Source organism: Mycobacterium sp. Marseille-P9652, assembly GCF_902652685.1.
GTDB lineage: Bacteria > Actinomycetota > Actinomycetes > Mycobacteriales > Mycobacteriaceae > Mycobacterium.
In genome coordinates, this window is sequence record NZ_CACRUY010000004.1 from 56,507 (window position 1) to 113,738 (window position 57,232).

53 protein-coding genes, 2 tRNA genes and 1 pseudogene (2 of these 56 cut by a window edge) are annotated in these 57,232 nt (G+C 70.0%); 23 read left to right on the forward strand and 33 right to left on the reverse strand.

All coding sequences use genetic code 11. The features are described 5' to 3' along the window. Positions 1-717: the 5' portion of a D-alanyl-D-alanine carboxypeptidase/D-alanyl-D-alanine endopeptidase gene (gene dacB, locus GPY60_RS04100; protein WP_156686448.1), read on the reverse strand. It extends 669 nt beyond the left edge of the window; 717 of the gene's 1,386 nt are visible here — the first part of the coding sequence; its start codon is at positions 715-717; the stop codon falls past the left edge of the window. 97 nt (positions 718-814) lie between these two features. Here dacB and GPY60_RS04105 point away from each other — a divergent pair, with 97 nt between their 5' ends. Then, a complete protein-coding gene (locus GPY60_RS04105) occupies positions 815-1,303 on the forward strand; it encodes an inorganic diphosphatase (protein WP_156686362.1) in 489 nt (162 codons plus the stop codon). Here the strand turns inward: GPY60_RS04105 and GPY60_RS04110 are convergent. Beyond that, positions 1,284-2,399 (reverse strand): DUF475 domain-containing protein, encoded by a 1,116-nt coding sequence (locus tag GPY60_RS04110; RefSeq protein ID WP_156686363.1) that lies wholly within the window; start codon positions 2,397-2,399, stop codon positions 1,284-1,286. The genes GPY60_RS04105 and GPY60_RS04110 overlap by 20 nt on opposite strands. 125 nt (positions 2,400-2,524) lie before the next feature. Here GPY60_RS04110 and GPY60_RS04115 point away from each other — a divergent pair, with 125 nt between their 5' ends. The 3 genes from GPY60_RS04115 to GPY60_RS04125 are packed head-to-tail and all read left to right on the forward strand — an operon-like array spanning position 2,525 to position 4,871. Further along, positions 2,525-3,778: a hypothetical protein gene (locus GPY60_RS04115; RefSeq protein ID WP_156686364.1), complete on the forward strand. Its 1,254-nt coding sequence runs from the start codon at positions 2,525-2,527 to the stop codon at positions 3,776-3,778. A 23-nt stretch (positions 3,779-3,801) separates the two neighbouring features. Then, positions 3,802-4,512 carry a glycosyltransferase family 2 protein gene (locus tag GPY60_RS04120; protein ID WP_156686365.1) on the forward strand — a complete coding sequence of 237 codons (711 nt, stop codon included), beginning with the start codon at positions 3,802-3,804 and terminating at the stop codon, positions 4,510-4,512. Further along, positions 4,509-4,871: a DUF2304 domain-containing protein gene (locus tag GPY60_RS04125; RefSeq protein WP_156686366.1), complete on the forward strand. Its 363-nt coding sequence runs from the start codon at positions 4,509-4,511 to the stop codon at positions 4,869-4,871. Before GPY60_RS04120 ends, GPY60_RS04125 begins: the two co-directional genes overlap by 4 nt. A gap of 53 nt (positions 4,872-4,924) precedes the next feature. Here the strand turns inward: GPY60_RS04125 and GPY60_RS04130 are convergent, their stop codons facing one another. Next, positions 4,925-5,869, reverse strand: coding sequence for an NAD-dependent epimerase/dehydratase family protein (locus GPY60_RS04130; protein ID WP_156686367.1), 945 nt, complete (start codon positions 5,867-5,869; stop codon positions 4,925-4,927). A 22-nt stretch (positions 5,870-5,891) separates the two neighbouring features. Between GPY60_RS04130 and GPY60_RS04135 the strand changes: the two genes are divergently transcribed. Further along, positions 5,892-7,676, forward strand: a complete 1,785-nt coding sequence (locus GPY60_RS04135; protein WP_197283529.1) for a hypothetical protein — start codon at positions 5,892-5,894, stop codon at positions 7,674-7,676. A gap of 12 nt (positions 7,677-7,688) precedes the next feature. Here the strand turns inward: GPY60_RS04135 and GPY60_RS04140 are convergent. Both GPY60_RS04140 and GPY60_RS04145 read right to left on the reverse strand, forming a co-directional pair. Then, a tRNA-Thr gene (locus tag GPY60_RS04140) sits at positions 7,689-7,764 on the reverse strand. A gap of 45 nt (positions 7,765-7,809) precedes the next feature. After that, positions 7,810-9,021, reverse strand: a complete 1,212-nt coding sequence (locus tag GPY60_RS04145) for a DNA polymerase III subunit delta' (protein ID WP_156686368.1) — start codon at positions 9,019-9,021, stop codon at positions 7,810-7,812. Between the two features lie 155 nt (positions 9,022-9,176). Between GPY60_RS04145 and GPY60_RS04150 the strand changes: the two genes are divergently transcribed. Beyond that, positions 9,177-10,805 carry an adenylate/guanylate cyclase domain-containing protein gene (locus GPY60_RS04150; protein ID WP_156686369.1) on the forward strand — a complete coding sequence of 543 codons (1,629 nt, stop codon included), beginning with the start codon at positions 9,177-9,179 and terminating at the stop codon, positions 10,803-10,805. A 9-nt stretch (positions 10,806-10,814) separates the two neighbouring features. On the opposite strand, the gene topA is transcribed toward GPY60_RS04150, so the two are convergent. The 3 genes from topA to cspA form a co-directional block, all read right to left on the reverse strand. Then, a complete protein-coding gene (gene topA, locus GPY60_RS04155) occupies positions 10,815-13,640 on the reverse strand; it encodes a type I DNA topoisomerase (protein ID WP_156686370.1) in 2,826 nt (941 codons plus the stop codon). Between the two features lie 193 nt (positions 13,641-13,833). Next, a complete protein-coding gene (locus GPY60_RS04160; RefSeq protein ID WP_156686371.1) occupies positions 13,834-14,424 on the reverse strand; it encodes a hypothetical protein in 591 nt (196 codons plus the stop codon). 130 nt (positions 14,425-14,554) lie between these two features. Then, a complete protein-coding gene (gene cspA, locus GPY60_RS04165; RefSeq protein WP_007166602.1) occupies positions 14,555-14,758 on the reverse strand; it encodes a cold shock protein CspA in 204 nt (67 codons plus the stop codon). Between the two features lie 249 nt (positions 14,759-15,007). Here cspA and GPY60_RS04170 point away from each other — a divergent pair, with 249 nt between their 5' ends. Continuing rightward, positions 15,008-17,350, forward strand: coding sequence for a DEAD/DEAH box helicase (locus GPY60_RS04170; protein WP_156686372.1), 2,343 nt, complete (start codon positions 15,008-15,010; stop codon positions 17,348-17,350). A 557-nt stretch (positions 17,351-17,907) separates the two neighbouring features. Further along, the gene (locus GPY60_RS04175) at positions 17,908-18,960 is read left to right on the forward strand and encodes a PAS domain-containing protein (RefSeq protein ID WP_156686373.1); all 1,053 of its coding nucleotides are present in this window, start codon (positions 17,908-17,910) and stop codon (positions 18,958-18,960) included. Between the two features lie 42 nt (positions 18,961-19,002). On the opposite strand, the gene GPY60_RS04180 is transcribed toward GPY60_RS04175, so the two are convergent. Then, entirely contained in the window at positions 19,003-19,746 is a 744-nt protein-coding gene (locus GPY60_RS04180; RefSeq protein ID WP_231639312.1) for a hypothetical protein, read from the reverse strand. Between the two features lie 80 nt (positions 19,747-19,826). Here GPY60_RS04180 and GPY60_RS04185 point away from each other — a divergent pair, with 80 nt between their 5' ends. Then, complete coding sequence (locus tag GPY60_RS04185) at positions 19,827-20,447, forward strand: TetR/AcrR family transcriptional regulator (protein WP_156686374.1); 621 nt, start codon at positions 19,827-19,829, stop codon at positions 20,445-20,447. Between the two features lie 94 nt (positions 20,448-20,541). Beyond that, positions 20,542-21,177 (forward strand): hypothetical protein, encoded by a 636-nt coding sequence (locus tag GPY60_RS04190; protein WP_156686375.1) that lies wholly within the window; start codon positions 20,542-20,544, stop codon positions 21,175-21,177. On the opposite strand, the gene GPY60_RS04195 is transcribed toward GPY60_RS04190, so the two are convergent. From GPY60_RS04195 to ssd, 7 genes are read right to left on the reverse strand one after another with little or no spacing between them, the layout of a single operon-like run. Continuing rightward, entirely contained in the window at positions 21,167-21,466 is a 300-nt protein-coding gene (locus GPY60_RS04195) for an Rv3654c family TadE-like protein (protein WP_231639314.1), read from the reverse strand. The genes GPY60_RS04190 and GPY60_RS04195 overlap by 11 nt on opposite strands. A 31-nt stretch (positions 21,467-21,497) precedes the next feature. Continuing rightward, a complete protein-coding gene (locus GPY60_RS04200) occupies positions 21,498-21,782 on the reverse strand; it encodes a TadE family type IV pilus minor pilin (RefSeq protein ID WP_156686452.1) in 285 nt (94 codons plus the stop codon). Between the two features lie 41 nt (positions 21,783-21,823). Further along, positions 21,824-22,024, reverse strand: coding sequence for a DUF4244 domain-containing protein (locus tag GPY60_RS04205; RefSeq protein WP_156686376.1), 201 nt, complete (start codon positions 22,022-22,024; stop codon positions 21,824-21,826). A 15-nt stretch (positions 22,025-22,039) separates the two neighbouring features. Continuing rightward, positions 22,040-22,627, reverse strand: a complete 588-nt coding sequence (locus GPY60_RS04210; protein WP_197283525.1) for a type II secretion system F family protein — start codon at positions 22,625-22,627, stop codon at positions 22,040-22,042. Beyond that, positions 22,624-23,424, reverse strand: coding sequence for a type II secretion system F family protein (locus tag GPY60_RS04215; protein WP_156686377.1), 801 nt, complete (start codon positions 23,422-23,424; stop codon positions 22,624-22,626). Before GPY60_RS04215 ends, GPY60_RS04210 begins: the two co-directional genes overlap by 4 nt. Next, positions 23,421-24,596, reverse strand: coding sequence for a TadA family conjugal transfer-associated ATPase (locus tag GPY60_RS04220; RefSeq protein WP_156686378.1), 1,176 nt, complete (start codon positions 24,594-24,596; stop codon positions 23,421-23,423). The genes GPY60_RS04215 and GPY60_RS04220 overlap by 4 nt, the downstream gene beginning before the upstream one ends. After that, complete coding sequence (gene ssd / locus GPY60_RS04225; RefSeq protein WP_156686454.1) at positions 24,593-25,639, reverse strand: septum site-determining protein Ssd; 1,047 nt, start codon at positions 25,637-25,639, stop codon at positions 24,593-24,595. Before ssd ends, GPY60_RS04220 begins: the two co-directional genes overlap by 4 nt. A gap of 497 nt (positions 25,640-26,136) precedes the next feature. Here ssd and GPY60_RS04230 point away from each other — a divergent pair, with 497 nt between their 5' ends. Beyond that, the gene (locus GPY60_RS04230) at positions 26,137-26,994 is read left to right on the forward strand and encodes an HAD-IB family hydrolase (RefSeq protein ID WP_156686379.1); all 858 of its coding nucleotides are present in this window, start codon (positions 26,137-26,139) and stop codon (positions 26,992-26,994) included. 430 nt (positions 26,995-27,424) lie between these two features. Here the strand turns inward: GPY60_RS04230 and GPY60_RS04235 are convergent, their stop codons facing one another. Genes GPY60_RS04235 through GPY60_RS04260 form a run of 6 tightly spaced genes read right to left on the reverse strand, consistent with a single transcriptional unit; the run spans position 27,425 to position 33,782 of the window. Further along, complete coding sequence (locus tag GPY60_RS04235; protein WP_156686380.1) at positions 27,425-28,183, reverse strand: oxidoreductase; 759 nt, start codon at positions 28,181-28,183, stop codon at positions 27,425-27,427. A 10-nt stretch (positions 28,184-28,193) separates the two neighbouring features. Beyond that, complete coding sequence (locus GPY60_RS04240; protein ID WP_156686381.1) at positions 28,194-29,798, reverse strand: dipeptide ABC transporter ATP-binding protein; 1,605 nt, start codon at positions 29,796-29,798, stop codon at positions 28,194-28,196. After that, a complete protein-coding gene (locus GPY60_RS04245) occupies positions 29,795-30,658 on the reverse strand; it encodes an ABC transporter permease (RefSeq protein WP_156686382.1) in 864 nt (287 codons plus the stop codon). The genes GPY60_RS04240 and GPY60_RS04245 overlap by 4 nt, the downstream gene beginning before the upstream one ends. After that, a complete protein-coding gene (locus GPY60_RS04250; RefSeq protein ID WP_156686383.1) occupies positions 30,651-31,577 on the reverse strand; it encodes an ABC transporter permease in 927 nt (308 codons plus the stop codon). The genes GPY60_RS04245 and GPY60_RS04250 overlap by 8 nt, the downstream gene beginning before the upstream one ends. A gap of 1 nt (position 31,578) precedes the next feature. Beyond that, positions 31,579-33,207, reverse strand: a complete 1,629-nt coding sequence (locus tag GPY60_RS04255) for a peptide ABC transporter substrate-binding protein (protein WP_156686384.1) — start codon at positions 33,205-33,207, stop codon at positions 31,579-31,581. Positions 33,208-33,239: 32 nt separating this feature from the next. Then, entirely contained in the window at positions 33,240-33,782 is a 543-nt protein-coding gene (locus GPY60_RS04260; RefSeq protein ID WP_370462644.1) for a DUF4232 domain-containing protein, read from the reverse strand. A 113-nt stretch (positions 33,783-33,895) separates the two neighbouring features. Between GPY60_RS04260 and acs the strand changes: the two genes are divergently transcribed. Then, positions 33,896-35,851, forward strand: a complete 1,956-nt coding sequence (gene acs / locus GPY60_RS04265; RefSeq protein ID WP_156686385.1) for an acetate--CoA ligase — start codon at positions 33,896-33,898, stop codon at positions 35,849-35,851. Between the two features lie 90 nt (positions 35,852-35,941). Here the strand turns inward: acs and GPY60_RS04270 are convergent, their stop codons facing one another. Beyond that, complete coding sequence (locus GPY60_RS04270) at positions 35,942-36,640, reverse strand: S1 family peptidase (protein ID WP_156686386.1); 699 nt, start codon at positions 36,638-36,640, stop codon at positions 35,942-35,944. 163 nt (positions 36,641-36,803) lie between these two features. Between GPY60_RS04270 and GPY60_RS04275 the strand changes: the two genes are divergently transcribed. Beyond that, the gene (locus GPY60_RS04275; RefSeq protein ID WP_156686387.1) at positions 36,804-37,349 is read left to right on the forward strand and encodes a phage holin family protein; all 546 of its coding nucleotides are present in this window, start codon (positions 36,804-36,806) and stop codon (positions 37,347-37,349) included. Next, positions 37,350-38,306: an alpha/beta fold hydrolase gene (locus GPY60_RS04280; RefSeq protein ID WP_156686388.1), complete on the forward strand. Its 957-nt coding sequence runs from the start codon at positions 37,350-37,352 to the stop codon at positions 38,304-38,306. It abuts the gene before it with no gap. 6 nt (positions 38,307-38,312) lie between these two features. On the opposite strand, the gene marP is transcribed toward GPY60_RS04280, so the two are convergent. Genes marP through nth form a run of 4 tightly spaced genes read right to left on the reverse strand, consistent with a single transcriptional unit; the run spans position 38,313 to position 41,685 of the window. Next, positions 38,313-39,506, reverse strand: a complete 1,194-nt coding sequence (gene marP, locus GPY60_RS04285; protein ID WP_156686389.1) for an acid resistance serine protease MarP — start codon at positions 39,504-39,506, stop codon at positions 38,313-38,315. Between the two features lie 11 nt (positions 39,507-39,517). After that, positions 39,518-40,327 (reverse strand): NUDIX hydrolase, encoded by an 810-nt coding sequence (locus GPY60_RS04290; protein ID WP_156686456.1) that lies wholly within the window; start codon positions 40,325-40,327, stop codon positions 39,518-39,520. Between the two features lie 39 nt (positions 40,328-40,366). Further along, entirely contained in the window at positions 40,367-40,996 is a 630-nt protein-coding gene (locus GPY60_RS04295) for a TlpA family protein disulfide reductase (RefSeq protein WP_156686390.1), read from the reverse strand. Between the two features lie 8 nt (positions 40,997-41,004). Beyond that, positions 41,005-41,685 (reverse strand): endonuclease III, encoded by a 681-nt coding sequence (nth, locus tag GPY60_RS04300; RefSeq protein WP_156686391.1) that lies wholly within the window; start codon positions 41,683-41,685, stop codon positions 41,005-41,007. Positions 41,686-41,846: 161 nt separating this feature from the next. Between nth and GPY60_RS04305 the strand changes: the two genes are divergently transcribed. The 3 genes from GPY60_RS04305 to GPY60_RS04315 all read left to right on the forward strand — a co-directional run bounded on the left by GPY60_RS04305 (position 41,847) and on the right by GPY60_RS04315 (position 43,726). Then, positions 41,847-42,242: a hypothetical protein gene (locus GPY60_RS04305; protein ID WP_156686392.1), complete on the forward strand. Its 396-nt coding sequence runs from the start codon at positions 41,847-41,849 to the stop codon at positions 42,240-42,242. A 99-nt stretch (positions 42,243-42,341) separates the two neighbouring features. After that, complete coding sequence (gene crp, locus GPY60_RS04310) at positions 42,342-43,016, forward strand: cAMP-activated global transcriptional regulator CRP (protein WP_044508824.1); 675 nt, start codon at positions 42,342-42,344, stop codon at positions 43,014-43,016. A 359-nt stretch (positions 43,017-43,375) separates the two neighbouring features. Beyond that, on the forward strand, positions 43,376-43,726 hold the full coding sequence (locus GPY60_RS04315; protein ID WP_156686393.1) for a hypothetical protein: 351 nt from the start codon (positions 43,376-43,378) through the stop codon (positions 43,724-43,726). Between the two features lie 13 nt (positions 43,727-43,739). Here GPY60_RS04315 and GPY60_RS04320 read toward each other — a convergent pair whose 3' ends face one another. Genes GPY60_RS04320 through GPY60_RS04330 form a run of 3 tightly spaced genes read right to left on the reverse strand, consistent with a single transcriptional unit; the run spans position 43,740 to position 45,156 of the window. After that, entirely contained in the window at positions 43,740-44,531 is a 792-nt protein-coding gene (locus tag GPY60_RS04320; protein WP_156686394.1) for an MBL fold metallo-hydrolase, read from the reverse strand. After that, complete coding sequence (locus tag GPY60_RS04325; protein WP_156686395.1) at positions 44,528-44,992, reverse strand: RidA family protein; 465 nt, start codon at positions 44,990-44,992, stop codon at positions 44,528-44,530. The genes GPY60_RS04320 and GPY60_RS04325 overlap by 4 nt, the downstream gene beginning before the upstream one ends. A 2-nt stretch (positions 44,993-44,994) precedes the next feature. Beyond that, positions 44,995-45,156, reverse strand: a complete 162-nt coding sequence (locus GPY60_RS04330) for a DUF4177 domain-containing protein (protein WP_156686396.1) — start codon at positions 45,154-45,156, stop codon at positions 44,995-44,997. 77 nt (positions 45,157-45,233) lie between these two features. Here GPY60_RS04330 and GPY60_RS04335 point away from each other — a divergent pair, with 77 nt between their 5' ends. Further along, positions 45,234-46,256, forward strand: coding sequence for an ArsA family ATPase (locus GPY60_RS04335; RefSeq protein ID WP_156686397.1), 1,023 nt, complete (start codon positions 45,234-45,236; stop codon positions 46,254-46,256). Continuing rightward, positions 46,253-47,410, forward strand: coding sequence for an ArsA family ATPase (locus tag GPY60_RS04340; protein ID WP_156686398.1), 1,158 nt, complete (start codon positions 46,253-46,255; stop codon positions 47,408-47,410). The genes GPY60_RS04335 and GPY60_RS04340 overlap by 4 nt, the downstream gene beginning before the upstream one ends. 263 nt (positions 47,411-47,673) lie before the next feature. On the opposite strand, the gene GPY60_RS04345 is transcribed toward GPY60_RS04340, so the two are convergent. Beyond that, the gene (locus GPY60_RS04345) at positions 47,674-48,024 is read right to left on the reverse strand and encodes a WhiB family transcriptional regulator (RefSeq protein ID WP_156686399.1); all 351 of its coding nucleotides are present in this window, start codon (positions 48,022-48,024) and stop codon (positions 47,674-47,676) included. A 370-nt stretch (positions 48,025-48,394) separates the two neighbouring features. Here GPY60_RS04345 and ponA2 point away from each other — a divergent pair, with 370 nt between their 5' ends. The 4 genes from ponA2 (at position 48,395) to GPY60_RS04365 (ending at position 53,107) form a co-directional block, all read left to right on the forward strand. Continuing rightward, the gene (gene ponA2, locus GPY60_RS04350) at positions 48,395-50,821 is read left to right on the forward strand and encodes a transglycosylase/D,D-transpeptidase PonA2 (protein WP_156686400.1); all 2,427 of its coding nucleotides are present in this window, start codon (positions 48,395-48,397) and stop codon (positions 50,819-50,821) included. Positions 50,822-50,892: 71 nt separating this feature from the next. After that, positions 50,893-51,849 (forward strand): metallophosphoesterase, encoded by a 957-nt coding sequence (locus GPY60_RS04355; RefSeq protein WP_156686401.1) that lies wholly within the window; start codon positions 50,893-50,895, stop codon positions 51,847-51,849. Then, complete coding sequence (locus GPY60_RS04360) at positions 51,846-52,970, forward strand: PLP-dependent cysteine synthase family protein (protein ID WP_156686402.1); 1,125 nt, start codon at positions 51,846-51,848, stop codon at positions 52,968-52,970. The genes GPY60_RS04355 and GPY60_RS04360 overlap by 4 nt, the downstream gene beginning before the upstream one ends. A gap of 63 nt (positions 52,971-53,033) precedes the next feature. Continuing rightward, positions 53,034-53,107: transfer RNA gene (locus GPY60_RS04365), tRNA-Pro, on the forward strand. A 238-nt stretch (positions 53,108-53,345) separates the two neighbouring features. Here GPY60_RS04365 and GPY60_RS04370 read toward each other — a convergent pair. Continuing rightward, on the reverse strand, positions 53,346-56,006 hold the full coding sequence (locus GPY60_RS04370; protein ID WP_156686403.1) for an ATP-binding protein: 2,661 nt from the start codon (positions 56,004-56,006) through the stop codon (positions 53,346-53,348). Beyond that, a pseudogene (locus GPY60_RS04375) lies at positions 56,003-57,232 on the reverse strand (ATP-binding protein) (it continues 1,940 nt past the right edge of the window). Before GPY60_RS04375 ends, GPY60_RS04370 begins: the two are co-directional and overlap by 4 nt.

Consider the following 57,232-nt stretch of genomic DNA (forward strand, 5'->3'; position numbering starts at 1 on the left):
GTTGACCGTGGTGGGCTGGACCCGGCCGGCGTCGATCATCACCGGCTCGATCGGCGCGATGTCGCCGTTGCCGACGTCGGAGCCGTCCCATCCCTGCGCCATCGTCGGTCCGCTGTACGCCGAGGTGTCCACCTGCACCGCGGTGGGGGTGACGCCGCTGCGGTGGATCTGTTCGACCAGGTCGCTGAGGCGCGCCGCGCCCTTGTACCAGGTCTCGACGTTCGGCGGCGCGGCGGAGAGCACGGGGTCCCCGGCGCCGACGAGCACAACCGGCCCCTGCGCGTTCTGCGTGCCGGCCACCACCCGGGTGCTGATCCGGGCCTGATGATCGAGCGTCAGCAGCGCCGCGGCCGCGGTCAGGACCTTGTTGGTCGACGCCGGCATCAGCGGGAGGTCACCGGCGACCTGCCAAAGCTCCTTCCCGGTCAGGGCGTCGGTGACCCGGGCCCCGAGCTTGCCCAGGTTCGGGTCGCCCGCCACAGGCGCCATCACGGCCGCGACCCCGCCGGGGCTCGGCGCCTCGGCGGTGTCGCTCACCGGGGTCACCCCCGGCTTGACCGTCGGCGCGTGCGGCGGCGGGATCGGCGCATGGGCGCCGCCCGACCCGTGCCCACCGGTCGTGAAGAACATCGCGGCCGCCACGACGGCGGCCACGAACGCCAGCACGGCCAATCCGATGAACACTTGGGTGGATTTCCGCCAGCGAGTCGGACCCATCACTCTCCTGACTGTTTGGCTCCATTCTGCCGAAAGAGCCGCAACGCGCTCGACTAGGGTGGACCCGCCACGCCAGCTGAGCTAAGGAGCCGAGACGGTGCAATTCGACGTGACCATCGAAATTCCCAAAGGCCAGAGGAACAAATACGAGGTCGATCACGAGACCGGCCGGGTCAAGTTGGACCGTTACCTCTACACCTCGATGGCGTACCCCACCGACTACGGCTTCATCGAGGACACGCTCGGGGAGGACGGCGACCCGCTGGACGCGCTGGTGCTGCTCCCGCAGTCCGTGTTCCCGGGTGTGCTGGTGGAGGCCCGACCCGTCGGGATGTTCCGGATGACCGACGAGGCGGGCGGCGACGACAAGGTGCTCTGCGTGCCGGCCGGGGACCACCGCTGGGAGCACATCCAGGACATCGGCGACGTCCCGGCTTTCGAACTGGACGGGATCAAGCACTTCTTCATGCACTACAAGGACCTGGAACCGGGCAAGTTCGTGAAGGCCGCGGACTGGGTTGGCCGCGAGGAGGCCGAGGCGGAGGTGCGGCGCTCGGTGGAGCGCTTCAAGACCGCCGGGCACTGACGGGCGCGTCAGACCCCTTCAGCGGCCTCACGTCGGTGGCCGCGCGTCGGTTGCGCAGCACGCTCCAGCCCAGCGCCGCTCCGATGAAGACCACGCCCACCAGGGCCGTGAACACCTCGGGGATCTCGAACCGCGGCTCGATGGACAGCAGCATGATCACCGACAGCACGCCGATCGCCCAGTGCGCGCCGTGCTCGAGGTACACGTAGCGGTCCAACGCGTCCTGGTGCACCAGGAAGATGGTGATCGACCGGACGAACATCGACCCGATCAGGCCCAGGCCGAGCGCGATGATGATCGGGTCGGACGTGATCGCGAAGGCGCCGGTGACGCCGTCGAACGAGAAGGCGGCGTCGAGCACCTCAAGATAGAGGAAAAGGCTGAGACCGGCCCTGCCGACCGCCGTTCCCGCGCTGGCCGACTCGACGTCCGGCGGCTGGAACGCCCGGCTGAGGCCGTTGACGATCAGGTAGGTCACCAGGCCCAGCAGCCCGGCGGTGAGCACCGTCGCGCGCTCGCCGGCGGAGTGGGTCAGCTGCGTCCCCACGACGATCAGCACTACCGCGGTCACCATCACCGACACCTGGCCCATGCGGCCGATCCGGGCGAACGGGACCTCGATCCACTTGAGCCACTTGATGTCCCGGTCGTGGAACACGAAGTCCAGGAACAACATCAGCAGAAACGTCCCGCCGAACGCCGCGATCTGCGGGTGGGCGGCGATCACCAGCTTCTCGTAACTCGGTGAGCCGTCGGGAAACTCCATCGCGCCGTGCGGCGGCGGGTGCAGCGCCAGATCCATCGCGCGCAGCGGATCCAGCCCCGCGGTGGCCCACACGATGACCAGCGGAAAGAGCAGGCGCATGCCGAACACCGCGACCAGCACCCCGATGGTCAGGAACATCTGCCGCCAGAAGGGACTCATCCGCTTCAGCACCGCGGCGTTGATGATGGCGTTGTCGAACGACAGCGAGACCTCGAGGACGGCCAGGGCCAGGAGCAGGAAAAGGTCCTTGGCGCCGCCGTGGAAGTACCCGAGCGCGAGGGCCGCCGCCGTGACGATCAGCGAGACCCCGAAGGTGCGGAAGGCGGCCATGAATCCTTTCCCGACAGCCGCCCACGATAGCGACGGCATCGCCGGGACGGGGATTCGGTGCGGGCGCACTTACTATTTTCAAATGTGACGTATGAACGGCCCAGCGGGCCGGGAGCGCCGCCCCGGTGACCGAGGTCGGAGCGTCGAGGGGGCCCGTCGCGCGCGGGAGCGTGGCCAGGGTCGGCACCGCCACCGCGGTGACCGCGCTGTGCGGCTATGCCGTGATCTACCTGGCGGCGGTGAACCTCGCCCCCGGCGGATTCTCGATATTCGGGGTGTTCTGGGGCGCGTTCGGCCTGGCCACCGGCGCCGCCTTCGGTCTGCTGCAGGAGACGACCCGGGAGGTGCGCTCGGCGCGGTACGTCGACGACGTCGCGGCGACGGGGCGGATCCATCCGCTGCGGGTCGCCGCGCTGGTGGGCGTGGGCGCCGCCGTCGTCATCGCCGGCAGCTCACCGTTGTGGAGCGGGCGGGTGTTCGTCGAGGCGCGGTGGTTGTCGGTGGCCCTGCTCAGCGTGGGGCTGGCCGGCTTCTGCGTGCACGCCACGCTGCTGGGCTTGCTGGCCGGCACCGACCGCTGGACACCCTACGGCGCGTTGATGGTGACCGACGCGGTCATGCGGGTGGCGATCGCGGCGGCGACGTTCGTCCTCGGCTGGGGCCTGACCGGCTTCCTGTGGGCCACCGTGGCGGGTTCGGTGGCGTGGCTGACGATGCTGGCGGCGCCGACGGCCGCGCGCGCCGCGGCGCGCCTCCTGACGCCGGGCAGCACCGCGACATTCCTGCGCGGCGCCGCCCACTCGATCACCGCCGCGGGCGCCAGCGCGGTCCTGGTGATGGGTTTCCCGGTGTTGCTGAAGCTGACCAGCAGCCAGCTCGGCGCGCAGGGCGGCGTGATCATCCTTGCGGTCACGCTGACCCGCGCCCCGTTGCTGGTCCCGCTGACCGCTATGCAGGGAAATCTCATCGCCCACTTCGTCGACGAGCGCAGCGACCGCATCCGCGCGCTGCTCGCCCCGGCCGGGATCATCGGCGGGATCGGCGCGGTCGGCGTCGTCGCGGCCAGTCTCGTCGGGCCGTGGTTGCTGCGGGTGGCGTTCGGCCCGCAATACCTGGCCGGCGGCGCCCTGCTGGCGTGGCTGACGGGCGCCGCCGTCGCGATCGCCATGCTGACCCTCACCGGAGCGGCGACGGTCGCTGCGGCGCTGCACCGGGCGTATTCGCTCGGGTGGGTGGGCGCGACCGTGGCGTCGGGCTTACTGCTGCTGCTGCCGCTGCCGCTGCCCACGCGCACCGTGGTCGCCCTGCTGTGCGGGCCCTTGGTGGGAATCGGGGTCCATCTGTTGGCGCTGGCGCGCGCCGGACGCCCGATGGGCTGATCGTGGCTAACCTTGTGGGCTAAATGGCCACTGAAACGCACTACCCCGGGGTCTGGATCGTCGTCCCCGCCTTCAACGAAGCCGCCGTCATCGGCGAGGTGATCGCCGACCTGCGCTCGGTGTTCGACCATGTCGTGTGCGTGGACGACGGCAGCACCGACGGCACCGGCGAGATCGCCAGGCGCGCCGGCGCTCACCTGGTGCGCCACCCGATCAACCTCGGCCAGGGCGCGGCGATCCAGACCGGCGTCGAGTACGCCCGCCGGCAGCCCGGCGCGCAGGCGTTCGCGACGTTCGACGCCGACGGCCAGCATCGGGTCAAGGACGTCGCCGCGATGATCGAACGGCTCGAGGTGGGCGACGTCGACGTCGTCATCGGGACGAGGTTCGCCGGAGCCCAAGCAGGCCCAGCCACCCGGCCGCCGCTGCTCAAGCGGATCGTGCTGCGGACCGCCGCGCGGTTGAGCCGGCGCGGGCGGCGGCTGGGCCTGACCGACACCAACAACGGCCTGCGGGTGTTCAACAAGACCGTCGCCGACGGGCTCGACATCACGATGAGTGGCATGAGCCACGCCAACGAGATCATCATGATGATCGCCGAAAACCATTGGCGCGTGGCCGAATTCCCGGTCGAAGTGCTTTATACCGAATACTCGAAGTCGAAGGGCCAGCCGCTGCTCAACGGCGTCAACATCGTCTTCGACGGGTTCCTGCGAGGAAGGACGCGACGGTGAACTGGATCCAGGTATTGCTGATCGGAACGATCATCGCGCTGCTGGTGTACCTGCTGCGGTCGCGCCGGAGCTCCCGGTCGAAGGCGTGGGTCAAGGTCGGCTACGTGCTGTTCGTGCTGGGCGGCGTCTACGCGGTGCTGCGGCCCGACGACACGACGGTGGTCGCGCACTGGTTCGGTGTGCGCCGCGGCACCGACCTGATGCTCTACGCGCTGATCATGGCGTTCAGTTTCACCACGCTGAGCACCTACATGCGCTTCAAGGACCTGGAGCTGCGGTATGCGCGGCTGGCGCGGGCCGTGGCGCTGGAGGGCGCGACCCGTCCCGAACCCGCACCCGAGCCCTTGCCGAACGTGTAGCCACCGCGAAGAAAGCGCCGAATTCTCGCGGTCAGTGCACGCTCGGCGAGCGGTCAGCCGGTGTGTTGGCGGCGGAAGTACTCGACGGTGCGGGCGATGCCGTCGTCCAACCGGATCTGCGGCCGCCAGCCCAAAACCCTTGCGGCCAGGCCGATGTCGAGGCACGACCGCTGCAGGTCACCGAGCCGGTCGGGATGGAAGTCCGGGTCGTCGGGGCCCCCGACGGCCGCGGCCACCGCCGAATGCAGCTGCCGGTCCGAGGTTTCGATGCCGGTGCCGACGTTGAAACGCTGCCCCCCGCCGGCAGTCCCGGCCGCCTTGACGAAGGCGTCCACCACGTCGTCGACGAACACATAGTCGCGGGTCTTGCCGCCGTCGCCGAAGACCTTGGTGGGCTTACCCGACAGCAGCGCCTGGGCGAAGATGGCCACGACGCCGGCCTCGCCGTGCGGGTCCTGGCGGGGGCCGTAGACGTTGGCGGGCGCGATGTGCGAGCAGTCCAGCGCGTACAGGTGCCGGAACGTGTTGAGGTAGACCTCGCCCGCCACCTTGCCCGCCGCGTACGGCGAGGCGGGGTCGGTCGGTTCGGTTTCCGGCGTGGGATAGATCGCCGGGGTGCCGTAGATCGACCCGCCCGACGAGGTGTGCACCACCTTGCGCACCCCGGCGCGGCGCGCGGCCTCGGCCAGGCGCACGGTTCCGATCACGTTGACCTCGGCGTCGAACTGCGGGTCGGCCACCGAGTGCCGCACGTCGATCTGCGCGGCGAGGTGGAACACCACCTCCGGGCGGTACTGGTCGAGGATGGCGTTCAGGTCGGCGGTGACGATGTCTGCCTCGACGAAGAAGTGCTCGGGGTTGTCGGCAAGGTGCTCGAGGTTGGTGGCGCGGCCGGTCGCGAAGTTGTCCAGGCCCACCACCGTGTGGCCGTCGGCCAGCAGACGGTCGACTAGCGTCGAGCCGATGAATCCGGCTGCCCCGGTAACCAGTGCGCGCACCGGCCCACCATACCGGCGGGCCCTGCCGGCGACCCGGATGCCCAACGTGGCCTTGGTCGCGGCGGCGTTGATCGTGGTGCAGCTGGGTGTGCGCGCCGCGCTGGCGTTCGGCGGCTACTTCTACTGGGACGACCTGATCCTGATCGGCAAGGCGGGCACCCACAATCTGCTGTCACCGTCGTACCTGTTCGACGACCACGACGGACACGTCATGCCCGGCGCGTTTCTGCTCGCCGGCGTCATCATCCGGCTCGCGCCGCTGGACTGGACGTGGCCTGCGGTGAGCCTGGTGGTGCTCCAGGCGCTGGCCTCGCTTTCGCTGCTGCGGGCGCTGCACATCATCCTCGGCTGGCGGTGGGTTCTGCTGGTTCCGCTGACCTTCGCGCTGTTCACCCCGCTGGGCGTGCCGGGGTTCGCGTGGTGGGCCGCGGCGCTGAACTCGCTGCCGATGCTCGCGGCGCTGGCCTGGGTGTGCGGCGACGCGGTGCTGCTGGCCCGCACGGGCGAGCGGCGCTACGCGGTGACGGGTTCGCTCGCCTACCTCGGCGGTCTGCTGTTCTTCGAGAAGGCCGCGGTGATCCCGTTCGTCGCCTTCGCCGTCGTGGCCCTGCTGCGGCACGTGCGCGGAGACGACTCGGCCGTGAGGACAGCGTGGCGGGAGGGCGCGCGGCTGTGGGTGCCCGCGTCGGCGCTCACGGTCGCCTGGGTCGGGGTGTACCTGGCGGTGGTCAACCAGCGGCGGTGGAGTTTCGACCTGGCGATGACCGGCGATCTGCTGTGGCGCTCGGTCACCCACGGCATCGTGCCGGGCCTGGCCGGCGGGCCGTGGCACTGGGACCGGTGGGCGCCGGCCTCGCCGTGGGCGACTCCCCCGCCGACGGTCATGGCGCTCGGGTGGCTGACGCTGGCCGGCGTCCTGGCGGTTTCCCTGCTCCGCAAGCAACGCATCGGTCCCGTGTGGGTGACCGCGGCCGGTTACGCCGTCGCCTGCCAGGTGCCGATCTATCTGATGCGGTCGTCGAAGCAGACCGCGCTGGAGCTCGCCCAGACGCTGCGCTACCTGCCGGACCTCGTCGTGGTGCTGGCGCTGCTGGCCGCGGTCGCGTTGAGCGCCCCCAACCGCCCGTCCGGGCCGCGCTGGCTGGACGCCTCGCCACAACGCACCGTCGTCGTCGCCGGCGTGACCGTGCTGTTCGTCGCCAGCAGCCTGTACTCGACGGCGACCTTCCTCACCAGCTGGCGCGACAACCCCGCCCAGTCCTACCTGCGCAACGCCCGGGCCGGCCTGGCCGCCGCACGCGCGGCCTCCAGCGCCCCGCTGCTGGACCAGGAGGTCGACCCCTTCGTGCTGCAGCGGGTGGCCGCCCCGGAGAACCTTGCCAGCCACATGTTCGGCCTGTTGCGGGACAGGCCCGAATTCGCTTCTGCGACAGAAGAATTGCGCATGCTCGGGCCTTCGGGCCGGCTGATCCCGGCGCGCGTGACCTGGATCCGCACCGTCGTGCCGGGTCCCATGCCGCGGTGCGGCTACTTCGCCCAACCGGATCGGCCCGCGCGGCTGGCGCTGGACGGCCCGCTGCTGCCGGCGGACTGGACCGTCGAGCTCAACTACCTGGCCAACAGCGACGGGTCGATGACGTTGGCGCTGAGCGAGGGACCCGGCGTCAAGGTTCCGGTGCGTCCCGGGCTCAACCGCGTCTTCGTCCGGCTGCCGGGCGCCGGGGACGCGATCACCGTGCGGGCCGACACCACCGCGCTGTCGCTGTGCCTGGCGTCGGGCCCGGTGGGCTTCGTCGCGCCCGCATAGCGCACCGAATTGTGGAGCCGCCTAGGAGAATCGAACTCCTGACCTATTCATTACGAGTGAATCGCTCTACCGACTGAGCTAAGGCGGCGTGCCCGCATTGCGGGCGGCACGAGTCTACGGCAGGCGGGGCGACTCACCCAAGTTGCTGCCCGATGGTGGCGACCATGGCGTCGACGGCGAACTTCGGCTTGACGTTGATCGCCAGCGCCTCCCGGCATTCGAGCACCGCCTCCATGCAGCGCAGCAGTCGCTCGGGTGGGGCGTGGGCGGCCAGCGCCGCGATCCGGTCGGCCATGTCGGGATGGTTCGCGCGCACCCCGGCCCCGGCGGACACGGCGAGCGCGTCCCGGAAGTAGGTGGCCAGGTCGATCAGCGCCCGGTCGAGCGCATCCCGCGACGCCCGCGTCTGACGGGACTTCTGCCGCCGCTCGAGGTCCTTCATCGCGCCGGCGGCACCCCGCAGCGCGCCGGCCGTGCCCTTGCCGGTGCCGCCCGCCCCGAGCGCCGTGCGCAGTTCCTCGGTTTCCGCCTCGGCCCGGTCGGCCGTCAGCACGACGGCCTCGGCCTCGGCGGCGGCCACCAGCTCCTCGGCGGCGGCGTAGGCCCGCGACGGGGTCGCCGCGTCGCGCACCAGCCCCAACGCGCGCTCCCGCCGCTGCCGGGCCTCCGGGTCGGTCGCCAGCCGGCGCGCCCGCCCGACGTGTCCGCCGCTGACCGCCGCCGCCCACTCCGCCAGGTCGGGGGCCAGGCCGTCGCTGTCCACCAGGACCCGCGCGATCGCCTCCGTCGACGGCGTCACCAGCGCGACGTGCCGGCAGCGGGAGCGCAGGGTGACCGCGATGTCCTCGGGATCGACCGACGGCGCGCACAGCAGGAAGACCGTCGACGGGGGCGGCTCCTCGACGACCTTCAGCAGGGCGTTCGCCGCGCCCTCGGTCAGCCGGTCGGCGTCTTCGATCACCACGATCTGCCGGTTCCCGGTGGTGGGGCGACGCGACGCGATCTGCACGATCCCCCGCATCTCGTCGACCCCGATCGACAGGCCCTCCGGAATCACGCGGCGGACGTCGGCGTGGGTGCCGGCCATCGTCGTCGTGCAGGCCCGGCAGCGCCCGCACCCGGGGCCGCCGTCGTCAAAGGACGTGGTGCACTGCAGCGCCGCCGCGAAGCACAGCGCCGCGACCGAGCGGCCCGAGCCGGGCGGGCCGGTGATGAGCCAGGCGTGTGTCATAGTTCCGTCGCCGGCGTCGCTGTGAACGGAATCACCCCGGGCGGCCCGTGCGGCGGCCAGCAATTCGGCCTCCACCGCCGGTTGGCCTACCAGCCGCGTAAACACCCCGGTCATCACCGGCCACAGTAGTGAGCGCGGCCGACAGATACCGACCGGCCACCGGATCGCGACAATGTCGTTACATTTGCCTCGGTTTCGGCGGCATCGGACGACTTGCCGATCGGGTTGTAAGTTTCCGACAAGTCCCTGCCGACCGATACGGTGGATTGATGGCAACCGCGGCTGCACTGCCCGGGCGGATCAGCGCATTCGTCCGGTGGGTGGTGCGCACGCCCTGGCCGCTGTTCTCCCTGAGCATGTTGCAGGCCGACATCATCGGCGCCTTGTTCGTCCTGGGCTTCCTGCGCTACGCGCTGCCGCCTCAGGACCGCATCCAGCTGCAGGACCTGCCGGCGCTCAACCTGATCATCTTCGCGACGTCGTTGATCGTCCTGTTCCTCGCCGGCTGGCTGGTCAACCTCAAACTGTTGATGCCGGTCTTCCGCTGGCAGCGCCGCGACAACCTGCTGGCCGAGGCCGACCCGACCGACACCGAGGTGGCGCGGAGCCGGGCGCTGCGCATGCCCTTCTACCGCACGCTGATCAGCATGGTGGCGTGGTGCATCGGCGGGGTGGTGTTCATCATCGCCAGCTGGTCGGTGGCGCGGTACGCCGCTCCCATCGTGGCCGTCGCCACCGGGCTGGGCGCGGCCGCGACGGCCATCATCGGCTACCTGCAGTCCGAGCGGGTGCTGCGCCCGGTCGCGGTGGCGGCGCTGCGCAGCGGCGTGCCGGAGAACGTCCAGGCCCCCGGCGTCATCCTGCGGCAGATGCTGACGTGGATGCTGTCGACCGCGGTGCCGGTGCTGGCCATCGTGCTGGCGGTGATCGCCGACAAGGCCTCCCTGCTGCACGCCACCCCCGACAAGCTGTTCACCCCCATCCTGCTGCTGGCACTGGCGGCGCTGGGCATCGGCGGGGTGAGCACCCTGCTGGTCGCCATGTCGATCGCCGACCCGCTGCGCCAGCTGCGCTGGGCGCTGTCGGAAGTGCAGCGCGGCAACTACAACGCCCACATGCAGATCTACGACGCGAGCGAGCTGGGCCTGCTGCAGGCCGGGTTCAACGACATGGTGCGCGACCTGTCCGAGCGGCAGCGGCTGCGGGACCTGTTCGGCCGCTACGTCGGCGAGGACGTCGCCCGCCGGGCCCTGGAACGCGGCACCGAGCTGGGCGGCCAGGAACGCGACGTCGCGGTGCTGTTCGTGGACCTCGTCGGTTCCACCAAGCTGGCGGCGACGCGGCCGCCCGCCGAGGTGGTCCACCTGCTCAACGAGTTCTTCCGGGTGGTCGTCGAGACGGTCGGTCGGCACGGCGGGTTCGTCAACAAGTTCCAGGGCGACGCCGCGCTGGCCATCTTCGGCGCGCCCATCGAGCACCCGGACGCCTCCGGCGGCGCGCTGGCCGCCGCCCGCGAGCTGCACGACGAGCTGCTGCCGGTGATCGGCTCGGCCGAGTTCGGCATCGGGGTGTCGTCGGGCCGGGCCATCGCCGGCCACATCGGCGCCCAGGCCCGCTTCGAGTACACGGTGATCGGCGACCCGGTCAACGAGGCAGCGCGCCTGACCGAGCTGGCCAAGCTCGAGCCCGGCCACGTGCTCGCGTCGGCGATCGCGGTCAGCGGCGCGCTGGACGCCGAGGCCCTGTGCTGGGACGTCGGCGAGGTCGTCGAGCTGCGCGGCCGCACGGCGCCCACCCAGCTGGCCCGGCCGGTGCATCTCGTCGGGTCCACCGACCACCATCCCGTGCGGGCCGCGGCGCAGGAGATGTCCGGGGAGTCAATCGGTCCCGGCTTCTAGCCCCAGGAGCTAGGTGCGCTTGGCGGCCCTCTTGGCCGGGGCCTTCTTCGCCGGCGACTTGCGGGCCGCCTTCTTCGCGGGCCGCTTCGCCGGACCGCGGGCGCGCCGGTCGGCGAGCAGCTCGGCGGCACGCTCGTCGGTGATCGACAGGACGTCGTCGCCCTTGCGCAGGCTGGCGTTGGTCTCGCCGTCGGTCACGTACGGGCCGAAGCGGCCGTCCTTGATCACCATCGGCTTGCCGGACGCCGGGTCGGTCCCCAGCTCGCGCAGCGGCGGCGCGGCGGCGCTCTGCCGGCCGCGGCGCTTGGGCTCGGCGTAGATCTTCAGCGCCTCGTCGAGCGTGATCCCGAAGATCTGGTCCTCGGTCGCCAGCGAGCGAGAGTCGTTGCCGCGCTTGAGGTATGGGCCATAGCGACCGTTCTGCGCGGTGATCTCCTCGCCGGTCTGCGGGTCGACGCCCACCACCCGGGGCAGCGACAGCAGCTTGAGCGCGTCCTCGAGGGTGATGGTCTGCAGGTCCATGCTGCGCAGCAGCGACCCGGTCCGCGGCTTCGGTCCGGTGGGCTTCTTGCCCTTCTTGGCCGGGGCGCCGGCGCTGCCGTCGTCGTCATCGTCGGCCTTGGGCAGCACCTCGGTCACGTACGGCCCGTACCGCCCGTCCTTCGCGACGATCTCGTGCCCGGTCTCGGGGTCCACCCCGAGGACGCGGCCCTCCTGCGGGGTGGCGAACAACTCCTCGGCCACCTCGAGGGTCAGCTCGTCGGGCGTCAGCGAGTCGTTGAGGTTCGCCCGCTGCGGCGTCAGCGCGCCGTCATCGCCGGCCACCATCCGCTCCAGATAGGCCCCGTTCTTGCCGACCCGGACATACACCGAGCGGCCCTGCGCGTCGTCGAACACCTTGATGGAGTTGACTTCTCGCGCGTCGATGCCCTCCAGGTTGACGCCGACGAGCTTCTTCAGGCCGCCGGAGCGCGCCACCGAGTCGGCCACGCCGTGCTCGCCGCCGAAGTAGAAATTGTTCAGCCAGTCGGTCCGTCGCTCCTGGCCCGAGGCGATCGCGTCCAGCTCGTCTTCCATGGCGGCGGTGAAGTCGTAGTCCACCAGCCGGCCGAAGTGCTGCTCCAGCAGACCCGTCACGGCGAACGCGACCCACGACGGCACCAGGGCGCTGCCCTTCTTGTACACGTAGCCGCGGTCCTGGATGGTCTTGATGATCGACGAGTACGTCGACGGGCGGCCGATCCCCAGCTCCTCGAGGGCCTTGACCAGCGACGCCTCGGTGTAGCGGGCCGGGGGGTTGGTCGCGTGACCGTCCGGGGTGAGTTCCAGGGCCGCCAGCCGCTGCCCCTCGGTCAGCTGGGGCAGGCGGCTCTCGGCGTCGTCGGCCTCGCCGCCGACCAGCTCGTCCACCGTCTCGACGTAGGCCTTCAGGAAGCCGGCGAACGTGATGGTGCGCCCGCTGGCGGAGAACACCACCTCTCTGTCGCCAGATCGTCCGCCGATCCGCAGGCTCAGCGTGGTCCCGCGGGCGTCGGCCATCTGCGAGGCCACCGTGCGCTGCCAGATCAGCTCGTAGAGGCGGAACTCGTCGCCGTCGAGCTCGCGGCGCACCGCGTCCGGCGTCGCGAACGTCTCGCCGGCGGGCCGGATCGCCTCGTGCGCCTCCTGGGCGTTCTTCACCTTGCGCGTGTACTGCCGCGGCGACGGGGAGACGTACTCGGCGCCGTAGAGCTGCCGCGCCTGCGTGCGCGCGGCGTTGATCGCCGACTCCGACAGCGTGGTCGAGTCGGTACGCATATAAGTGATGTAGCCGTTCTCGTAGAGCCGCTGCGCGATGCTCATCGTCCGCTCGGAGGAGAACCGCAGCTTGCGGCCCGCCTCCTGCTGCAGCGTCGACGTCATGAACGGCGCGTACGGGCGCCGGGTGTAGGGCTTCTCCTCGACCGACGCCACCGTCAGCTGCGCGCCCTGCAGGCCGGAGGCCAGTTCCGCCGCGCTCGCCTCGTCGAGAATGACCACCTCGCCGCTCTTCGTGCGCAGCTGGCCCAGGGAGTCGAAGTCGCGGCCGGTGGCGACCCGCATGCCGTCGACGCCGGTGAGCCGGGCGGCGAACGTGGGGGGCTGTGCCTGCGGGTCCGAGACGCTGGCGTCCAGCTGCGCGACGATGTCCCAGTAGGACGCGCTGCGGAACGCCATGCGGTCGCGTTCCCGCTGCACGATGATCCGGGTGGCCACCGACTGGACCCGGCCGGCCGACAGCCTGGGCGCGACCTTCTTCCAGAGCACCGGGCTGACCTCGTAGCCGTACAGCCGGTCCAGGATGCGGCGGGTCTCCTGCGCGTCGACCAGGTCGATGTCCAGGTCACGGGGATTCTCCGCGGCCTCCAGGATCGCCGGCTCGGTGATCTCGTGGAACACCATCCGCTTGACCGGGATGCTCGGCTTCAGGGTCTGCAGCAGGTGCCAGGCGATGGCCTCGCCCTCGCGGTCGCCGTCCGTGGCGAGGTAGAGCTCGTCGACGTCCTTGAGCAGGCCCTTCAGCTCGGTCACCGTGCTCTTCTTCTCGGGACTGATGATGTAGAGCGGCTCGAAGTCGTGGTCGACGTTGACGCCCAGCCGCGCCCACGGCTCGGACTTGAACTTCGCGGGCACGTCGGCCGCGGCGCGAGGCAGGTCGCGGATGTGACCGCGCGACGACTCGACGATGTAGCTGGAGCCCAGGTAGCCCGCCAGTTTGCGCGCCTTTGTGGGCGACTCGACGATCACCAGTCGCCTGCGGCTTCCGTTGGGACCGCTGCCGGCGGTTCTCGAGTCCTTCAATTTCGGGTCAGCCAACTACCCTTACGCTCCATCTCTTGTCGCGGCCCCCCTGCGGGACCGCCTGCGAGAAGAATGACAGGCCGGCGCCGAAAATTCCGCGGAACTTTCAGTACGCCGGCGTTCCTTCGCCTTCAGACACCTCACAATTTCGCACCCCCGGGCGGGGCTGCGCAAACCGGATGCCGGAAACGCAGATCGTATCCGGTGGTTATACCCGCGGCCACTGGGCTGACGCGTCGGCATCGTCGGGAGGCTCGCCCACGTTCTCTACCAGGCGCGATAACCGGCGACGGCCGCTGATCCGAAGCGCCGGGCGCCCCCCGCGGGTGCCGATCAGCGTGGGCGCGATCCCCACGCGCATCAGGGCGGACGCCAGCGGGGAATGGGTATCGGGCGCGTGTGGGTCCAGACCGAGGAGATAGTGGTCGCCGTCGGTGCTGCCGGCCGCCAGCGCCCACGCCCGCAGCTCCCGCGGCCCGGGCAGCCAGCGCGGCGGCACCGTCTTGACGGCGCCGCGCGTCCAGTCGGCGGCGATGCCGGCCAACGACGCGTCGACCGCCGTGCGCACCAAGGGGCTGCCCTCGTCCGTGCGGCCGATCTCCGGCACCAGGCCGGCCTCGGAAATCATCGCGGCCAGCGCCGTAGCGCGCCACGGCGCGTCGACGACCACCGAAAGCCGGGCGCCCTGGATCTCGGGAGCCCCCACCAGCACGATCTGGCCGGAGGCCGCCAGCACCCCCGAGAGATCGGCGACCGCGGGCGGCACCGACTCCGCTGTGAAGAAGGAAAGCTGGCTCACGCCACCGACAGTAGGCCAGGTCGCCGGTTCGCGCGCTCAACTATCCGGCGCGCCGGAGAAACGAGAACCCCCCGTGCGGGACCCGCTGGGCGGGACGGCACGGGGGGTTCCGTGGAGTGTCAGCTCGTCTTTAGACGGAGCGGACTCCGGTGGCCTGGGGGCCCTTAGGGCTGTGGCCGATCTCGAACTCGACCTTCTGATTTTCCTCGAGGGTGCGGAAGCCCGAACCCTGGATCTCCGTGTAGTGGACAAAAACATCCGCGGAACCGTCTTCGGGAGCAATGAACCCGAAGCCCTTCTCCGCGTTGAACCACTTCACAGTTCCCTGTGGCATCTCTCGATCTTTCCTTTTCTTCTGGGTGCGGGGCACCGCCTTTCGACGCCCCGGGCCGGTTCGACCGCCATACCTCGCTCAGTCGCCGGAACTTCACCCGACCGATTAACCTCGCAGGAACCGCGGCCGCAACACAAGATCCTGCGAAAGTTTGACACGAACACAGAAGCTGCGACCGCAATCATCCAATCATGTTCGTGGCGTCGGCGACAGACTTGTGCCGTCGGGGAGTGTAAGGAGGATGTGAACTTGGCGACCTTCGGCGGCGAGTTGCTGGCCGTCGCGCTCGCAGGCACCACGGCCGGCGAGCATCCGCTGCGCCACGTCGCCGAATTGCCCGCCCGCGGCGGGCGGCCGAGCAGCTGGCCAGAGTGGGCAGAGCCCGACGTCGTCCGCGCGTTCGCCGACCGGGGCATCACCCGACCGTGGGATCACCAGCGCACGGCCGCCGAGCTGGCCCACGCGGGCCGGCACGTGGTGATCAGCACCGGCACCGCGTCGGGCAAGTCGCTGGCCTACCAGCTGCCCGTCCTCAACGCGCTGGCGACGGACCCGCGGGCCCGCGTGCTGTACCTGTCGCCCACCAAGGCGCTGGGGCACGACCAGCTGCGGGCCGCCCACTCATTGACCGCCGCGGTTCCCCGGCTGAACGATCCGCGTTTGGCGGTGGCGCCCACCGCGTACGACGGCGACACCGCAACGGAGGTGCGCCGATTCGCCCGCGAACGGTCGCGGTGGTTGTTCTCCAATCCCGACATGATCCACCTGTCGATCCTGCGCAACCATCCGCGCTGGGCCGTGTTCCTGCGCGGCCTTCGGTTCGTGGTGGTCGACGAATGTCATTACTACCGTGGCGTGTTCGGCTCCAACGTGGCGATGGTGCTACGACGCCTGTTGCGCTTGTGCGCGCGGTATTCGGCCAGCCCGACGGTCGTGTTCGCCAGCGCCACTACGGATTCCCCGGGCGCGACGGCCGCCGAGCTGATCGGGCTGCCGGTCGAAGAGGTCGTCGACGACGGCTCGCCACAGGGGGCGCGCACGGTCGCCTTGTGGGAACCCGCGCTTCGCGACGACCTCGTCGGCGAGAACGGCGCGCCGGTGCGCCGCGCCGCCGGGGCCGAGGCCGCGCGGGTGATGGCCGACCTGATCGCCGAGGGAGCCCAGACTCTCACCTTCGTCCGGTCGCGGCGCGCCGCCGAACTGACCGCCCTGGGTGCGCGGGGGCGACTGGCCGACATCGCGCCCGAATTGGCGGACAAGGTGGCCTCATACCGCGCCGGTTACCTCGCCGAGGACCGCACCGCGCTCGAGCGCGCCCTGGCCGAGGGGCGGCTGCGGGGCCTGGCCACCACCAACGCCCTGGAGCTGGGTGTCGACATCGCCGGCCTGGACGCGGTGGTGTTGGCCGGCTTCCCCGGCACGGTGGCGTCGTTCTGGCAGCAGGCCGGCCGATCGGGCCGGCGCGGCCAGGGCGCGCTCGTCGTGCTCATCGCCCGCGACGACCCCTTGGACACCTACCTCGTCCACAATCCCGCCGCGCTGTTGGGCAAGCCGGTGGAGCGGGTGGTGATCGACCCGGCCAACCCATATCTGCTGGGTCCCCAATTGCTCTGCGCGGCAACCGAACTCCCGTTGGACGAAACGGAGGTCCGCGACCTGGGCGCCACGGAGATGGCCGCGGATCTGGTGGAGGAGGGACTGCTGCGGCGGCGCAACCGGCACTACTATCCCGCGCCGGGTCTGGAACCCCATGCCGCCGTGGACATTCGGGGCTCGACGGGCGGTGAGATCGTCATCGTCGAGGCGGGCACCGGGCGGTTGCTGGGCAGCGCGGGCGTGAGCCAGGCCCCCGCCTGCATCCACCCCGGGGCGGTCTACCTGCATCAGGGCGAGACCTACGTCGTCGATTCCCTGGACACCCAGGACCAGATCGCGTTCGTCCACGCCGAGGACCCCGGCTATTCGACGTTCGCGCGCGAGATCACCGACATCGCCGTCACCGGAACGGGTGAGCGCCTCGAGTTCGGTCCGGTCACGCTGGGCCTGGTGCCCGTGACGGTGACCAACCAGGTCGTCGGCTACCTGCGCCGCCGGCTCAACGGCGAAGTCATCGACTTCATCGAACTCGACATGCCGGCCAGCACCCTGCCGACCACCGCCGTCATGTACACGATCGCCCCTGAAGCGTTGTCGCTCAACGGCATTGATGCGCCGCACATTCCCGGGTCGCTGCACGCCGCCGAACATGCGGCCATCGGCCTCCTGCCCCTGGTGGCCAGTTGCGATCGTGGCGACATCGGCGGCCTGTCCACCGCGATAGGCCCCGACGGGCTCCCCACCGTCTTCGTCTACGACGGGTACCCGGGCGGGGCCGGCTTCGCCGAGCGGGGCTTCCGGCGGGCGGCCACGTGGCTGGGCGCCACGGCCGACGCCATCGAGGCGTGCGAGTGCCCACGAGGATGCCCCTCGTGCGTGCAGTCACCCAAATGCGGCAACGGCAACGACCCGCTGGACAAGGCCGGGGCCGTGCGGGTGCTGCGACTGGTGCTGGGCGAGTTGGGCGAGCGCCCCTGGGCGTCCCGCGGGGCTTGAGCCCGGCGCCCGGTGTCCGTGATCGGCCGGCCAAAGCGCAGTGAACGGGTCGCACCCGGCGACCCGTCTGGATTTTCGCGTTGCCCCGCGGCGATCGCCGAAGACCGACCGACCCCTCGACGGTCGACCTTCACGAATCGTCGGCGCGGCAACTGCCCTGGTGGACAATCCCTCGCGGCTGAAGGAGACGCCGTGTGCTGTCGCAGCGGGCGAACGGTCGGACAACACGAGCCGTCCGCATCCGATGCGAACCGAATCCACTGCAACTAACGCGCGGCGCAGGTTCTTCGCTGCACATCATCGCGCATCCGATACGGAATTTTCGTCGTTTCCGTTGCTGCGGCCTTGGGTGAAAATCGGGAAATTCAATTCCCGGCGCGCGCCTGAAGGCAATTCGGCCGAATAACATACTCGACAGCACCGGCTCTGCGAATTATCGGTCTTTCAGCATGATTTGGGGCGTCCTCGCCTTGCTGCGCACTTCGCCCGCGGGGATGCGGCCGAGCGGTTTCCACCTGCCTTATTCGTCACGCGCCTCACCGCCTAAAATCGGCGCCATGGCCCACGACTGGTTGCTCGTGGAGACGCTCGGGGGTGACCCTGCCGTCGTGGCGCAGGGATCGCAGTTGAAGAACCTCGTACCGATCACCACCTTCATGCGCCGCAATCCGCACCTGTCGGCGGTCCGCACGGCGATCGCGGAGACAGTGCAGACGGGGCAGAGCCTGACCAGCATCACCCCGAAGCGCGACCGCGTCATCCGCACCGAACCGGTGGTGATGTCCGACGGCCACATCCACGGCGTGCACGTCTGGACGGGGCCGGCCGACACCGAACCCCCCGAGCGGCCGACCCCCGGCCCGCTGAAATGGGACCTCACGCTCGGGGTGGCCACCGACACCCGCGAGTCGCTGATCAACAGCGGTAAGAACCCCGAAGCCGAGGTGACGTTCGGCCGGGCGTTCGCCGAGGACCTGCCGTCCCGCGAACTCAACCCGAACGAGACCAAGGTGCTCGCCATGGCGGTCAAGGCCAAGCCCGACCAAACCCTCTGCAGCACCTGGGATCTCACCGACTGGCAGGGCAAGCCGATCCGGATCGGCTTCGTGGCGCGCACCGGCCTGGAGGAGGGACCCGACGGCCGCGATCACCTGGTCGCGCGGGCGATCAACTGGCGTTCCGAGGTCAAGGGCCCGGTGGTGTCGACCGACGACCTCGCGCAGCGGATACTCAGCGGACTCGCGCAGGCCGGGGTGCACCGGGCCCTCGTCGACCTCGACAAGTGGACGCTGCTGAAATGGCTCGACGAGCCGTGCCCGTTCTACGACTGGCGGGGCAGCAAGGCCGAGCGGAACTGGGTTCATCCGGACGACGAGCACCTGATGACCTCGATGACAACGGAATTCGCCGACGGTGCGACCAGCCGGGTGCTGCGGATGCGCGGGCACGACGCTGACTGGGTGCCGGTGCACGTCACGGTCAATCGGGTGGAGCTCGAAACGGACGTCTTCGCCGGGTTGGTGTCGTTGCGCCTGCCGAGCGACGAGGAGCTCGCCGCCGCCGGGCTGCCGGAGGCCGGCAGCCCCGCCTCGGGTGACGGCGCGGACTAGCGTCCGGGCGGGCGGTTTCTCGCGCCGCGGCTACCCAACGGGTCAGCCTTCCTTCGAGTAGCTGTTGTTCAGATCGTCCTGCAGGACCTGGGCGCTGCTCGACGTCGTGCTGACCTGGAGCGCCGACGACAACGTCCTGGCTTCGTATTTCCATCCCGACGGCAGCGCCAGTCGCGGCGCCAGGGCCGGCAGATCGGCCTCCGAGAGCTTCGGGTCCTTCTGCTGGCTCCAGGTCTGCATGACCCAACGAGCGCCCGACCGGTCGACGAGCTCGTAAATCTGCCGGCCCGCACCGAACGTGAACACGGTCTGGCGATTGACGGCATGCGGGGTGTACGGGCGCATCGCCGATGTCGGATCACCGATCTGCACGGTCGCCGCCTTGTGCATGGCGATTCCACCGAACGTCAGTGTCTCCTGCGGCGAATCCTCCTTGGTGATCGAATCCATCAGCCAGTAGCGCGGCCCGTTGAGCACCGCGCGCAACGCCCCGTTGTCGCTGGCGATCTGCTGACCGTCCAGCGCGCTCCATGCGGCCTGCGGGCAGTCGTTGAGCCCGTAGGAGTTGTAGACGTCGGCGGTGAGCCCCGAGAGGCCGAGGTGGACGAGCAGGACCTCGCAATACCGCCTGCCGCGCAGATCGGTCGCCACCACCGGTGACGTGCTTGTCGTCACGGTCGCCGTCGACGAGGTGACCGGCGGCGCGTGGCACGACGCGACGACCAGGCTCAGCCCGGCGATCGCGGCCGCCATTGCGACCCTGCCGAGGGGCCTGCGAGATTCCATGCCCGGCACGGTAACACGCGAACCGTAAGTATTGCGAGTCCTACTAGCAATAGTTTTACATCGCGGGTACGGTGGTCGGCGTGAGCACCGAACCGGTCGACGGCCGGCGGGCGCGCCGCGACCGCAGCCGCAAAGCCGTGGTCGATGCGGCGTTTTCGCTGATCTTGGAGGGCAAGGTCCCGCCGTCGGCCCAGGACGTCGCAGACCGGGCCGGCGTGTCCGTGTCCTCGGTGTTCCGTCAGTTCGATGGCCTGACCGACCTGCAGCACCAGGCCATCGACCGGTTCCGTTCGCGCTATTGGCATCTCATCGTGGCCAGACCAGCGCGGGGCGCCGACCTCGACTCGCGAATCGCGTTCTACGTCCGCAACAGGCTCAGCCTGTACGAGCAGGCCGGTCCCTTGCTCATGCTGGGCCGGATGCGCGCGGTGGACCACGAGACGATGGCCGCGGGCGTTGCACAGAACCGCGCCGCGCTGGCTGCGCAGGCGCGCGAATGCTTCGAGGCCGAAATCGCAGGCCGCACAACGGCCGATGCGTCCGACCTGATTTCCCTGATCGACTCGCTCACCAGTCCCGAGGCGTTCGACCTGATGACCAGGGCGCATCGGCGGTCCGCCCGCCAGGTCGGCCGGTCCTGGCGCATGGGACTGCGGGTCCTCATCGCGGGATGGCCGCCCGCTCCGCCACGGAAAGGGTAAGAAAGGAGAACCACCCGATGATTGGGCCTGAAGCCCGGGCGGCGTTCGCCCAGCCACCCGAGCGCGGACAAACTTCCCGCCGCGGAGACCGGCGGTGAGCGGCGGCTGGTGGGTATGGGCCGCGGCGGCCGGGCTCTACGTCGTTTTCCGCCTGTTCTATGACAACGGGCGGGGCAGGTTGTCGCCCAACGAGATTGACGACATGCTGGCCCGGGCCCAGGCAGCGGGCGAGTCGGCGGACCTGACGGACCTAACCACGGTGCGGGAATTCCTGGAACAGGACGACGGGCGCGAATTCGTCATGGTCAACCTGGTGCGGGTGCCCGACACGATGGTCGAACATCCCGATACCGGCGCACAGGTACCGGCGAACGAGATGATGCGAGCGTATTCCCGAGCCTTCTTCCCGCTGCTGCTCAAACACGGCGGGCATCCCGCTCTGGCGACGCGGAAGGTCGGGGGTTACGTCGACTCGTGGAATGTGAGCCCCGATCCGGGCTGGACCATCGTCGGATTCATGCGCTACCGCTCACGTCGCGACATGATGAAAATGGTGCTCGACCCCGCCTTCAGGGACGCCCACAAGTACAAGCCGCTGGGCATCTCGGAGACGTTTTCCTTTCCGACGCAACCGTTCCTGCGCGCCTACGTCAGCCCGCGCGTGTCGGTCTTCCTCATTCTCGCCCTGGCGGCGGCGCTCGCGCAGATCGGCATCCTCGTCACCCGCTGAGCGCCGCCGGACCCGCCCGTGCCGCGGCCCGCGCCGCACCGGCGAACGCGACGGGGACCCGCGCGGTGACCACCACGTCAAGCCCGTCGACCTCGCAGCGCGCGTCGGTGACCCGCATCGCGTCGGCCACCGCGGTGGCCCGCGCACACGCCGCCGCCGTGCCCGACGGCAACCGGGCGGCGCCCGCCAAAGCGGCCAGGTCAGCGGCCGCCTGCGCTCGATGACGCGCCACCACCACCGATCCGAGGTACGCGCCGGCGCCGGTGAGCCAGAGCAGGACCACGACCATCGCCGCCGCGACGATCGTGGCCGAGCCGCGATCATCTCCGGGCCTCCGCCGCCGAGACCGCTCTGGCGGCGATCTCCAAGCGCGGCAACAGCTTCGAATGCGCCACCACCGTGGCCACGAAGAAGTCGCCGTCGCGATCGGTGTGGATTCGGGCCCCGGCGGGCGCGATGCGGCGGGCGGCGTCGACGGCCGAGCGCTCGTCGCCCCGGGCGGCGAGTCGGGCGGCCTCCCGGGCGGCGTCGACGCAGCGCACCTGCATCGACACCGCGGTGACGCCGGCGAGGCACAACGCCAACACGACGACCAGCGCGGCGATGGCGAGCGCCGCTTCGACGGTGCCGGCACCCGCACAGCTCGCTAGACCTTGGTGTTGAGCGCGCGACCGATGATGTTGGTCAGCGCGCTGACGATCGAGTCGCCGGTGACGACGGTGTAGAGGATCGCGCCAAAGGCGGCGGCCGCGATCGTCCCGATCGCGTATTCGACGGTGGACATCCCCGACTCGTCGGTGGCGAGCACCACCGCGCGCGCGAGGAGCGATCGAAATGCTTTCAGCATCAATGCTTTCCTTTCTCACAGCAGCCCAGACTGCAGGACCTCGCCGGCCAAGCCGGCCACCACCGGGACGATGCCGAGGCATACGAACGCCGGCAAAAAACAGAGCCCGAGCGGTCCGGCGATCAGCACGCCGGCCCGCTCGGCGGCCGCGGCGGCCGCGTGCGTGGCATCGTGACGGGACTGGTCGGCCAGTTCGGCGACTCCTCCGGCGAGCGCCGCGCCCGAGGACGCCGACCGGCGCGCCAACCGCAGCAACGCATCGACCTGCGTATCGGTGGCGTCGCCGGCCCGCGAATGAGCCCATGCGACAGCGGGATCGGCACCCAATGCCAACAGGTCGGCGGCGCGGCGCAGAACCGTCGCCAGCCCGGTCGGCGCCGAACGGGCGGTCGCCGCCGCGGCCGTCGACACCGGCATGCCCGCCGCGAGGCAGACGGCCAGCACATCGAGGCTGGAGGCGAACGCCAGCGGGTCCGGACCGCTCGCCGACCCTTCCGGCTGTGGCCGTCGCGTGCGGACCGGCGGGCCGGCGCGCGCCCGCACAGCCGACGGGCCGGGGCCGACGAGCAGCGCCGCGGCCAGCAGCACCGCCGCGGCCGTCACGACACCAGCCCGTCGGTGAGCCGGTCGGACCACAGCATCCCGGCGCACGTCAGCAGCGACCCGACCACCAGCACCCAGCCGCCCCCGCCCCCGCGCAGGAGGAAGCTCAACGGCCGCGCACCGATGAGCTCACCCAACGCCACACCCAGCGCCGGCAGGGCCGCCAGTATGGCGGCGGTGGCCCGCGCACCGGCGAGGCTCGACGACACCCGCGCCGAATACCGCTGACGCTCGGCGATATCGCGTTGCGCGGCGCGCATCAGCGTGGCGATCGCCAGGCCATGCTGCGACGCCAGCTCCCAACCGGCCGCCAGCCGGTCCCAGTGCGCGGGCAGCGCCGACGATCGCGCCGCATCCCGCAGGCCGGCCGTCACGTCGCCGCCCAGCCGGCCGCGTGCGGCGACCGCGCGCAGCGCCGTGGCGACGGCGCCGTCGCTCTCGTCGGCGGCGACACGGAACGCCTCGACCGGATGAGAACCCACCCGCAGCTCCCCGACCAGCACGTCGAGGGCGCCTTCGAGGGCCCCGCCCTCCCGGACGCCGCGCCGCCGCCGAAGCCGGCGACGGTGACGCAGGGCAACGGTGGCGCCCACCGCCGCGGCCGCCAGCACCGTCGTCGTCGGCAGGAGCATCGCCGCCGCAAGCAGGAAAGCCACCGCGGCACAGGCGATCCCTTTCATCCCCGGCCAGCGCAGCCGACGGACCCGGCGCGCGTCCCGTGCGAGCCGGCGCCCGGGCGGCGGCGCAACCAGCGGCGCCAGCGCCAGCAACACCGCCGGGACCACGACGCCGTTCATGCCGGCGTCCGGCTGCGCAGCAGCTCCCGCAGCACGCCCGCGTCGTCGGTCATTCCGCCCTCTGCGCGCCAGGCGGTCACCGCCCGCACCCCGCCCCGACCGCGGCGCAACACCGCGATCTCGCCGAGCCGGCGCCGGCCGCCCGGGTCGCGCTCGACGTGCAGCAGCACCTGGACGGCGGCGGCGAGTTGGCTGTGCAGCGCCGCGCGGTCCAGACCGCCGAGCGCGCCCAGCGCCTCGAGCCGGGCCGGCACCTCGCCGGGGCTGTTGGCGTGGACCGTGCCCGCCCCGCCGTCGTGGCCGGTGTTCAGCGCGGCGAGCAGATCGACCACCTCCGCGCCGCGGACCTCACCCACGACGATGCGGTCGGGCCGCATCCGCAGCGCCTGGCGGACGAGCTGGCGCACCGGCACCTCGCCGACTCCCTCGACGTTGGCGCACCTCGCGACCAGCTTGACCAGGTGCGGGTGCGCGGGAGCCAGCTCGGCGGCGTCCTCGACGCAGACGATGCGCTCGCCCGCCGGCACCGCACCGAGGAGCGCCGCCAACAGCGTCGTCTTGCCGGCGCCGGTACCCCCGCACACCAGGAAGGCGAGCCGGGCGGCGATCATGCCGGAGATCAGGCCGGCCGCCTCCGGGGCGATCGCGCCGGCCTCGACCAACGCCGGCAGCGTCTGCGTCGCCGGGCGCAGAACCCGCAGGGACAGGCAGGTGCCGGCGGCCGCCACCGGCGGCAGCATGGCGTGCAGGCGCACCGCGCAACCGCCGCCGCCCATGCGCCCCAGGTGGCCGTCCACCCACGGTTGCGCGTCGTCGAGTCGCCGGCCCGCGGCCAGGGCCAGGCGCTGGGCAAGCCGCCGCACCGCCGCCTCGTCGGCGAAGCGAATCTGGCTGCGCCGCAGCCCGTTCCCGTCATCCACCCATACCGCGTCGGGTGCGGTCACCAGGACATCGGTGGTGCCGTCGGCGGTGAGCAACGGTTCGAGGATCCCGGCGCCGTTCAACTCGGTCTCCAGCACCCGAAGATTGGCCAGCACCTCGGCATCCCCGAGCATGCCGCCCGACTCGGCGCGGATCGCCGCGGCCACCGCGCTGGGCCTCAAAGAGGTTGTGGCCGAGACGGATTCGGCGGCCAGCCGTTCGCGAACCCGCTCGATCAGGGATCCGCTCATGCCGCCCTGCCATCCTGACCCGACCGGGACCGCGACAGCACCGCGAGCACCCGGTTCGCCGCGATGCCGAGCGGCGACGGCCGTCGCAGTCGCAGGCCCCGGCGTTCCACCCGCTCGGCGAGCTGTGGCAGGGCGCGCACCGACGCCAGCAGCGGGACACCCGTGATGTCGGCGACCTCGGACGCCCGCAGGCCGCCCGGCGACGGACCCCGCACCACCAGGCCGACACTCGGGTTGATCGCGGCCAGCACCGGGGCCAGCGCGCCGGTGGCCGCGCACGCCCGCACGTCGCAGCGGGTGAGCACCACGACGAGGTCGGCCGCGTCCAGCGCCGCCTGGGTGGCATCGGTGAGCCGGCGCGCGAGGTCGCAGACCACGGTGACTCCCCCGCGGCGTCCGGCGTCGATCACGGCGTCGACGGGCGCGGCCTCGAGTTCGTACCCGCGCCGAGTGCCCGACAACACGCTGACACCGCGGTGCCGCGGCAGGGCCTCGCGCACGGCCGGCCAATGCAGCCGGCCACCCCGCAAGGCGAGGTCGGGCCACCGAAGACCCGGGGCCGCCTCGCCGCCGACCAGCAGGTCGATGCCGCCACCCCACGGATCGAGGTCGAGCAGCAGGGCGTCGGCGGCGGACTGCGCCAGGGCGACGGCGAAGGTCGAGGCGCCGGCACCGCCGCAGCCGCCGACGACGGCCACGACGTGACCCGACATGCCGTCGTCGCGCGCCGCCTCGGCGGCCTCGGCGAGTTCGGCGACCAGCTCGCGTTCCTGGTGGGGCAGCCGCAACACCCGCTCGGCGCCGGCGGCGACGGCCGCCGCCCACGTGGTCGCGACCGGGTCACCGGTGGTCACCACGCTGACGTGGGGCCGCCGTGGCAGCGCCGCCTGACCGCAGCGGTGCGCCGCGGGCTCGTCGAGCACGACGGCCGCGGCTGCCACCCAGGACTTCCGGCTGACCGGTGAGGCGGCGCCGGCATGGACCACCCGGACTCCGACGGCCGCGGCCACGCGGTCGACCTCGTCGCGCAATTCCGGATCCATCGAGACCGCCAGAACGCCCGCGGGACGGTCCGTTGCCGGGTCGGTGTGGGCGCTCACCCGACCACCCTGCAGGGCTGTGACCTTGGCACACCAGTCCCAAACAGGCGTTTTGTGGATAGAGACGGGAGTGTGCACAAATGGGCCGCGCAGGGGCGAGCCAGCCAACGAGGGGGAAAGTCCCGCAACACCCGAGCCGGCCGGCCGGGCCGGCTGCGATGGTGGATTACTTACCCGAGAAAAGGGACGACCCCCGCCAGGGGGGGAGGAGGCGAGGGTCGTCGTGTATCAGCCCCGGGGGGTCGGGCTGATACACCCTCGGCTCAGGCCGAGTAATGCTTACTATACACATGACAGTCCGCATTAACGCAAGTAGCTTTCGATCCCAAAATGTCGTTGAGCCGCGAAAACACTGCCGAGGGCAATGATTGCACTCGGTTGAGCCGGAGTTTCGGGGGCGAGGTCGCGGTCCCGGCGCTCCGCCGACCTATGCTGGGTTGGTGACCGTCTCCGATCCGGCCGCGCACCAGCAAACCCCATTAGACACAGGTGCAACAAGCGCGCCCGGCGCGCGCACCGCCGCCTTCTTCGACCTCGACAAAACGATCATCGCGAAGTCGAGCACGCTGGCGTTCAGCAAACCCTTCTTCGATCAGGGGCTGCTCAATCGCCGCGCCGTCCTCAAGTCGAGCTACGCCCAGTTCATCTTTCTTCTCTCCGGCGCCGATCATGACCAGATGGACCGGATGCGCACCCACATGACGAACATGTGCACCGGCTGGGACGTCGAGCAGGTGAAGTCGATCGTCAACGAGACGCTGCACGACATCGTGACCCCGCTGGTGTTCGCCGAAGCCGCCGACCTGATCGCCGCCCACAAGCTGTACGGCCGCGACGTCGTCGTGGTCTCGGCGTCGGGCGAGGAAATCGTGGCCCCGATCGCCCGGGCCCTGGGCGCGACGCACGCGATGGCGACCCGGATGGTCGTCGAGGACGGCAAGTACACCGGCGAGGTCGCGTTCTACTGCTACGGCGAGGGCAAGGTTCAGGCGATCCGCGAGCTCGCGGCCCGCGAGGGCTACCCGCTTGAGCAGTGTTACGCGTACTCCGATTCGATCACCGACCTGCCGATGCTCGAGGCCGTCGGCCACCCCAGCGTGGTGAACCCCGATCGCGGGTTGCGCAAGGAGGCGGTCGAGCGCGGCTGGCCGGTGCTGACGTTCTCGCGGCCCGTCTCCCTGCGTGACCGGATCCCGGCCCCGTCGGGCGCCGCGATCGCGACCACCGCCGCCGTCGGCGTCAGCGCGCTGGCCGCCGGCGCGATCACCTACTCGCTCCTGCGCCGCTTCGCGTTCTGATCCGGGCCCCTCGCGGCCCAGCAAACGCCACTCCTACACACCCAGATGCGCTTCGCAATTGGGCCTTGCTGCGCTACCACTCGAGGAGTACAAAGGAAACCACGGAAGCCCGGCTAGGCCAAGGTCGATCCGGAAGAGAAGGGTCGTTCTCCCGATCCGGGCACCCAGCACGGTTCCCGGCACCCACGCGGAGTCATAGCCGCGATAATGGCAGAAGTGTTGCGGGCCTGCGTAATTGCGAAAAGTGAAAGGCGTCGACGGCCCTTTGGGTGGGGTTGCAGCCGGCAGCTTCGCAAGATCGCCGAGGCCAACCCACGCAGCCCCGAAATGCACGCATGGTAACCGGGTTCCGTGTTAGCGGGCGGCGGACCGAATACTTCGGGACGCCGCCCGCTTTACCTTGTGAAGCACTTCAACTTTCGGCCTCCGGCTAACGATTCGCCATGGCGTCGGCGATCGACAACGCCTCCTGCGCGCCCGCCCGCATGGCCCGGCAACACAGCACCAGCCACGCCGTCACCCCGTCGGGCGAACCGGTGGCGAACCCCACGGCCGCATCGCGATACTCCGCCGGCTGCCGCATCCAACTGACCTCCGGGATACCCAACCCGTGGGGATCGAGGCCGCCGGCGATCGTCACCAGCCGCGACACCGCGCGGGCCACCACGCCGTCCGCCGCGCCGAATGGTTTCAGCGTCAGCAACTCTCCGTGGGCGACGGCGGCGACGACGGGCGCCGACGCTGCCGTGCGGCCGGTCACGAGGCCGGCCAGCAACTCCAGCCGCGGGCCCACCTCGGGGTCGGTGCGCGGGCGCCCCAGCCGGTCCGGCTCCACGAGGTCGGCGGCGGCCAGCATGTGCAACCGGGCCAGCGCCTGCAGCGGCGCGCGCTGCCAGACGCCGACGACGGGCCCGCCACCGCCCTCCAGCGCCTGGGCCACCCGCAGCGACCCGGCGAACACCGGGTCGCTGACCTGGCCGGCCTCCGTCACATCGTCCATTCGCACGGGACCGCCGTCGAGCACCGAGGACGCACGCGCCGCGCGCAGCGCCGCCTCGGCCGCGGTGACCGGCCACCCGCGCAGGTTGGCCCGATGGCGATGGGCCTGGCCCAACGCCTCGCGGGCGCGGTCGCTGGCCTCGGCCACGCCCGGGAGGTCCATCAGCGCAGCAAGCGGGTCAGCCGTCACAGCTTGAAACCTAGCGGGACGACGATGGTGCCTTCGGAATGGCCTCGAGCAGCCGCCGGGTGCATTCGTGCTGCGGGCGGGTGAACAGCTCCTCGGTGGGCGCCCGCTCCACGATCCGCCCCGCTTCCATGACGAGCACCTCGTCGGCGATCTGACGGATCACGGCCAGGTCGTGGCTGATGAACAGGTAGGTCAGGCCCAGCGTGGCCTGCAGTTCGCCCAGCAGCTCCAGGATCTGTGCCTGCACCAGCACGTCCAGGGCCGAGACGGCCTCGTCGAGGACCAGCACGTCGGGCCGCAACGCCAGCGCCCGGGCGATCGCCACCCGCTGCCGCTGCCCGCCCGAGAGCTCGCGGGGCAGCCGCCTCGACAGCGACGACGGGAGCGCCACCTGGTCGAGCAGGTCGCGCACCGCCTGCTCGCGCTGTGCCCGGTCGCCGATCCGGTGAATCCGCAGCGGCTCCTCGATCGCACGGAACACCGAGTACATCGGATCGAGGCTGCTGTAGGGGTTCTGGAACACCGGTTGCACGCGCCGGCGGAATTCCAGCACCTGGTCGCGGCGCAACGCGCGATCGATCCGCGTGCCGTCGAAAGCCACTGTGCCTGAGGTCGGTTCCAGCAGGCCCAGCACCATGCGCGCCAGGGTCGACTTGCCCGAACCCGACCCACCGGCGATCGCCAGCGTGGTCCCCCGGCGCAGTCCGAACGAGACGGCGTCGACGGCGCGGAAGGTCGTTCGCCGCCACGGCGCTCCCCCGGACCCGGGATAGACCTTCGTCAGCCCGGAGGCGACCAGGATGTCGCCGGCCGGTGGGTCGTCCCTCCGCGCGCGCGCCCGGGCCGTCAGCGCCGGGGCCGCGGCAACCAGGCGCCGGGTGTACTCGTGCTGCGGGTCGCGCAGGATCCATTCCGCCGCACCGGTTTCCACGACGGTCCCGCGGTGCATCACGACCACCGACTCGGCCCGCTCGGCGGCCAGCGCCAGGTCGTGGGTGATGAGCAACAGCGCGGTGCCCAATTCGTCGGTGAGGCGTTGCAGGTGGTCGAGCACCTGCCGTTGAACGGTGACGTCGAGCGCGGACGTCGGCTCGTCGGCGATCAGCAGCTTGGGCCGGCCCGCGAGCCCGATGGCGATCAGCGCGCGCTGGCACATGCCGCCGGACAGCTGGTGCGGATACCGGGCGGCCGCCGTCACGGGGTCGGGCATGCCCGCCTCCGCGAGGAGCTCCACCGCGCGTCGACGCGCCGTGGAACCGTTGGCGCGCAACGCTTCCCGGATCTGGAATCCGACCTTCCAGACCGGGTTGAGGTTGGCCATCGGGTCCTGGGGCACGTAACCGATGGAGCGGCCTCGGATCGAGCGCAGCAACCGGCGGTCGGCCCCGGCGATGTCGTGCCCGTCGAACACGATGCGCCCGGCGGTGATGCGTCCCCCGGGCGGCAGCAGGCCGAGAATCGCGGCGGCCGTGGTGGACTTGCCCGACCCGGACTCGCCCACCACCGCGACCGTCTGGCCCGGCAGCACGGTCAGGTCCAGGTCGCGCACCGCCGGATCGTCCGCGCCGAACCGCACGTCCAGGCCCTCGACCGACAGCAGCGGCGGGGTGCTCATGGCCGCCAGGCCCGCGATGCCGGATCCAGGGCGTCCCGGAGGGCGTCGCCCAGCATCATGAACGACAGCACCGTCAACGCCAGTGCGCCGGCCGGGTAGAACAGGATCGGCGACCCCGATCTCAGGCGGCTCTGCGCCAGGTTGATGTCGCCGCCCCAGGACACCACCGACGGCGGCAGTCCGACGCCGAGGTAGGACAGCGAGGCCTCGGTCACGATGAAGATGCCCAGCGACAGGGTGGCCACCGCGAACACCGGCCCCAGCGCGTTGGGCAGCGCGTGGCGCAGCAGGATCTGGAAGTCGCTGAGCCCCAGCGCCTTCGCGGCCAGCACGTAGTCGCCGGCACGCGCCTCGAGGACCGCTCCGCGGGCGATCCTGGCCATCTGCGGCCACCCGAACAACGCGAGGATCGCGATCACCGTCCACACCGTCCGGTGGCGCATGACGCCCATGATCACGATGGCGGCCAGCAACAGCGGCAACCCGAAGAACACGTCGGTGACCCGCGAGACCACGGCGTCGATCCAGCCGCCGTAGAAGCCCGCGAGCGCCCCCAGCGCCCCGCCCACGAGGAAGACGGCCAGGGTGGCGCCGAGGCCGACGGTGACGGACGCGCGGGCACCGTAGACGGTGCGCGCGTAGATGTCGTGGCCCTGCAGGTCGGTGCCGAACCAGTGCGCCGACGACGGGGGCAGAAGGCTCTGATGCGGGTCGGCGTAGGCGGGGTCGATCCCGGTGAACCAGGACGGGCACACCGCGACGACGACGATGACGACGATGAGCGCCGCGGCGACGACGAACTTCGGACTCCGGCGCAGCCCGCGCCAGGTGTCGCGCCAAAACCCATGCCGCTCAGCCATATCGGATCCGGGGATCCAGGGCGGCGTAAAGCAGGTCGACCGCGAGGTTGGTGACCAGGTAGATCAACACCAGCACTGTGACGATGGACACCACCGTCGGCGCCTCCTGCCGGGTGACGGCCTGGTATAGGACGCCGCCGACGCCGTGAATGTTGAAGATGCCCTCGGTGACGATGGCCCCGCCCATGAGCGCCCCGAGGTCGGCGCCGAGAAAGGTGACCACCGGGATGAGCGAGTTGCGCAGGATGTGCACCGTCACCACGCGTGGCCGCGAGAGGCCCTTGGCGGTGGCGGTGCGTACGTACTCGGCGTGGGCGTTGGCGGCGACCGCGGACCGGGTCAACCGCACCACGTACGCGAACGACACCGAGCCCAGCACGATCCCGGGCAAAAGCAACCGCCCGAACGTCGCCCGCTCGCCGACCGTGACCGGCGCGATCCCCAGGCGGACGCCGAAAACGAACTGGGCCAGAAAGCCCAGCACGAAGATCGGGATCGCGATGATCACCAGGCCGGTGATCAGCACGGTGGCATCGAAGATGCCGCCGCTGCGCAGGCCGGCAACCACGCCGAAGCCGATTCCCAGCACCGCCTCCACCGTCACCGCGATCAGCGCGAGCCGCAGCGTGACCGGAAAGGCATGCGCCAGAACCGAACTGACGGGCAACCCGGAGTAGGAGCGGCCGAGGTCGCCGTGGGCGATGCCCGCCAGGTAGCGCAGGTACTGCACCAGGAAGGGGTCGTCGAGGTGATAGCGGGCGCGCAGCGCGGCGGCCACCGCGGGCGTCAGGGGCTTGTCCCCGGCCATGGCGGCGACCGGATCGCCCGGCAGCAGGAACACCATGCCGTAGATGAGTAGCGTCGCGCCCAGGAAGACGGGCACCATGATGGCGAGTCGCCGCAGGAAGTACCAGCCCACGTCAGCCCTTGACGATGTTTTCGTAGTCCGGCAGCCCGTTCCACGTGACCGTGACGCCTTTGACGTCCGCCGCCCAGCCCACCACGCTGATGTTGTCCCACAGCGGGACGACGGGCATGTCGCGCAACAGGATTCGCTGGGCGGAGTTGGCCAGGGCGTTGGACTCCTGCATCGTCGGCGCGGCCTCCGCCGCCGCGAGCGCGGCGTCGAAGTCGGGATTGCTGTAGCCCACGTCGTTCGAGCCCGCCCCGGTCGCGAACAGGGGAGCGAGGAACTCCAGCAGCGACGGATAGTCACCCTGCCACGCGGCGCGGAAGGCGGTCGTGATCGTGTGGTTGGTGATCTGGGTGCGGAAGCCCGCAAAGGTCGGCTGGGGCGCGCCGGCAGCGGCGATCCCGAGGGTGTTCTTGATGCTGTTGGCCACCGCGTCCACCCACTCCTGGTTCCCCGCGTCGGCGTTGTAGGCGATCGTGTACTGGCCGCTCCACGGCGAGAGGGCGTTTGCCTGTGCCCACAGTTGTTGTGCGCGTTGCGGATCGAAGATCAGCGCCTCGTTGCCGGGCACGTTGGGGTCGAATCCCGGCAGCGACGCCGCGGTGAAGTCACGCGCCGGGCTGCGGGTGCCCATGAAGATCTGCTTGCAGATCTGTGCGCGGTCCACCGCGGCGGAGAGCGCGAGCCGGCGCAGCCGGCCCTCCTCGCCGCCGAAGTGCGGCAGCCGCAGCGGCGTGTCGAGGCTGTGCTTCACCGCCACCGGGCCACTGGCGAAGTGGTCGGCCAGGTCACGCTTGTACACGGGCAGTGCGCTCGGCGGGATCGTGTCCAGCACATCGAGGTTCCCCGACAGCAGGTCGGCGTAGGCCGTGTCCAGGTTGGCGTAGAACTCGAACCGCAGGCCCTTGTTGTGGGGCATCCGATTGCCGTGGTAGTCGGCGTTGGGACGCAGGTCGATCCTGACGTTGTGCTCCCACGCCGGCCCGTCGGGGCCGTCGGCCAACCGGTAGGGGCCGTTGCCGATCGGGTTTCGGCCGAACGCCGCCATGTCACGGAACGCCACGTCCGGGAGCGGGTAGAAGGCGCTGTGCCCCAGCCGCAGCACGAAGTCGATGGTTGGCGCCTTGAGCCGCACGGTGAACTCCAGGTCGTTGACCACCCGCAGGCCGGACATGGTGGTGCGCAACGGCTTTCCGTCACCGCCGACGCCGGCGACGTCGTCGAAGCCGTCGATCGGGCTGAAGAAGCTCTGCTGCAGTTGGGCGTTGCTGCTCAACGCCCCGTAGTTCCACGCGTCGACGAACGAGTGGGCCGTCACCGGCGAGCCGTCGGTAAATTTCCAGCCGGGCTTGAGCACGATCCGGTAGTTGACGTTGTCGGCCGTCTCGATGGACTGCGCGACTTCCTTCGAGGGGTTCCCGGCGGCGTCGTAGGACATCAGGCCCGCGAAGAGGCGGTCGATGATGCGACCGCCGTTGCCGTCGTTGGTGCTGGTTGGGACGAGCGGATAGGGCGGCTCCCCGCCGTTGACGAGCACCAGGTCGGGGCTGAGGATCCCGCCGCCGCAGCCGGCCAGCGACGCGGCGGCCGCCAGCCAGGCGAGCACCGAGGCCAGCCAGGCCCGTGTCCGACGCATGACACCCGACCTTAACGACGGGCGCCCCGGCGTCACCCCTGGGTGATCGGATGCACCTGCAGCGCGCAGGCGTCGATCGCGGCCGGCACGGTGAACACCTGGGTGGTGTCCGGCGGTGTGACGAGCAGGCCCGTGTACGTGGGGCACGGGTTGCCGGCGCGGTCGGTGGCCAGGCCCTCCACGACGGCCTGTCCCTGCGACGACAGCGACAGGGTCACGATCGGCGGCGCCTCGACGCCGGCGGGCAAGCCGCCCATGTAGCCGCGGGCCGCGCGCTCGGCGTGGACGAGCGGGCCGCCGTCGCCCGAGTCGACTCCGGGGTAGCCGGTGAGCGTGCACGGTTCCGCACCGCCGGCCAGCGCGAAAAGCAGCGTCACCGCGCGGTGCCCGACGGCCGCCTGCACGGGCGAGGCGCTGACCGTGATCTGGTCGGACCTGCAGGGCGCCGGCTGGTCCGCGCCATCGGGGGGCGCCGCCCACGCGGGTGCACCCAGCATGACGCTGACGGCGGGGGTTGCGCACGCGGCGACAACGGGGGTGAGCCGGCGGCGGCGCCGCTCTGAGGGTCCGGGCATCCAGTGATTATGCGACACGAGTGCAATTTGCACCCGAAATTGGACGACCGCTTTTCATCTTGCGGCGATAGGCTCACAGACGGTTTCCACGCCTCGACACAGGAGAAAACCCAGTGACCGCCACCGACATCCACGGCAATTCGTATCCGCCCCCGGCCGAGTTCGCCGCGCAGGCCAACGCCGGCGAAGAGTTGTACCGCGAGGCCGAGGAGGACCGGCCGGCGTTCTGGGCCAAGCAGGCCAACCGGCTGTCGTGGGCGCAGCCGTTCACCGAGACCCTCGACTGGTCGAACGCCCCGTTCGCGAAGTGGTTCGCCGACGGCAAGCTCAACGTCGCGTACAACTGCGTCGACCGCCACGTGGAGGCCGGGCTCGGCGACCGGGTCGCCATCCACTGGGAAGGCGAACCCGGCGACAGCCGGAGCCTCACCTATGCGGACCTCCAGGAACAGGTGTGCAAGGCCGCCAACGCGCTGACCGGGCTCGGCCTGGTTGCCGGCGACCGGGTGGCGATCTACATGCCGCTGATCCCGGAGGCGGTGGTCGCGATGCTCGCCTGCGCCCGGCTGGGAGTCATGCACAGCGTCGTGTTCGCCGGCTTCACCGCCAAGGCGCTGCGCGCACGGATCGCCGACGCCCAGGCCAAGGTGCTCATCACCAGCGACGGGCAGTTCCGCCGCGGCAAGCCCGCGCCGCTGAAGGACGCGGCGGACGAGGCGGTCAAACCCGGCGACGACGGGGACAGCCCCGTCGAGCACGTGCTGGTGGTGCGGCGCACGGGAATCGACGTGTCGTGGAACGACGGTCGCGACCTGTGGTGGCACGACGTCGTGGACGCCGCGTCTCCCGAACACACCCCGCAGCCGTTCGACGCCGAGCATCCGCTGTTCCTGCTGTACACGTCGGGCACCACCGGCAAGCCGAAGGGCATCATGCACACCAGCGGCGGCTATCTCACCCAGTCGTCCTACACGCACTACTACATGTTCGACATCAAGCCGGAGACGGACGTGTTCTGGTGCACCGCCGACATCGGCTGGGTCACCGGCCACACCTACGGTGTCTACGGGCCGCTGTCCAACGGCGTCACAGAGGTGCTCTACGAGGGCACCCCTGACACCCCGACCCAGCACCGGCACTTCGAGATCATCGAAAAGTACGGCGTGACAATCTATTACACCGCGCCCACGCTGATCCGCACCTTCATGAAGTGGGGCCGCGAGATCCCGGACGCGCACGACCTGTCCAGCCTGCGCCTGCTCGGATCGGTCGGGGAACCGATCAACCCCGAGGCGTGGCGCTGGTACCGGAAGGTCTTGGGTGCCGACAACGTGCCCGTCATCGACACCTGGTGGCAGACCGAGACGGGTTCGGCGATGATCACGCCGCTGCCGGGAGTCGCCGCGGCCAAGCCGGGTTCGGCGATGCGGCCGCTGCCGGGCATCTCGGCGAAGATCGTCGACGACCACGGCGACGAACTGGTGCCCGGCGTCCACAAGGGCGAGCACATCACCGGCTACCTCGTGCTCGACCAGCCGTGGCCGTCCATGCTGCGCGGCATCTGGGGCGACCCGGAGCGGTACGTCGAGACGTACTGGTCACGCTTCGCGGAGCAGGGGTGGTACTTCGCCGGGGACAGCGCCTATTACGACCGCGACGGCGCCATCTGGGTGGTCGGCCGCATCGACGACGTCATGAACGTGTCGGGGCATCGGCTCTCGACCGCGGAGGTGGAGTCGGCGCTCGTCGGCCACTCCGGGGTTGCCGAGGCGGCCGTCGTCGGTGCGACCGACGAGACCACCGGCCAGGCCATCTGCGCGTTCGTCGTGTTGTGCGCCGACTACCAGGTGCACGACGGGATCGTCGAGGAGCTGCGCGTGGAGGTGGCGCGGGAGATCTCGCCGATCGCCAGGCCCCGCGAGGTTCACGTGGTGCCGGAGCTGCCCAAGACCCGCAGCGGCAAGATCATGCGCCGGCTGCTGCGCGACGTCGCCGAGAACCGCGAGTTGGGCGACACCTCGACGCTGCTCGACCCCGGCGTGTTCGACGCGATCAGGTCAGCGAAGTAGGCCGGCTGTCTCGGCGAGCGTCACGCCGGAGTGACGCTCGGCGACGAACGCCACGCTCACGTGACAGTCGGCGGGCCGGCTCACGCCGACTCAGGCCGGCAGCGGCGCGAACCCCGCGCCCGGCCGGTGCTTGGCGTTGATGTCGGCCAGGATCGCGCTGAACGACTGCACCACCGCCGGGGTGTGCAGCGGGATGTATTTGATGATGCAGGTCGGCAGGTTGTCGCTGAACGCCCCGTGGATCATGCCCACCAGCAGGCCGTTGACGGTCACCGGCGCGCCCGAGTCGCCCGGCTGCCCGCAGACCTGCATGACGATCGTGCCCGGGTCCTGACCCGGGCCCCAGGTGACGCCGCACGAATTTCCGGTGGTGCGGCCCTGCTTGCAGGCGATCTGGCCGAAGGCCGGATCCGGGGCGACGCCGTTGATCGGAAAACCGTTGAAGTTGGCGGTCGGCGTGACCTTGGCCGGATCGAACTTGATCACCGCGTAGTCGAGGCTGTCGTTGCCGGCGACCATGGTGCCGAGGATGCCGGCGTTTTCCGCCCCCTCCGCGGCCACCTGAGCCCCCGGACCCCCGCAGTGCGCCGAGGTGAAGCCGATCAGCTCGCCGGCGGCATCATTGCCGATCGTGGTCAGCGTGCACATCGTGTCGCCGTTGATGACGATGCCCGCGCCGCCGCCCATCGGTACCCGGACGTCGGCCGCCGCCGCGCGGGCCGGCATGCCCATCAGCGCCACGAACGTGGCCAGCATTGCCGCCACGAAGTACCGGTGCGCCGAGAGCACAGCACCACCCCCATCGATTGGCCGGACAGCGCCAGTCTATGGGTTCCGCGGCCCGGTCCGCGCCTGCAGCGCGCTTCGGCTGCCCTCGTTTGCGCGCGCACCGGCATGGCAACATAAACCGCGACGGCAGCGCGCCGGGGCAAGAAACGAGAGAGGTTCGTCCGTGAGCAAAGCCGATGACAAGAACGGTGTGCCCAGCACCCTCACCACGATTCCGTTGACAGACCCGCACGCCAGGCCCGCCGAGCCGTCGATCGGTGACCTCATCAAGGACGCGACCGCCCAGATGTCGACGCTGGTGCGCGCGGAGGTGGAGCTCGCGCGCGCCGAGATCACCCGGGACGTGAAGAAGGGCCTGACCGGCAGCGTGTTCTTCATCTCGGCGCTGGTGGTGCTGTTCTACTCCACGTTCTTTTTCTTCTTCTTCCTCGCCGAGTTGCTCAACACCTGGTTGTGGCGGTGGGTGGCGTACCTGATCGTGTTCGGGCTCATGGTGGTCGTCGGCGCCATCCTGGGGCTGCTCGGCTTCCTCAAGGTCCGCCGGATCCGCGGGCCGCGGCAGACGATCGAATCGGTCAAGGAGACGCGCACCGCGCTGACGCCGGGCCACGACAAGTCAGCCGGGTCGCCCGCTGCGGCCAAGGCGCTCACCGAGCCGCACGGCCGGCACGAGAAGGTCGACTCCCCCACCGATCCCTCGGGTTGGTAAATGCCCGCACCGGACCCGTCGGTGACCCGCATCGGCGGGCCCTGGCGCCACCTGGATGTGCATGCCAACGGCATCCGCTTCCACGTCGTCGAGGCCCTGCCCGCCGACGCGACCGGGCCGGCCACCGCGCGTCCGCTGGTGATGCTGCTGCACGGATTCGGGTCCTTCTGGTGGTCATGGCGTCATCAGCTGCGCGGCCTGGCGGGTGCGCGGGTGGTCGCGGTCGACCTGCGGGGATACGGCGGCAGCGACAAGCCGCCCCGCGGGTATGACGGCTGGACGCTCGCCGGCGACACGGCCGGCCTGATCCGCGCGCTCGGGCACTCGTCGGCGACGCTCGTCGGGCACGCCGACGGCGGGCTGGCCTGCTGGGCCACCGCTCTGCTGCACTCCCGGCTGGTGCGGGCCATCGCGCTGATCAGCTCGCCGCATCCGCGGGCGCTGCGACGGTCGACGCTGACGCGCCGAGACCAGGGCCGCGCGTTGTTGTCGACGCTGCTGCGCTACCAGGCGCCGGTCTGGCCCGAGCGCCTGCTGACCCGCCACAACGCGGCCGAGATCGAGCGCCTGGTCCGGAGCCGAAGCGGAGCCAAATGGATTGCCTCCGAAGACTTTTCGGAGACGATCGGCTATCTTCGGCTGGCCATCCAGATTCCGGCGGCCGCCCACTGCGCCCTGGAGTACCAGCGGTGGGCGGTGCGCAGCCAGTTGCGCGACGAGGGCCGGCGATTCATGAGGTCGATGTCCCAGCAGCTCGCCGTGCCCCTGCTGCACCTGCGCGGGGACGCCGACCCGTACGTGCTGGCCGACCCGGTGGACCGCACCCAGCGCTACGCACCGCAGGGTCGCTACGTATCAATCGCCGGCGCAGGGCATTTCAGCCACGAGGAGGCGCCCGAAGAGATCAACAGGCACCTGATGAGGTTCCTCGAGGGCGTCCACGGAACCCGCGGCTGACTCCGGTCAGCTGACGCAGGAGCCGGTGGCCGCCTGTTGCGTGGCGCCGATCTTGGCGAGCTGGCCGGCAACCTCGTCGGCCGTCAGGACGAAGCCGGTGTCGGGGTCGTCCACGGCGGCGCCGAACACGACACCGAGGACCTGGCCGTTGAGGTCGATCAACGGGCCGCCCGAATTGCCTTGCTCCACATTGGCTCTGATCGTGTAGACGTCGCGGGTGACCGGCGTGGGGTCACGGTAGATGTCGGGGCCGCTGAGCTTGATGGCCTCGCGGATGCGCGCCGGGGTCGCGGTGAAGTTGCCACCACCGGGATACCCGAGCACCACCACGTTGGCGCCGGACTTCGCCTCGTTCTGCGCGAACGCCAGCGGCGGCGGCTGCAGGTGCGGGACGGCGAGGATCGCGATGTCGACCGAGGGGTCGTAGGACACGACGGTGGCGTCGAGCGGGTTGCCGCTCGCGTACACCTGCACGCTGTTGGAGCCGGCCACCACGTGCGCGTTGGTCATCACCCGATCGGGCGCGATCACAAAGCCGCTGCCCTCCAACACTTTCTGGCAGCTGGGCGCGAGGCTCCGCACCTTGACGACGCTGGGCGCGGTGGACAACACCACCGGGTTGTTGACCAGGGCGGGGTCGGGCGAGGCAACCGGGATCACCGGGGTGCGGCTGAACGGCTCGAGCACCGCGGGCAGACCGGAGGTGTTCAGCAGCGCGGACAGTCGCTTGGGCACCGTCTTCAACCACGGCGGCGCGACCTCGTTGACCTGGGCCAGCACCCGTGATCCCTTGACGGCCGAGGCGAGTTCGGGCTGGTCCTTCGACTGCGTGAGCGGCGTCGCGAGGAGCCAGGCCGCGGTCAGCACGACGACGAGCTGCACCCCCACGCCGATGATCGAGTCGACCGTCCGGATCGTGCGGCTGCGGATCGCGCCGCGAACCGCCCGGCCGAGCACCACGCCGGCGACCTCGCCGACGACGAGCGGCGCGAGGATCAGAAACAGGGCGGTGAACAGCTTGGCGCGCGGGGCGGCGATGTGGCTGACGATGTGCGGGGCCAGCAGCACGCCGGCGATCGCCCCGAGCAACACCCCGGCGAACGACAGCAGCGACCCCAACGCCCCGGAACGCCAGCCCGAGATGGCGGCGATGAACGCGACCGCCAGGACGGCGACGTCGAGCCACTGCGAGGGCGTCATCGAGTTCATGTTCATCGCAGGGAACCGCCCTGTTCGCCGACGAGCGCCATCGCCGCGTCCAACTCGCGCATGTCGGTGGTGTCCCACGGCTTGGCCCAGCCGGCGACGTCGAGGATCGCGGAAATCACCTGCCCAGTGAATCCCCAGACCAGCATCTCGTTCAACAGAAACGCCGGACCGGCCCAGCGGCGTCCGAGATCGCCGCGGTACACCATCAGCCGATTGTCGGGATTGACGAAGGCGCGCAGGGGAACTCGCGCGACGTGCGCCGTCTCCGCCTCGTTGACCACGCTCACCGGCCCGGGGTCGGGCGAGTAGGCCAGCACCGGGACGACGTGGAACTGGGACGGGGCGATGAACGTCCGCTCCATGGTGGCCAGGGGATGCAGCCTCGACAGGTCGATCCCGGTCTCCTCGCGCGCTTCGCGCAGGGCGGTGGCCACCGGGCCGTCGTCGGTGGGATCGGACGCGCCGCCGGGGAAGGCGGCCTGGCCCGCGTGGTGGCGCAGCGTCGAGGACCGCACGGTGACCAGCAGGTCGACGTCGTCGGGGACGCCGCCGTCGGACTGTCCGCCGTCGGGGCCGGAGAACAGCACCAGCACGGCGGCTTCGCGAGGGTCCCCGCGCAGCGACGCCATCGCCGACGCGGCCTTCACGGTCACCATCGCCAGCACGTCGGCCGGCAACCGCCGACGGTACGCGTCCGGGATCGACCCGATGTTGTCGAGCAGCGGACGCAGCCAGGACGGGCACAGTTCGGGCCTCAGCGCAAGCGTCCCCGAGGCCCCCGGCGGACGGGCGGCGGGACCCCCAGCACTCACCGGCGCCTCCTCGACAATCTTCACCCCGGCTCGTTCGGGTTATCCCGCGTCGTTTCCGACGGCCGCCGCGATCTCGTCAGCACTGGCGAAGGCACGCGGCAGCGTCTGCGCAACGCTACCGTCTGGCCGCAGGACCACGGTCGCGGGCATCACATTGACCACCCGCAGCGCGGCCGCCACCAGGCGACGGCCGTCCTGCAGGGTCGGCAGCCGAACGCCCAACTCGGCCAACCGCAGCAGGGCGGCGGTCTCGTTCTCGTCCTGGTGCACCGTCACCACCGTCACGGCGGGCCCCGCCCGCCGCTGATACTCCGCCATGGCGGGCAGTTCGGCCGCGCACGGCGCACACCAGTACGCCCACAGGTTGAGCACCACCCGGCGTCCGGCCAGCGCGCGCGCGACGTCGACGGCCGAGCCGTCGGCCGCGCACTCCACGGTCACGCCGCGCAACTCTGCCGGACCGGGCCCCTCGCCCGACGGGCACGGCGGCAGGCCGGCGCGCTCGCGCGGTCCGGCGAGCGCGGCCGGGGTGTCGGCGTCCCGGTGCTCGCGATTGGCCGCCGGCGCCGTGTCCGGGGCCGGCGTGTCACGCAGTTCGGCAACCAGCGCCGCCGTCAGCGCGGCCACCACGGCGAGGATCGCGATGGTCCAGCGGGTCGTGCGCGTCAAGGCGGTGGCTACAGCCCGGCCAGGGACAGCAGGTGCTCGGTCTCCGGGCCCTTCACCAGGGGCGCGGCGAGAAGGGGTTCGGTCGGGCCGAGACCGAAGGAGGGGCAGTCCTTGGCGACCACGCACACGCCGCAGGCCGGCTTCCGGGCGTGGCACACCCGGCGGCCGTGGAAGATCACCCGATGGCTCAGGTCGGTCCACTCGCTGCGTTCGATCAACTCGCCGACGGCGTGCTCGACCTTGACCGGATCCTCCTCGAGGGTCCACCGCCACCTGCGCACCAGGCGCCCGAAGTGGGTGTCGACGGTGATGCCGGGAATGCCGAACGCATTGCCCAGGATGACGTTGGCGGTCTTGCGGCCGACTCCCGGCAGCGTCACCAGCTCGTCCATGGTCGACGGCACCTGGCCGCCGAACCGTTCGACCAGGGCCTGCCCCAGGTTGATGAGCGAGGTGGCCTTATTACGGAAAAAGCCGGTGGGCCGGATCATCTCCTCGAGTTCGGCCCGATCGGCCCGCGCGTAGTCCAAAGCCGTGCGGTAGCGCGCGAACAGGGCCGGCGTCGTCATGTTGATCCGCTTGTCCGTGCTTTGTGCCGACAGGATCGTGGCCACCGTCAGCTCCAGCGGCGTGGTGAAGTCGAGTTCGCAGTGCGCATCGGGAAAGGCTTGCGCCAGAGCGCGATTCATCCGTCGCGCACGTCGCACCAGGCCGACTCGAGTTTCATCGGCGAAGCGCCGGGAGAGCGCGGGCGGTGTTGACTTCCCACGCCCGGTCGACTTTGCCTCTGTCACCTACGACAGAGTACTGATTTCGTGATCTCGCCGAGACCTCGTGTTGACGCAAGGCCATGTTTACTCTCCATGTGTCATGGTTGCTGGTGGCCGGCGTTCCCGGGCTCCTGATGCTCGCGGCCCTCGGCCTGGGGCGACTGGAGCACGACCTTGCCCGTGGCACCGCCAGGGCGGTCGACGTCGACGAATTCCTGCGGCACGCGGAGGCCGTCGGCATGCAGGCGCTCGCGCGGGCCGGGATGCCGGAGGCGCTGGAGTACCTGCACCAGCGCCCGGCTTCGGGGCTGTGCGCGCCTCCTCCGACGGGCCGCCACGCGTTGCCGATTCACGCCGCGCCGCTCTTCGCGGTGGACTCCCGGGACCATCGTCAGGCCGTATTGAGCATGCGAATACAGGCCCATTCGCGCGTCAATCCCGAATTTGGGCTAACTACACACGTGAATCGTGTGTAGCGTTGGCACATTGGACATATAGGCCTACCTCTAGAATCATTCCGCGGGCGAGAGGTTAGCCTGCCCATGTACACATCGTTGGAAAGCTGAAGAGGCAACGTGGACGAGATCCTGGCAAGGGCAGGAATCTTCCAAGGGGTTGAGCCCGGCGCAGTCGCCGCTCTCACCAAGCAACTGCAACCCGTGGATTTTCCCCGGGGACACACCGTTTTCGCCGAGGGGGAGCCGGGTGACCGGCTGTACATCATCGTCTCGGGCAAGGTCAAGATCGGTCGGCGGTCGCCGGATGGCCGGGAGAATCTGCTGACGATCATGGGCCCGTCGGACATGTTCGGCGAACTGTCCATTTTCGACCCCGGGCCCCGGACGTCGAGCGCGACCACCATCACCGAGGTGCGGGCGGTTTCGATGGACCGCGACGCGCTGAGGGCCTGGATCGCCGACCGTCCCGAGATCGCCGAGCAGCTGCTGCGGGTGCTGGCACGCCGGCTGCGGCGCACCAACAACAACCTGGCCGACCTGATCTTCACCGACGTGCCGGGTCGCGTGGCCAAGCAGTTGCTGCAGCTGGCGCAGCGCTTCGGCACCCAGGAGGGCGGCGCCATGCGCGTCACCCACGACCTGACCCAGGAGGAGATCGCCCAGCTGGTCGGCGCTTCGCGCGAGACCGTGAACAAGGCGCTCGCCGATTTCGCGCACCGCGGCTGGATCCGCCTGGAGGGCAAGAGCGTGCTCATCTCGGACTCCGAGAGGCTGGCGCGCCGAGCGAGGTAGTGCGAGTCTGCGCTCGGGGCGTCGACTTTGCGCCCACCGCGCCGAGTCTGCGCCCAGCGCACGAAATTCGTCGTCGACGCGATCTGTGCGCAGTATCGGCGCGACTGTACGAAGCTCGGCGCGCTCAAAGAGGTAAGCGCGCGCGGCGTCGACTTTGCGCCCACCGCGCCGAGTCTGCACCCAGCGCGCGAAATTCGTCGTCGACGCGATCTCTGCGCAGTATCGGCGCGCTGAGCGCAGGCTCGGCGCACGAAGCGCAGTCGATTGGCAGCAGTTGGCAGCACTTTTCATCGACCCGCCACGCGCGCGACGGCACGATTGGGGGCGTCATGCGCCACGCCCATCGATCGGAGGACCTCATGCCGCATCCGCTTCTGACCGCCTTCGCCGCAATGCGCCTGACTGTCGGCGCCGGCACTTGGCTTAGCCCCCGAACCTCCGCGCGGCTCTTCGGGCTCCCGGCCGACAGCTCGCCTATTCTCGGCCGCCTGTTCGGCGCGCGGGAGGCGGCGCTGGCGCTCGGCGCGCTGAGCCCCGACGCGCGGGTGCGCCGGACGGCACTGGGCGCCGGAATCGCCATCGACGGCGCGGACACCGTGGCGTCACTCCTGGACCTCGCCGCCGGAAAGATGACCCCCCGCGCGGGAATCCTCGTCGGCGGTGGCGCCGCTGTTTTCGCCGCGTTGGGCGTGGCATCGCTGAGGGTATGAGCCCGCGCGGCTTTCAGGCCCGGAGATAATCCAGTTGCGCCTGGACCGACCATTCGGCCGCGTCCCACAGCTTTTCGTCGACGTCCACGTAGACGTGCTCGACGAGCTGCCGGGCGGTCGCGTCCTCGCCGATGTCGCGCAACGCCGCGCGCACCTGCTCGAGCCGTTCGTGCCGGTGTCTGAGGTAGCCCGACGCCGCGTCCTGCAGGTCGGGCAGCTCGGGGCCGTGCCCGGGCAGCACCGCCCGCGAGCCCAGGCCGCGCAGGCGCCGCAGCGACTCGAGGTAGTCGGTCAGGCTCCCGTCTTCCTTATCGATGACGGCGGTGCCGCGGCCCAGCACGCTGTCGGCGGTGAGGACCGCGTCGTCGAGGAGGAACGACAGGGAGTCGGCGGTGTGGCCCGGGGTGGACATGACCTTGATGGTCAGCCCGGCCGCGTCGATCACCTCGCCGTCGGTGAGGTGACCGCCGAGGCCGCGCAGGAATCCGCTGCCGGCCGAGCGCACGGTCGCGCCGGTCAGCTCGACCAGCTTGTCGATGCCGTCGGTGTGGTCGATGTGGCGGTGACTGATGAGGACCAGCGTGACGCGGCCCAAGGCGGCGATCCGTTCGATGTGGCCATCGTCGTCCGGACCGGGGTCCACGACCACAACCTCGTCGCTGCGCGGGCCGCGCAACACCCAGGTGTTGGTGCCCTCGAGCGTCAACAGCCCCGGGTTGTCGGCCAGCAGCACCGATGCCGTCTCGGTGACCGCCCGCAACCGTCGGTAGGCGGGATGGGTCAGCGCTTCGGCGGGCTCGCTCACGGCTGGGAGCCGACCTCCACGATCAGCTCGACCTCGACCGGCGCGTCCAGCGGCAGCTCGGATACGCCGACCGCCGAGCGCGCGTGGGCGCCCGCGTCCCCGAACACTGCGCCGAGCAGTTCGGATGCCCCGTTGACGACGCTCGGCTGACCGTTGAAACCGGGAGCGGACGCGACGAACCCGACGACCTTGACCACCCGGGTCACCGCGTCGATCCCCGCCAGGGCGTCGACGGCCGCCAGCGCGTTCAGCGCGCAGGTCCGCGCCAGGTCCTTGGCCTGTTCCAGGGTGACCTCGGCGCCGACCTTGCCCGCGGCGACCAACTTGCCGCCCACCATCGGCAGCTGGCCGGAGGTGTAGACGAGGTCGCCGGTTCGCACCGCCGGAACGTAAGACGCAAGGGGCGCAACGACTTCCGGGAGCGTGATGCCGAGCTCCCCGAGCCTGGCGGAAGCGCTCATTGCTATTTGGGACGCTTCAGGTACGCGACGTGCTGCTCGCCGGTCGGCCCGGCCAGGACGGACACCAGCTCCCAGCCGTCGGCACCCCACTGGTCGAGGATTTGTTTCGTGGCGTGCGTCAGCAGCGGAACCGTGACGTATTCCCATGCGATCGGTTGGCTCATGGGCCGAGCTTATCGGGCGGGTGCGAACGGCTCTGGCCAGCCCAAGGGCCCGATCCACGTCGGGCTAGCATGCGAAGGTGGCAACCACTTCTAGCGAAGACGCTAGTTCCATCGGCTGGCCCGCGCGCCTGTCGAAAGCCCGCCTGCACTTCGTCACCGGCAAGGGCGGCACGGGCAAGTCGACCATCGCGGCCGCGCTGGCCCTGACCCTCGCGGCAGGGGGCCGCAAGGTGCTCCTGGTCGAAGTCGAAGGGCGGCAGGGCATCGCGCAACTCTTCGACGTTCCACCGCTGCCCTACGAGGAGCTCAAGATCGCGACCGCCGAGCGCGGCGGGCAGGTCAATGCCCTGGCGATCGACATCGAGGCCGCGTTCCTGGAATACCTGGACATGTTCTACAACCTCGGCATCGCCGGCCGAGCGATGCGCCGCATCGGCGCGATCGAGTTCGCGACGACGATCGCTCCCGGTCTCCGCGACGTCCTGCTCACCGGCAAGATCAAGGAGTCGGTGGTGCGGGTCGACAAGAAGAGGGTCCCGGTTTACGACGCGATCGTGGTCGACTCGCCGCCCACGGGCCGGATCGCGCGCTTCCTCGACGTCACCAAAGCGGTGTCGGACCTGGCCAGGGGCGGGCCCGTGCACTCGCAGGCCGAGGGGGTGGTCAAGCTGCTGCACTCCGATCAGACCGCCATCCACCTGGTCACCCTTCTCGAGGCGTTGCCGGTCCAGGAAACGATGGAAGCCATCGAGGAGTTGGCTGAGATGAAACTGCCGATCGGCAGCGTGATCGTCAACCGCAACATCCCGCCCTTCCTCGAGGCCCGCGACCTGGCCAAGGCCGCCGAGGGAGACATCGACGCCGACTCGGTGCGGGCGGGACTGGAGATGGCGGGAATCACGCTGGAGGACAAGGAATTCGCCGGCCTGCTGACCGAAACCATCGAGCACGCAACGAGAATCACGGCCCGTGCGGAGATCGCCCAACAACTCGACGCGTTGAAGGTGCCCCGGCTGGAGCTGCCGGCCATCTCCGACGGCGTCGACCTCGGCAGTCTCTACGAACTATCGGAAGCGCTTGCGCAACAGGGGGTTCGATGAGTGTCGCACCGCCGGCCCTGGATATGGCCGCTATCCTCGCCGACACCACCAACCGCGTCGTCGTGTGCTGTGGCGCCGGCGGGGTGGGCAAGACCACCACGGCCGCCGCGATCGCCTTGCGCGCGGCCGAATACGGGCGCAACGTGTGCGTTTTGACGATCGACCCCGCCAAGCGGCTGGCGCAGGCGCTGGGGGTGAACGACCTCGGTAACACCCCGCAGCGCGTCCCGCTGGCGCCGGAGGTTTCGGGCGAGCTGCACGCGATGATGCTCGACATGCGCCGGACGTTCGACGAAATGGTGGTCCAGTACTCGGGTGCCGGTCGGGCGCAAGCGATTTTGGACAACCAGTTCTATCAGACGGTCGCGAGTTCGCTTGCGGGCACGCAAGAGTACATGGCGATGGAAAAGCTGGGTCAGCTGCTGGCCGAGGACCGCTGGGACCTCGTGGTGGTCGACACTCCCCCGTCGCGCAACGCGCTCGACTTCCTCGACGCCCCCAAACGCCTGGGCAGCTTCATGGACAGCCGGCTGTGGCGCCTGTTGCTGGCGCCCGGCCGGGGCATCGGCCGGCTGGTGACCGGTGCGATGGGCCTGGCGATGAAGGCGATGTCGACCGTGCTCGGGTCGCAGATGTTGAGCGATGCCGCGGCGTTCGTGCAGTCGCTGGACGCCACCTTCGGCGGCTTCCGCGAGAAGGCCGATCGCACGTACGCGCTACTGAAGAGACGCGGCACGCAGTTCGTCGTGGTGTCGGCGGCCGAACCGGACGCCCTGCGGGAGGCGGCGTTCTTCGTCGACCGGCTCTCGCAGGAGGGGATGCCGCTGGCCGGCCTGGTCCTGAACCGCACGCATCCGCCGTTGTGTTCCCTGCCGGTGGAGCGGGCGATCGACGGCAGCGAGACGCTGGAGGCCCAGCAGGACTCGGAAGTGGCGGCTCTGGCCGCCGGGGTGCTGCGGATTCACGCCGACCGGGCGCAGACCGCCAAACGGGAGATCCGGCTGCTGTCGCGCTTCACCGGCGCCCACCCGCACGTGCCGGTGGTCGGGGTCCCTTCGCTGCCGTTCGACGTTTCGGACCTCGAGGCGCTCCGAGCCCTCGCCGACCAGATCACGTCGGTCGGCGACGGGGCGGGCCGCTCGGCGGCCCGCTGAACAACCCGGACTTCGCCCCAGCCCTTCGGGCCTTATTAGTCACGCGCCAGTTGTAGCCCAGGAAGCGCAAAAGGTAGCTGGCGAATTCTTAATGGACACAAGCGCGTTCGTATTCGACACGCGCAGAGGCGTTATTAGACACTATCGCTGATGCGTCGCCCGAGAGCCGTAACATTGACGTAATCACGAAAACTGCAATTTTCGTTACCGGGGCACACATCGCGGCGTCATCACCTGGAGACGCCCTACGGGGCGCGTACGCGTCAGCTGACGCCGCGGTTCCTTCTCTTGTCGAAGAAGTCGGACCACGAAACGACCTCGGGATGCTGCTTGAGCAGCGCCCGGCGCTGCCGCTCGGTCATGCCGCCCCATACGCCGAACTCGACCTTGTTGTCCAGAGCGTCGGCACCGCACTCCTGCATCACCGGGCAGTGGCGGCAGATCACGGCGGCCTTGCGCTGGGCGGCGCCCCGGACGAACAGCTCGTCGGGATCCGTGGTCCGGCACAACGCTTTTGAAACCCAGGCGATTCGTTCCTCGGCGTCAACGCTTCGGAGCACACCTTGTGCGGCCGCGATGTTCGTCCTACGCGCGGCAGGCCGTGATCCTGACACGAGCTGTTCCCTTCCTGTCGGCCGCTCGTCACGACCGGCTTCTTCGGGTGCAGACCCCTCCGCGATCCACGCCACACTGTGCACTTCGGTGTTATCTGAATCTCACCGTGTGTCTAAGTTAGGTGGTCAAGGGGGAATTGCGCAACAGTCTGATAACGCTTTTTTTGGGACGCGCGTGCAGTCTTGCCCCCGATCGGCACGTCTAGCCAAGCTCTGTCGGGCTACTTCCGAGCGTCCGTAGGGTTACGCGGGTGAAAATTTTGCCCAGAGCCAGGATAAATTCCCTGGTCACCGCGACGGAAGAGTTTTGCGCCGGTAGCCGTCGGCGGATGCGGCGGTGACGGTCCGGGGGACCGCTACCCTAGAACGCATGTCCGACCGCCCGCCGGCAGCGCTCACGATTCTCAAGCTCGCCGGGTGCTGCCTGCTGGCGAGCGTCGTCGTCACCGCCCTGATGTTCCCCCTGGCAGGCGGGCTGGGCCTGATGTCGAACCGGGCGTCCGAGGTCGTCGCCAACGGGTCGGCGCAGCTGCTGCAGGGCGAGGTGCCCGCCGTGTCGACGATGGTCGACTCCAAAGGCAACGTCATCGCCTGGCTGTACTCCCAGCGGCGCTTCGAGGTGCCCAGCGACAAGATCGCCAACACGATGAAGCTCGCGATCGTGTCGATCGAGGACAAACGGTTCGCCGACCACAACGGCGTCGACTGGAAGGGCACCCTGACCGGCCTGGCCGGATACGCGCGCGGCGACGTCGACACCCGCGGCGGGTCGACGATCGAGCAGCAGTACATCAAGAACTACCAGCTGCTGGTCACGGCGAAGACCGACGCCGAGAAGCGCGCGGCGGTGGAGACCACGCCGGCGCGCAAGCTGCGCGAGATCCGGATGGCGCTGACGCTGGACAAGACGTTCACCAAGCCGGAAATCCTGACCCGCTACCTGAACCTGGTCTCCTTCGGCAACGGCTCGTTTGGTGTGCAGGACGCCGCGCAGACCTATTTCGGCATCAACGCCTCCGACCTCAACTGGCAGCAGGCCGCCCTGCTGGCGGGCATGGTGCAGTCGACCACCGCGCTCAACCCCTACGTCAACCCCGACGGCGCCCTGGCCCGGCGCAACCTGGTGCTCGACACGATGATCGAGAACCTGCCGCAGGAGGCCGATGCGCTGCGGGCCGCCAAGGCCACCCCGCTGGGCGTGCTGCCGCAACCCAACGAGCTTCCGCGGGGCTGCATCGCCGCGGGCGACCGGGCGTTCTTCTGCGACTACGTGCAGGAGTACCTCTCGCGCGCCGGGATCAGCAAGGAGCAGGTCGCAAGGGGCGGCTACCTGATCCGCACCACGCTGAACCCCGACGTTCAGATCCCGGTCAAGGCGGCCATCGACAAGTTCGCCAGTCCGACCCTGCCCGGCATCTCGAGCGTGATGAGCGTGATCCAGCCCGGCAAGGACTCCCACAAGGTGATGGCCATGGCCAGCAACCGCACGTACGGCCTGAACACCGATGCCGGCGAGACGATGCGGCCCCAGCCGTTCTCGCTGGTGGGTGACGGCGCGGGGTCGATCTTCAAGCTCTTCACCACCGCCGCGGCGATGGACATGGGCATGGGCATCAACGCGACCCTGGAGGCGCCGCCCCGATTCCAGGCCAAGGGCTTCGGCAGCGGCGGCGCCAAGGGCTGCCCGAAGGAAACCTGGTGCGTGGTCAACGCCGGCAACTACCGGGGCTCGATGAGCGTCACCGACGCGCTGGCCACCTCACCCAACACCGCGTTCGCCAAGCTGATCACCCAGATCGGCGTGGCACGCGCCGTCGACATGGCGATCAAGCTCGGCCTGCGCTCCTACGCCGACCCGGGCACCGCCCGCACGTACAACCCCGACAGCAACGAGAGCCTGGCCGACTTCGTCAAACGGCAGAACATCGGCTCGTTCACCCTCGGACCCATCGAGGTCAACGCGCTCGAGCTGTCCAACGTCGCCGCGACGCTGGCCTCCGGCGGCGTGTGGTGCCCGCCCAACCCGATCGACAAGCTGATCGACCGCAACGGCAACGAGGTCGCCGTCACCACCGAGACGTGCGATCAGGTGGTTCCCGAGGGGCTGGCGAACACCCTCGCCAACGCGATGAGCAAGGACGCGGTGGGCGGCGGCACGGCGGCCGGCTCGGCCGGCGCCGCCGGCTGGGACCTGCCGGTGTCGGGCAAGACGGGCACCACCGAGGCGCACCGGTCGTCGGGCTTCGTCGGATTCACCAGCCACTACGCCGCCGCGAACTACATCTACGACGACTCGACGAACCCCACGGACCTGTGCTCCGCCCCGCTGCGCCACTGCGGCGAGGGCGACCTCTACGGCGGCAACGAGCCCGCCCGCACGTGGTTCACCGCCATGAAGCCGATCGCGACGACGTTCGGGCCGGTGGCGATGCCGCCGACCGACCCCCGCTACGTCGACGGCTCGCCGGCCTCGCGGGTGCCGAGCGTGGCCGGCCTCGAGGTGGAGACGGCGCGCCAGCGCCTCAAGGACGCCGGATTCCAGGTGGCCGACCAGACCAACTCCGTCAACAGCAGCGCCAAGGCCGGCGAGGTGGTCGGAACATCACCCAGCGGCCAGACGATCCCGGGCTCGATCATCACCCTGCAGGTCAGCAACGGCATTCCGCCGGCACCGCCTCCGCCGCCGGAAGGCGTGCCGCCGCCGGTCGGGTCGCAGGTGGTCGAGATTCCGGGTCTGCCGCCGATCACCATCCCGCTGCTGGCGCCCCCGCCGCCGCCGGGCCAGCCGCCGCCCTAGTCGGCGACGCGATCAGAAACTGTGGCGCGCGGAATGCGCTGCCAGTTCGCAACCGGCAGTAGGCTTCCTGCATGGCTGTCTTGCCCGTCCTGACACGCACCGGCGCCGCCGCGCTCGGCTCGGCCGTCGCCGGCATCGGTTACGCCTCGCTCGTCGAGCGCAACGCATTCACGCTGCGCGAGATCACCATGCCCGTGCTGACGCCGGGTTCGACGCCGCTGCGTGTGCTGCACATCAGCGACCTCCACATGACGCCCAACCAGCGCCGCAAGCAGGCGTGGGTCCGCGAGCTGTCCGCCTGGGAGCCCGACCTGGTGGTCAACACCGGCGACAACCTGGCGCACCCCAAGGCGGTGCCGGCGGTGATCCAGGCGCTCGGGGACCTGCTCGCGCGGCCGGGTGTGTTCGTCTTCGGCAGCAACGACTACTTCGGACCGACCCTGAAGAACCCGCTGCACTACGTGACCAATCCCGCGCGCCGCGTCCGCGGCGAGGCGCTGCCCTGGCAGGACCTGCGCGCGGCGTTCACCGAACGGGGCTGGCTCGACCTCACCCACACCCGGCGCGAGTTCGAGGTGGCCGGGCTGCACGTGGCCGCCGCCGGCGTGGACGACCCGCACATCGACCGCGACCGGTACGACACGATCGCCGGCCCCGCGAACGCCGCCGCCAACCTGCGGCTGGGGCTGACCCACTCGCCGGAGCCGCGCGTGCTGGACCGCTTCGCCGCCGACGGCTACCAGCTTGTGATGGCGGGGCACACCCACGGCGGTCAGCTCTGCCTGCCGTTCTACGGCGCCCTGGTGACCAACTGCGGCCTCGACCGTTCCCGGGCCAAGGGACCGTCCCGCTGGGGCGCGCGCATGCAGCTGCATGTGTCCGCCGGGCTGGGCACCTCCCCGTACGCGCCGGTGCGCTTCTGCTGCAGGCCCGAGGCGACCCTGCTCACGCTGATCGCCAGCCCGATGGGCGGGCGGGACGCGACCAGCGACCTGAGCCGGTCGCAGCCCACCGCCTCGGTGCGGTGACCGAGGCGACTCCGACCGCCACCCGTACCCCGCCGCGCCGCTGGACGGACAACGCGGTCCGGCTCATCCAGGCCGACGCCCGGCGCAGCGCCGACACGCACCTGCTCCGGTATCCGCTGCCGTCGGCGTGGTCCTCTAACGGGTCCGACGGACCGGGCGCCCACGTCGCGCTGTACCTGAAGGACGAGTCGACGCACATCACCGGCAGCCTCAAGCACCGCCTGGCGCGCTCGCTGTTCCTCTACGGCCTGTGCAACGGCTGGATCCGCGAGGGCACCACGGTGGTCGAGGCGTCATCGGGGTCGACGGCCGTGTCGGAGGCCTACTTCGCTGCGCTCCTGGGCCTGCCGTTCGTCGCCGTCATGCCGGCCACGACCAGTCCGGCCAAGGTGGCGCTGATCGAGGCGCAGGGCGGCCGTTGCCACTTCGTCACGGATTCCAGCCAGGTGTACGCCGAGGCCCAGCGCGTCGCCGACGAGACCGGCGGGCACTACCTCGACCAGTTCACCAACGCCGAGCGCGCCACCGACTGGCGGGGCAACAACAACATCGCCGAGTCGATCTACGAGCAGATGCGCGACGAGCGGTACCCGATCCCCGAGTGGATCGTGGTGGGCGCGGGCACCGGCGGGACCAGCGCGACGATCGGCCGCTACATCCGCTACCGGCGGCACGCGACCCGGTTGTGCGTCGTCGACCCGGAGAATTCGGCGTTCTTCCCCGCCTACGTCGAGGGACGCTACGACATCGTGATGCCGGTGTCGTCGCGGATCGAGGGCATCGGCCGGCCGCGGGTGGAACCGTCGTTCCTGCCGGGCGTGGTCGACCGCATGATGACCGTCCCCGATGCGGCCTCGATCGCCGCCACCCGCCACGCAAGCGCCGTCCTGGGCCGTCGGGTGGGCCCGTCGACGGGCACCAACCTGTGGGGCGCCTTCGGCCTGCTCGCCGAGATGGTCGCCGACGGGCGCAGCGGCTCGGTGGTGACCCTGCTCGCCGACAGCGGCGACCGCTACGTCGACACCTACTTCAACGACGACTGGGTGACCGCCCAGGGGCTCGACCCGAGCGGCCATGCCGAGGCGCTGCTCGAATTCGAGCGCTCCTGCGTCTGGGCGTGACCGCCGCGACGCCGCGATTTGGTGGGCCGGCGGGCGGGTGCGATAGGCTGTCGGAGCTTCAAGCGGGGTGTGGCGCAGCTTGGTAGCGCGCTTCGTTCGGGACGAAGAGGCCGTGGGTTCGAATCCCGCCACCCCGACTCTTATTCAAGGGCCTGACCAGCAGCAAACACTGTCAGTGCTGCTCGGCATCAGGAACTCGCTTGGGCATCCGTCCGCAGCGCGTCCGCAGTACTTTTGCGCAACGCCAGCACTGCGGCGTCCAGTCATCTGGGAACAGGTCGGCAACGAGAAGAAGGCTCTCTGGCGCAGCGGATGAACGCAAGCGGTGAATCGGCGAGCACGCCGCTCTCGCGTTGGACACGCGACACACGCAACTCAACCAGGGTGTTTGAGTTCTGTTCGGGCCTGGTCGATTTGGTCGTAGGCGTAGGTCACCATTTCGGCGGTGGGCATAGTTTCGCCCTTGCGGGCGAGTGACTCGTACGTCTGGTCGCCGAGGACCTGGCGGAGGTGGGTGATCGCGGTGGTGATTTCGGGGACCGCCGACGCAGAGAAAGGGCTGAGCGCGAACCCGGCGATGGTGGCCGCCGGTTCGTAATGTCCGAGCCGGTCGAGAAGTGCGGCGAGGACGGCCAGCGGGGCGCGCACCGCGGTGGCGTTGCCCGCATTGTGGAGGTCGCGGATTGCCAGAGTGAGGTGATCGAATGCGGATAAGGTCTCGGCGCGTTCGGCCTCGAGTCGTGCCAGAAATATAGCCAGGATTGACACGTTGGCGCGGTTGCCGCTGTCTTGAGCGATCACCAGACCCCGGCCGAGCGCGTGCAGCGCCCCGATGGGATCTGCGTCACGAAAAGCGGCACCGTAGGCACCGAGGGCGAACGCGAGCTCGGACGGGTTGCCTGTTGTCTCCGCATCCTCGATGAGGCCATCCGCGCAATCCCTCGCCTCCGCGCCGGACCCGGCCAACGCAAGGGCGCCGACCAGCCATGACCGGATGTGGACATGGGTATCGCGGCGGCGTGCGAGCTGGGCGCGGCACAACTCGGCCAACCGCTCCGGCTGCCCGATGATTTGATATACCGATCCAAGCCAGGCTTCGATGCCGTGCAGCAGCGCGTCGCGGCTTCTGCCGAGAAAGATCTGCCCGGCCTCGCTGTAGCCGACGGCCGCCTCAATCCGTCCGGTCGCGTAGCAGCACGACGCAATCGGGTACAGGAACGCCAGCCGCGGGTGATCGACTGCGCGGGCGGGCTCGATCAGCTCTTCAGCCCAGGCTATCGGCTCAAAGGTTGCGGCACCTATGCCGAGAAACCCCCCATAGGCGGCGATGGTGGCGGCCTCATCGAGGTCGCCCTGGTCGGCGGCCCACCGAAACGCGGTGCGCAGGTTGGCCAGCTCAATGGCGAACCAGTCGTATGCCTCGCGTTGGCGCGGGCTGTCCCACAGGGCCAGGATCTCGGCTTCGCGTCCGGCGAAGTACCGCGAGTGGGCGGCCCGCGCCTCGGCGGCTTCTCCGTGGGCGGCGAGTTGTTCCTCGGCGAACTGGCGGATCGTTTCGAGCATCGAAAACCGGGTCCGCCCCGAAGACCGGTCAGCCACCAGCAGCGACTTGCGCACCAAGGCATCGAGCAGATCCAGGGTGGCCAAGTCATCATCGGAACCCATTACGGCACAGGCGCTTTGGAGGTCGAATCCGCCGGCGAACACCGAACACCGCTCTAGCAGCGGTTTCTCCGCATCGTCGAGGTGGTCATAGGACCACGCCACCGCATGGCGCAGGGTTTGGTGGCGTGACAGGCCGCGTCGGGATCCGACCAGCAGCCGGAACCGCTGATCGAGACGATCACGCACTTCCCTTGCGCTCATCGACGCCATCCGCGACGCGGCCAACTCGATGGCCAACGGGATGCCGTCCAAGCGGCGGCAAATCTCCACCACAGCGTCCGCCTCGCCGGATTGAGCCATCACGAAGTCCGACACCACACTTTGCGCACGGTCCAGGAAAAGGTTCACGGCAGCGGATTCGGTTCCGGCGTTCACGTCGAGCGACGGGACGCGCCATAACTGTTCTTCGCTGATCCCCAAGCCCTCCCGACTGGTCGCCAAGATTGTGACGGTTGCCGATGCAGCGAGGATCGCCTCGACCAGATCCGCGACACTGTCGACCACGTGCTCGCAGTTATCGAACACCAGCAGCCGGATCCTCCCTTCCAACGCGGCCGCGACACTGTCAGCCACGCTCTTGCCGGGCTGCTGGATGATGCCCAACACCGCCGCGACGGCGTCGGGAACCGCGGCCGGATCCGTGACCGCGGCCAAGTCGAAAAACCAAGTCCCGTCGGGGAATTCGTCAGCCAACCGGGCCGCCACTTCCGACGCGAGACGCGTCTTACCGACCCCACCCACTCCGGTCAGGGTCATCAACCGATGCGCCTTCACCGCGGCTTGCAACTCGGCGACCTCCGCCTCGCGCCCGATGAAGCTGGTGACCGCAGGACGCAGATTTCCCGGACTCGCGTCAAGCGCGCGTAACGGCGGAAAGTCCGTGCGCAGGCCCACCGCACGGACCTGAAACACCTGAACCGGAGTAGGAAGATCCCGCAACCGCCGCGGTCCCAGATCGATGAGATCAACCCCACTGAGCAGACCGGCCGTCGACTCGGCCAGCAGGATTTGTCCGCCATGGCCGGAGGCCATCAGGCGTGCTGCTCGATTCAAAACCGTCCCGAAGTAATCACCCTCACGCAGCTCGGCTTCGCCGGTGGCAAGCCCCATCCGCACCGGCAACTCCAGCTTTCGCTGCGCGGCTACCGCAGCATTGACTGCGGAGTTTGGCGAGGCGAAGGCCGCACACACTCCATCGCCGGTGTGCTTGAACAACCAGCCGCCCTGATCATCGACCGCCGAACGCAACACGCCGTCGTGGGCAGCCAGCGCCGCCCGCATGTCATCGGCGTCCGCTTCCCACCGACGGGTCGAACCCTCCACGTCAGTGAACAGAAACGTCACCACGCCCGAAGGGGCAGCCGCCGTCATGGCATCGCCTCGGCCCAGGCGATATGGCCCTCGAAGCCTAGCGCTTTTGCCAGGTCGCGGTAGCGATCCCGCAAGTGGGTGTAGGTCGCGGCATCGCCGTGCGCCCGCGCCAGTAGAGCCCGCAGCCGCAGCAGCCAGACATCGCGTATCACCAGACCCTCTTGGGCTGGCGCGGCCGCTAATCGCTCGAGCGCGGCCTCGGCTTCGGCCGCATCTCCCTCGGCCCAGCGGTCAAGCAGTGTCTCCACCACAACACCCGTCGCTGGAATGCCCCATGCCAGCAGATGTTCCTCGCGGAACAGATGGTCAGCGTTGGCGCGCATGAGCCGTATGGCGTCATCGCGATCTCCACGGCGAGCGTTCTCCCGTGCCACGTACACGTTGACGAGCGGCAACTCGCCCAGATTGTGTCCCCGGCGTACGAACACGTCGCTGACTTCGGCCAGCAGCTTCTCTCCGCGATCACGCTCCGCGGCCGTGTCGCGGTGTACCAGCGAGCAAGGCCCAGCGTCATCCGGGCGAAAGTCAACATCTGGTTATCACCCGATCGTTCGGCAACCCGCAGGGCAGCCTCGATCTCGCGCATCGCGGAATCGTCGGGCCTTAGAACGCCATTCGTTATTACGCCGTAGATGTAGGTGACCGCCAGGGTGTAGGACGCAGGGTCGGCAGCACGGGCCAGAGCCAGCCCCTGCTGTTGGTCACCACGCCATCCCGGACGACCCAGACAGCACCGGGCAATAGCCCGCATCGCAAAGGCGACCGCTAATGGGGACCCGAATAGGAAGTTGCCCATGGAAGGATCGCCGTGGGCCAAGTCGATGACCCTTTGTGACCACTGCAGCACGTCACAATACTCAGCGCACTCAATCTTGGCGTAGATGGCCGCAGTGGACAGCCCCACGGTCAAGGTTGGATCGCCGATCGACTCGATGAGGGCCATAGCTTCCGATGCCAGCTCTGACGCCTCGCGCATCCGGTCCTGATATACGTGATCCACTACCAGCCCCGCCATGGCGATGGTCAGTGATGCCTTGTCGCCGGCGGCGGTGCATAATTGTCGCAGTTCGTCGAAGCGGGCACCGGCAACATGTTCATGGACTCGCCAGGCAATCCCGCAAAGCATGGTGCGCGGGGCGATGCGCATGGCTGCCTGGTTAGGGTCATCGGCAGGTACCGTGTCGGCGATCTTTTGTGCGCGTTCCCAGCTCAGTCGCGCCGCATTG

Coding starts and splice junctions, on each gene's coding strand:
- GPY60_RS04110 (WP_156686363.1), bottom strand. CDS start 2,399: ATGGCCGCCTTCCGCACCTTCGGGGTCTCGCTGATCGTCACGGCGGCG.
- GPY60_RS04120 (WP_156686365.1), top strand. CDS start 3,802: ATGGCCACTGAAACGCACTACCCCGGGGTCTGGATCGTCGTCCCCGCC.
- GPY60_RS04145 (WP_156686368.1), bottom strand. CDS start 9,021: ATGACCGGGGTGTTTACGCGGCTGGTAGGCCAACCGGCGGTGGAGGCC.
- GPY60_RS04150 (WP_156686369.1), top strand. CDS start 9,177: ATGGCAACCGCGGCTGCACTGCCCGGGCGGATCAGCGCATTCGTCCGG.
- cspA (WP_007166602.1), bottom strand. CDS start 14,758: ATGCCACAGGGAACTGTGAAGTGGTTCAACGCGGAGAAGGGCTTCGGG.
- GPY60_RS04175 (WP_156686373.1), top strand. CDS start 17,908: ATGGCCCACGACTGGTTGCTCGTGGAGACGCTCGGGGGTGACCCTGCC.
- GPY60_RS04180 (WP_231639312.1), bottom strand. CDS start 19,746: ATGGAATCTCGCAGGCCCCTCGGCAGGGTCGCAATGGCGGCCGCGATC.
- GPY60_RS04195 (WP_231639314.1), bottom strand. CDS start 21,466: ATGGTCGTGGTCCTGCTCTGGCTCACCGGCGCCGGCGCGTACCTCGGA.
- GPY60_RS04205 (WP_156686376.1), bottom strand. CDS start 22,024: ATGCTGAAAGCATTTCGATCGCTCCTCGCGCGCGCGGTGGTGCTCGCC.
- GPY60_RS04215 (WP_156686377.1), bottom strand. CDS start 23,424: ATGAACGGCGTCGTGGTCCCGGCGGTGTTGCTGGCGCTGGCGCCGCTG.
- GPY60_RS04220 (WP_156686378.1), bottom strand. CDS start 24,596: ATGAGCGGATCCCTGATCGAGCGGGTTCGCGAACGGCTGGCCGCCGAA.
- ssd (WP_156686454.1), bottom strand. CDS start 25,639: ATGGATCCGGAATTGCGCGACGAGGTCGACCGCGTGGCCGCGGCCGTC.
- GPY60_RS04240 (WP_156686381.1), bottom strand. CDS start 29,798: ATGAGCACCCCGCCGCTGCTGTCGGTCGAGGGCCTGGACGTGCGGTTC.
- GPY60_RS04245 (WP_156686382.1), bottom strand. CDS start 30,658: ATGGCTGAGCGGCATGGGTTTTGGCGCGACACCTGGCGCGGGCTGCGC.
- GPY60_RS04255 (WP_156686384.1), bottom strand. CDS start 33,207: ATGCGTCGGACACGGGCCTGGCTGGCCTCGGTGCTCGCCTGGCTGGCG.
- GPY60_RS04260 (WP_370462644.1), bottom strand. CDS start 33,782: ATGCCCGGACCCTCAGAGCGGCGCCGCCGCCGGCTCACCCCCGTTGTC.
- GPY60_RS04280 (WP_156686388.1), top strand. CDS start 37,350: ATGCCCGCACCGGACCCGTCGGTGACCCGCATCGGCGGGCCCTGGCGC.
- marP (WP_156686389.1), bottom strand. CDS start 39,506: ATGACGCCCTCGCAGTGGCTCGACGTCGCCGTCCTGGCGGTCGCGTTC.
- nth (WP_156686391.1), bottom strand. CDS start 41,685: ATGAATCGCGCTCTGGCGCAAGCCTTTCCCGATGCGCACTGCGAACTC.
- GPY60_RS04305 (WP_156686392.1), top strand. CDS start 41,847: ATGTTTACTCTCCATGTGTCATGGTTGCTGGTGGCCGGCGTTCCCGGG.
- GPY60_RS04315 (WP_156686393.1), top strand. CDS start 43,376: ATGCCGCATCCGCTTCTGACCGCCTTCGCCGCAATGCGCCTGACTGTC.
- GPY60_RS04325 (WP_156686395.1), bottom strand. CDS start 44,992: ATGAGCGCTTCCGCCAGGCTCGGGGAGCTCGGCATCACGCTCCCGGAA.
- GPY60_RS04330 (WP_156686396.1), bottom strand. CDS start 45,156: ATGAGCCAACCGATCGCATGGGAATACGTCACGGTTCCGCTGCTGACG.
- GPY60_RS04340 (WP_156686398.1), top strand. CDS start 46,253: ATGAGTGTCGCACCGCCGGCCCTGGATATGGCCGCTATCCTCGCCGAC.
- ponA2 (WP_156686400.1), top strand. CDS start 48,395: ATGTCCGACCGCCCGCCGGCAGCGCTCACGATTCTCAAGCTCGCCGGG.
- GPY60_RS04355 (WP_156686401.1), top strand. CDS start 50,893: ATGGCTGTCTTGCCCGTCCTGACACGCACCGGCGCCGCCGCGCTCGGC.
- GPY60_RS04370 (WP_156686403.1), bottom strand. CDS start 56,006: ATGACGGCGGCTGCCCCTTCGGGCGTGGTGACGTTTCTGTTCACTGAC.